The sequence below is a fragment of the Amycolatopsis benzoatilytica AK 16/65 genome (assembly GCF_000383915.1).
Taxonomy (GTDB): domain Bacteria; phylum Actinomycetota; class Actinomycetes; order Mycobacteriales; family Pseudonocardiaceae; genus Amycolatopsis; species Amycolatopsis benzoatilytica.
The window spans coordinates 6,374,729-6,432,097 of the sequence record NZ_KB912942.1; the positions used below are offsets into that span (position 1 = coordinate 6,374,729).

50 protein-coding genes and 3 tRNA genes (2 of these 53 only partly in view) are annotated in these 57,369 nt (G+C 69.5%); 28 read left to right on the forward strand and 25 right to left on the reverse strand.

Translation table 11 applies throughout. From position 1 onward, the window contains the following. Positions 1–104 carry the 3' portion of an MBL fold metallo-hydrolase gene (locus tag AMYBE_RS0129570; protein WP_027928152.1) on the forward strand. 814 nt of this gene lie to the left of the window's left edge, so the window shows 104 of its 918 coding nt (coding positions 815–918); the start codon falls outside the window, past its left edge; its stop codon occupies positions 102–104. Positions 105–206: 102 nt separating this feature from the next. Continuing rightward, positions 207–1,646 (forward strand): NADP-dependent phosphogluconate dehydrogenase, encoded by a 1,440-nt coding sequence (gndA, locus tag AMYBE_RS0129575; RefSeq protein WP_020663014.1) that lies wholly within the window; start codon positions 207–209, stop codon positions 1,644–1,646. 102 nt (positions 1,647–1,748) lie between these two features. Here the strand turns inward: gndA and AMYBE_RS0129580 are convergent, their stop codons facing one another. From AMYBE_RS0129580 to AMYBE_RS42500, 4 genes are all read right to left on the reverse strand, one after another. Then, positions 1,749–2,480, reverse strand: a complete 732-nt coding sequence (locus tag AMYBE_RS0129580; RefSeq protein WP_020663015.1) for a Clp protease N-terminal domain-containing protein — start codon at positions 2,478–2,480, stop codon at positions 1,749–1,751. 70 nt (positions 2,481–2,550) lie between these two features. After that, the gene (locus AMYBE_RS0129585) at positions 2,551–4,266 is read right to left on the reverse strand and encodes an ATP-binding protein (RefSeq protein WP_027928153.1); all 1,716 of its coding nucleotides are present in this window, start codon (positions 4,264–4,266) and stop codon (positions 2,551–2,553) included. Positions 4,267–4,391: 125 nt separating this feature from the next. Then, positions 4,392–5,615, reverse strand: a complete 1,224-nt coding sequence (locus AMYBE_RS0129590) for an NAD(P)/FAD-dependent oxidoreductase (protein WP_020663018.1) — start codon at positions 5,613–5,615, stop codon at positions 4,392–4,394. Between the two features lie 70 nt (positions 5,616–5,685). Continuing rightward, positions 5,686–6,759, reverse strand: a complete 1,074-nt coding sequence (locus tag AMYBE_RS42500) for an erythromycin esterase family protein (RefSeq protein ID WP_020663019.1) — start codon at positions 6,757–6,759, stop codon at positions 5,686–5,688. Positions 6,760–6,847: 88 nt separating this feature from the next. On the opposite strand from AMYBE_RS42500, the gene AMYBE_RS0129600 reads away from it, so the two are divergent. After that, positions 6,848–7,525 carry a MerR family transcriptional regulator gene (locus AMYBE_RS0129600; RefSeq protein WP_020663020.1) on the forward strand — a complete coding sequence of 226 codons (678 nt, stop codon included), beginning with the start codon at positions 6,848–6,850 and terminating at the stop codon, positions 7,523–7,525. Between the two features lie 163 nt (positions 7,526–7,688). On the opposite strand, the gene AMYBE_RS0129605 is transcribed toward AMYBE_RS0129600, so the two are convergent. Further along, a complete protein-coding gene (locus AMYBE_RS0129605; protein WP_027928155.1) occupies positions 7,689–8,807 on the reverse strand; it encodes a 5-methyltetrahydropteroyltriglutamate--homocysteine S-methyltransferase in 1,119 nt (372 codons plus the stop codon). A 71-nt stretch (positions 8,808–8,878) separates the two neighbouring features. On the opposite strand from AMYBE_RS0129605, the gene AMYBE_RS0129610 reads away from it, so the two are divergent. Further along, positions 8,879–10,219: a nucleobase:cation symporter-2 family protein gene (locus AMYBE_RS0129610; RefSeq protein WP_020663022.1), complete on the forward strand. Its 1,341-nt coding sequence runs from the start codon at positions 8,879–8,881 to the stop codon at positions 10,217–10,219. 93 nt (positions 10,220–10,312) lie between these two features. Here the strand turns inward: AMYBE_RS0129610 and AMYBE_RS0129615 are convergent, their stop codons facing one another. Both AMYBE_RS0129615 and AMYBE_RS0129620 read right to left on the reverse strand, forming a co-directional pair. Further along, on the reverse strand, positions 10,313–12,238 hold the full coding sequence (locus AMYBE_RS0129615; RefSeq protein ID WP_245573265.1) for an APC family permease: 1,926 nt from the start codon (positions 12,236–12,238) through the stop codon (positions 10,313–10,315). 83 nt (positions 12,239–12,321) lie between these two features. Further along, positions 12,322–12,846 (reverse strand): hypothetical protein, encoded by a 525-nt coding sequence (locus tag AMYBE_RS0129620; RefSeq protein WP_020663024.1) that lies wholly within the window; start codon positions 12,844–12,846, stop codon positions 12,322–12,324. 148 nt (positions 12,847–12,994) lie between these two features. Between AMYBE_RS0129620 and AMYBE_RS0129625 the strand changes: the two genes are divergently transcribed. Both AMYBE_RS0129625 and AMYBE_RS0129630 read left to right on the forward strand, forming a co-directional pair. Next, the gene (locus tag AMYBE_RS0129625; RefSeq protein ID WP_211226870.1) at positions 12,995–13,798 is read left to right on the forward strand and encodes a rhomboid-like protein; all 804 of its coding nucleotides are present in this window, start codon (positions 12,995–12,997) and stop codon (positions 13,796–13,798) included. Positions 13,799–13,913: 115 nt separating this feature from the next. Further along, positions 13,914–16,622, forward strand: coding sequence for a sensor domain-containing protein (locus tag AMYBE_RS0129630; protein ID WP_020663026.1), 2,709 nt, complete (start codon positions 13,914–13,916; stop codon positions 16,620–16,622). Here the strand turns inward: AMYBE_RS0129630 and AMYBE_RS0129635 are convergent. Further along, positions 16,616–17,416 carry an arylamine N-acetyltransferase family protein gene (locus AMYBE_RS0129635; protein WP_020663027.1) on the reverse strand — a complete coding sequence of 267 codons (801 nt, stop codon included), beginning with the start codon at positions 17,414–17,416 and terminating at the stop codon, positions 16,616–16,618. The genes AMYBE_RS0129630 and AMYBE_RS0129635 overlap by 7 nt on opposite strands. Positions 17,417–17,600: 184 nt before the next feature. On the opposite strand from AMYBE_RS0129635, the gene AMYBE_RS0129640 reads away from it, so the two are divergent. From AMYBE_RS0129640 to AMYBE_RS0129690, 11 genes are all read left to right on the forward strand, one after another. Continuing rightward, positions 17,601–18,017 carry an HIT family protein gene (locus AMYBE_RS0129640; protein ID WP_020663028.1) on the forward strand — a complete coding sequence of 139 codons (417 nt, stop codon included), beginning with the start codon at positions 17,601–17,603 and terminating at the stop codon, positions 18,015–18,017. 244 nt (positions 18,018–18,261) lie between these two features. After that, a complete protein-coding gene (locus AMYBE_RS42505; protein ID WP_020663029.1) occupies positions 18,262–19,470 on the forward strand; it encodes an MFS transporter in 1,209 nt (402 codons plus the stop codon). Positions 19,471–19,550: 80 nt separating this feature from the next. Continuing rightward, on the forward strand, positions 19,551–20,591 hold the full coding sequence (locus tag AMYBE_RS0129650; protein ID WP_020663030.1) for a polysaccharide deacetylase family protein: 1,041 nt from the start codon (positions 19,551–19,553) through the stop codon (positions 20,589–20,591). A 7-nt stretch (positions 20,592–20,598) separates the two neighbouring features. Continuing rightward, positions 20,599–21,564, forward strand: a complete 966-nt coding sequence (locus AMYBE_RS0129655) for a diiron oxygenase (protein WP_020663031.1) — start codon at positions 20,599–20,601, stop codon at positions 21,562–21,564. Then, positions 21,561–22,091 carry a dCTP deaminase gene (gene dcd, locus AMYBE_RS0129660; RefSeq protein ID WP_020663032.1) on the forward strand — a complete coding sequence of 177 codons (531 nt, stop codon included), beginning with the start codon at positions 21,561–21,563 and terminating at the stop codon, positions 22,089–22,091. The genes AMYBE_RS0129655 and dcd overlap by 4 nt, the downstream gene beginning before the upstream one ends. Further along, positions 22,088–22,612, forward strand: coding sequence for a dCTP deaminase (locus tag AMYBE_RS0129665; RefSeq protein ID WP_020663033.1), 525 nt, complete (start codon positions 22,088–22,090; stop codon positions 22,610–22,612). The genes dcd and AMYBE_RS0129665 overlap by 4 nt, the downstream gene beginning before the upstream one ends. Beyond that, on the forward strand, positions 22,609–23,682 hold the full coding sequence (locus AMYBE_RS0129670) for a glycosyltransferase family 4 protein (protein ID WP_020663034.1): 1,074 nt from the start codon (positions 22,609–22,611) through the stop codon (positions 23,680–23,682). Before AMYBE_RS0129665 ends, AMYBE_RS0129670 begins: the two co-directional genes overlap by 4 nt. After that, positions 23,679–25,502 (forward strand): glycosyltransferase, encoded by a 1,824-nt coding sequence (locus AMYBE_RS42510; protein WP_020663035.1) that lies wholly within the window; start codon positions 23,679–23,681, stop codon positions 25,500–25,502. The genes AMYBE_RS0129670 and AMYBE_RS42510 overlap by 4 nt, the downstream gene beginning before the upstream one ends. Positions 25,503–25,505: 3 nt before the next feature. Continuing rightward, positions 25,506–26,330 (forward strand): HAD family hydrolase, encoded by an 825-nt coding sequence (locus AMYBE_RS0129680; protein WP_020663036.1) that lies wholly within the window; start codon positions 25,506–25,508, stop codon positions 26,328–26,330. Continuing rightward, complete coding sequence (locus AMYBE_RS0129685) at positions 26,323–27,765, forward strand: glycoside hydrolase family 3 protein (RefSeq protein ID WP_020663037.1); 1,443 nt, start codon at positions 26,323–26,325, stop codon at positions 27,763–27,765. Before AMYBE_RS0129680 ends, AMYBE_RS0129685 begins: the two co-directional genes overlap by 8 nt. A gap of 155 nt (positions 27,766–27,920) precedes the next feature. Then, positions 27,921–28,754 carry a trypsin-like peptidase domain-containing protein gene (locus tag AMYBE_RS0129690; protein WP_027928157.1) on the forward strand — a complete coding sequence of 278 codons (834 nt, stop codon included), beginning with the start codon at positions 27,921–27,923 and terminating at the stop codon, positions 28,752–28,754. A 163-nt stretch (positions 28,755–28,917) separates the two neighbouring features. On the opposite strand, the gene AMYBE_RS0129695 is transcribed toward AMYBE_RS0129690, so the two are convergent. The 6 genes from AMYBE_RS0129695 to AMYBE_RS0129720 form a co-directional block, all read right to left on the reverse strand. Continuing rightward, positions 28,918–29,841, reverse strand: a complete 924-nt coding sequence (locus tag AMYBE_RS0129695; protein ID WP_020663039.1) for a 2-dehydropantoate 2-reductase — start codon at positions 29,839–29,841, stop codon at positions 28,918–28,920. 66 nt (positions 29,842–29,907) lie between these two features. Further along, positions 29,908–30,312, reverse strand: a complete 405-nt coding sequence (locus AMYBE_RS42515; RefSeq protein ID WP_020663040.1) for an LmrA/YxaF family transcription factor — start codon at positions 30,310–30,312, stop codon at positions 29,908–29,910. Positions 30,313–30,685: 373 nt separating this feature from the next. Next, positions 30,686–30,759 (reverse strand) — tRNA-Phe (locus tag AMYBE_RS0129705). A 30-nt stretch (positions 30,760–30,789) separates the two neighbouring features. Further along, positions 30,790–30,863 (reverse strand) — tRNA-Asp (locus AMYBE_RS0129710). A gap of 14 nt (positions 30,864–30,877) precedes the next feature. After that, positions 30,878–30,950, reverse strand: a tRNA-Glu gene (locus tag AMYBE_RS0129715). Between the two features lie 248 nt (positions 30,951–31,198). Next, on the reverse strand, positions 31,199–31,450 hold the full coding sequence (locus tag AMYBE_RS0129720) for a hypothetical protein (protein ID WP_020663041.1): 252 nt from the start codon (positions 31,448–31,450) through the stop codon (positions 31,199–31,201). A 450-nt stretch (positions 31,451–31,900) separates the two neighbouring features. On the opposite strand from AMYBE_RS0129720, the gene AMYBE_RS0129725 reads away from it, so the two are divergent. After that, a complete protein-coding gene (locus tag AMYBE_RS0129725) occupies positions 31,901–32,320 on the forward strand; it encodes a hypothetical protein (protein WP_020663042.1) in 420 nt (139 codons plus the stop codon). 371 nt (positions 32,321–32,691) lie between these two features. Then, complete coding sequence (locus tag AMYBE_RS42520; protein ID WP_020663043.1) at positions 32,692–33,069, forward strand: GNAT family N-acetyltransferase; 378 nt, start codon at positions 32,692–32,694, stop codon at positions 33,067–33,069. Positions 33,070–33,436: 367 nt separating this feature from the next. On the opposite strand, the gene AMYBE_RS0129735 is transcribed toward AMYBE_RS42520, so the two are convergent. Further along, the gene (locus AMYBE_RS0129735; protein ID WP_003097368.1) at positions 33,437–33,640 is read right to left on the reverse strand and encodes a cold-shock protein; all 204 of its coding nucleotides are present in this window, start codon (positions 33,638–33,640) and stop codon (positions 33,437–33,439) included. 458 nt (positions 33,641–34,098) lie between these two features. Here AMYBE_RS0129735 and AMYBE_RS0129740 point away from each other — a divergent pair, with 458 nt between their 5' ends. The 3 genes from AMYBE_RS0129740 to AMYBE_RS0129750 all read left to right on the forward strand — a co-directional run bounded on the left by AMYBE_RS0129740 (position 34,099) and on the right by AMYBE_RS0129750 (position 36,358). After that, the gene (locus AMYBE_RS0129740; protein ID WP_020663044.1) at positions 34,099–35,307 is read left to right on the forward strand and encodes a L,D-transpeptidase; all 1,209 of its coding nucleotides are present in this window, start codon (positions 34,099–34,101) and stop codon (positions 35,305–35,307) included. A gap of 183 nt (positions 35,308–35,490) precedes the next feature. Then, complete coding sequence (locus tag AMYBE_RS0129745) at positions 35,491–35,805, forward strand: hypothetical protein (RefSeq protein ID WP_020663045.1); 315 nt, start codon at positions 35,491–35,493, stop codon at positions 35,803–35,805. 7 nt (positions 35,806–35,812) lie between these two features. Then, positions 35,813–36,358: a SigE family RNA polymerase sigma factor gene (locus AMYBE_RS0129750; protein ID WP_020663046.1), complete on the forward strand. Its 546-nt coding sequence runs from the start codon at positions 35,813–35,815 to the stop codon at positions 36,356–36,358. A gap of 1,022 nt (positions 36,359–37,380) precedes the next feature. Here the strand turns inward: AMYBE_RS0129750 and AMYBE_RS0129760 are convergent. Continuing rightward, positions 37,381–38,739, reverse strand: coding sequence for an MFS transporter (locus AMYBE_RS0129760; protein ID WP_027928159.1), 1,359 nt, complete (start codon positions 38,737–38,739; stop codon positions 37,381–37,383). A 205-nt stretch (positions 38,740–38,944) separates the two neighbouring features. On the opposite strand from AMYBE_RS0129760, the gene AMYBE_RS0129765 reads away from it, so the two are divergent. After that, entirely contained in the window at positions 38,945–39,520 is a 576-nt protein-coding gene (locus AMYBE_RS0129765; RefSeq protein ID WP_027928160.1) for a PaaI family thioesterase, read from the forward strand. Positions 39,521–39,604: 84 nt separating this feature from the next. Here AMYBE_RS0129765 and AMYBE_RS0129770 read toward each other — a convergent pair whose 3' ends face one another. From AMYBE_RS0129770 to AMYBE_RS0129815, 8 genes are all read right to left on the reverse strand, one after another. After that, the gene (locus tag AMYBE_RS0129770; RefSeq protein ID WP_425386919.1) at positions 39,605–42,121 is read right to left on the reverse strand and encodes a serine/threonine-protein kinase; all 2,517 of its coding nucleotides are present in this window, start codon (positions 42,119–42,121) and stop codon (positions 39,605–39,607) included. A gap of 1,162 nt (positions 42,122–43,283) precedes the next feature. After that, on the reverse strand, positions 43,284–44,210 hold the full coding sequence (locus AMYBE_RS0129785; RefSeq protein WP_034289373.1) for a glutamate ABC transporter substrate-binding protein: 927 nt from the start codon (positions 44,208–44,210) through the stop codon (positions 43,284–43,286). Between the two features lie 38 nt (positions 44,211–44,248). After that, the gene (locus tag AMYBE_RS0129790) at positions 44,249–45,637 is read right to left on the reverse strand and encodes a hypothetical protein (RefSeq protein WP_020663052.1); all 1,389 of its coding nucleotides are present in this window, start codon (positions 45,635–45,637) and stop codon (positions 44,249–44,251) included. A 91-nt stretch (positions 45,638–45,728) separates the two neighbouring features. Then, the gene (locus AMYBE_RS0129795; RefSeq protein ID WP_020663053.1) at positions 45,729–46,784 is read right to left on the reverse strand and encodes an ATP-NAD kinase family protein; all 1,056 of its coding nucleotides are present in this window, start codon (positions 46,782–46,784) and stop codon (positions 45,729–45,731) included. Between the two features lie 133 nt (positions 46,785–46,917). Then, a complete protein-coding gene (locus AMYBE_RS0129800) occupies positions 46,918–47,139 on the reverse strand; it encodes a heavy-metal-associated domain-containing protein (RefSeq protein ID WP_020663054.1) in 222 nt (73 codons plus the stop codon). A 185-nt stretch (positions 47,140–47,324) separates the two neighbouring features. Further along, positions 47,325–47,528: a cold-shock protein gene (locus tag AMYBE_RS0129805; RefSeq protein WP_020663055.1), complete on the reverse strand. Its 204-nt coding sequence runs from the start codon at positions 47,526–47,528 to the stop codon at positions 47,325–47,327. 218 nt (positions 47,529–47,746) lie between these two features. Then, positions 47,747–48,022 carry a hypothetical protein gene (locus AMYBE_RS42530; protein WP_020663056.1) on the reverse strand — a complete coding sequence of 92 codons (276 nt, stop codon included), beginning with the start codon at positions 48,020–48,022 and terminating at the stop codon, positions 47,747–47,749. A 394-nt stretch (positions 48,023–48,416) separates the two neighbouring features. After that, positions 48,417–50,192: a thiamine pyrophosphate-dependent enzyme gene (locus AMYBE_RS0129815; RefSeq protein WP_425386920.1), complete on the reverse strand. Its 1,776-nt coding sequence runs from the start codon at positions 50,190–50,192 to the stop codon at positions 48,417–48,419. On the opposite strand from AMYBE_RS0129815, the gene AMYBE_RS0129820 reads away from it, so the two are divergent. Continuing rightward, positions 50,186–51,466: a hydroxyacid-oxoacid transhydrogenase gene (locus AMYBE_RS0129820; RefSeq protein ID WP_027928161.1), complete on the forward strand. Its 1,281-nt coding sequence runs from the start codon at positions 50,186–50,188 to the stop codon at positions 51,464–51,466. The two genes, AMYBE_RS0129815 and AMYBE_RS0129820, sit on opposite strands and share 7 nt — an antisense overlap. Next, a complete protein-coding gene (locus AMYBE_RS0129825) occupies positions 51,460–51,867 on the forward strand; it encodes an acyl-CoA thioesterase (RefSeq protein WP_020663059.1) in 408 nt (135 codons plus the stop codon). Before AMYBE_RS0129820 ends, AMYBE_RS0129825 begins: the two co-directional genes overlap by 7 nt. On the opposite strand, the gene AMYBE_RS0129830 is transcribed toward AMYBE_RS0129825, so the two are convergent. Further along, entirely contained in the window at positions 51,868–53,046 is a 1,179-nt protein-coding gene (locus AMYBE_RS0129830; RefSeq protein WP_051124787.1) for a PucR family transcriptional regulator, read from the reverse strand. Positions 53,047–53,126: 80 nt separating this feature from the next. Between AMYBE_RS0129830 and AMYBE_RS0129835 the strand changes: the two genes are divergently transcribed. The 3 genes from AMYBE_RS0129835 to AMYBE_RS42535 all read left to right on the forward strand — a co-directional run. After that, positions 53,127–55,157 (forward strand): acetate--CoA ligase family protein, encoded by a 2,031-nt coding sequence (locus AMYBE_RS0129835; protein WP_051124789.1) that lies wholly within the window; start codon positions 53,127–53,129, stop codon positions 55,155–55,157. Further along, the gene (locus AMYBE_RS0129840) at positions 55,150–56,469 is read left to right on the forward strand and encodes an alkyl sulfatase dimerization domain-containing protein (protein ID WP_020663062.1); all 1,320 of its coding nucleotides are present in this window, start codon (positions 55,150–55,152) and stop codon (positions 56,467–56,469) included. The genes AMYBE_RS0129835 and AMYBE_RS0129840 overlap by 8 nt, the downstream gene beginning before the upstream one ends. Positions 56,470–56,566: 97 nt before the next feature. After that, positions 56,567–57,369, forward strand: the 5' portion of a protein-coding gene (locus AMYBE_RS42535) for an MFS transporter (protein ID WP_051124791.1). The gene runs 547 nt beyond the window's last position; 803 of the gene's 1,350 nt are visible here — the first part of the coding sequence; the start codon lies at positions 56,567–56,569; its stop codon lies off the right edge, out of view.

Below are 57,369 nucleotides of genomic sequence, written 5' to 3' on the forward strand. Positions count from 1 at the left end.
ACGCCGAGCTCGACGGCGGTGCGGAGGGCGAGCCGATCGACCTGGTCGCCGCGCTGACCGACATGCTGGCATGGAACGGCGGGCCGATCCGTTGCTTCTCGTAAGTGGCCAGTCCGGTTCTGCCCGGCGTGGCCGCTCACGATGATGACTAGGCTCGGAACCCCGGCAGCGGGTTGTCCCGGAAGAGGGTTTCGGAAAGGGTTCGGATGAGCAAGAAAGCGAGCATCGGGGTTACCGGCCTCGCGGTCATGGGCCGCAATCTGGCGCGGAACCTGGCCCGGCACGGGCACACGGTGGCCCTGCACAACCGCTCCGAGGAGCGGACCCGCTCGCTCGTCGACCAGTTCGGCGACGAAGGCGATTTCATCCCGGCGTATTCGGCGCAGGAGTTCGTCGACGCGCTGGAGCGGCCTCGGCAGATCGTGATCATGGTGAAGGCGGGCGCACCGACGGACGCGGTCATCGAGGAGTTCGCGCCGCTGCTGGAGCAGGGCGACGTGATCGTGGACGCGGGCAACGCGCACTTCGCGGACACCCGCCGGCGGGAGAAGGCGCTGCGCGAACGCGGCCTGCACTTCGTGGGCACCGGCGTCTCCGGCGGCGAGGAGGGCGCGCTGCACGGGCCGAGCATCATGCCCGGCGGTTCGAAGGAGTCCTACGAGTCGCTCGGCCCGCTGTTCGAGGACATCTCGGCGAAGGTCGACGGCGAACCGTGCTGCACGCACGTCGGCGCGGACGGTGCCGGGCATTTCGTGAAAATGGTGCACAACGGCATCGAATACGCCGACATGCAGCTCATCGCCGAGTCGTTCGACCTGCTGCGCGGCGCGGCGGGCTATTCGCCGGCCGAGATCGCCGACGTGTTCGGCACCTGGAACACCGGACGGCTCGACTCGTACCTCATCGAGATCACCGCGCAGGTGCTCAAGCACGTCGACGCCGCGTCCGGCAAGCCGTTCGTCGACGTCGTCGAGGACGCCGCGGAGCAGAAAGGCACCGGCCGCTGGACCGTCCAGATCGGCCTCGACCTGGGCGTGCCGATCAGCGGCATCGCGGAAGCGGTGTTCGCGCGGTCGCTGTCCGGGTCCAAGACGCTGCGCGAGGCGGCGCGCGGGCTGGGCGGGCCGACCCGCACCCCGCTGACCGGGTCGGCCCTGGAGACCTTCGCCGACGACGTGGAGCAGGCGCTGTACGCGTCGAAGGTGGTCGCGTACGCGCAGGGCTTCAACCAGATCCAGGCCGGTGCCTCCGAGTACGGCTGGGACATCGATCTGGGCCGCGTCGCCGCGATCTGGCGCGGCGGCTGCATCATCCGGGCGAAGTTCCTCAACGACATCACCTCCGCCTACGCCGAGGAGCCCGGCCTCCCGACGCTGCTCACCTCGGGCGGCTTCCGCAAGGCTGTGGAGGACGCGCAGGATTCGTGGCGTTCGGTGATCTCGACGGCGGTCCGGCTGGGCATTCCGACGCCGGGCTTCTCGACCGCGCTCGCCTATTACGACGGCCTGCGCGCGGACCGGCTGCCGGCCGCACTGGTGCAGGGGCAGCGCGACTTCTTCGGCGCGCACACCTATCGCCGGGTGGACCGGCCGGGTTCGTTCCACACGCTGTGGGCAGCGGACGGCCGGGCGGAGATCGAAGCCTGAGTTTCCGGTACGCAGAAGGGCTCTTCCCGGTTTCCGGGGAGAGCCCTTCTGGTCAGAGAAGGGTCAGCACGAACAGCACGGCGAGCAGGACGCCCAGCGCCTTCATTGCCCTCGCGCGGCGAGAATTTCGGCGAGGACTTCCTTGATTTTCGCCTCGGCCGCGTCCTTGCCGACGCCCAGTTCGGTGAGCACCTCGTATCCCGCGCCCTCGCCCTGATCCAGCAAGCCCAGCAACAGATGTTCGGTGCCGATGTAGTTGTGGCCGAGCCGCAATCCCTCGCGCAAGGTCAGTTCCAGGGCTTTCTTGCCGGCCGCGGCGAACGGCATCGGGTCGGGTGCCGAGTCGACCGGCTCGGGCAGCTTCGCTTCCGCCGCCGTTTTGACCGCTTCCAGCGACACTCCTTGCGCGATGATCGCGCCAGCCGCTAGCGCCGCGGGTTCGGACAGCAACCCGAGCAGCAGGTGGACGGTGTCGATGCCGGGGCTTCGGTGGTCGATCGCCACCTGCTGGGCCTCGACGATCACGTGCCGGGCGCGGTCGGTGTAACGGCCGAACAGGCGCTGGATTCCGCCGGCCGAATCCCCGCCAGGGTCGATTTTCGGAACGAATCTCTTCTGGGCAGCCTGTTTCGACACGCCCATGCTCGCACCGATGTCGGTCCACGAGGCCCCGCTGCGGCGGGCCTGGTCCACGAAGTGGCCGATCAGGTGATCGGCCACCTCGCCGAGGTGCTGGCCGACGTACACGGCGTCGGTGAGCTGAGCGAGCGCGTCCTTTTCGTTGTTCGCCTTGATGGCGGAGATGAGGTCGTCGAGTTTCACAGAGTCGGTCATGCCGTCAACTGTAGGTTGACGACATCGGCGGCGTCAACCTCTGGTTGACCAGGTAGGCGACGCGGAGTGTTCATTCACCTAACATGACTTTGCTCGTACGCCGATAGCGGGCACGGGGACTGCGGGGAGACTCGCCGATCAGCTCAACCAACCCCTCGTCTCGCAGAACACGCAACCACCGAGACACGGTCTTGTCTGGCATGCCCAGCAGGTCCGCAAGTTCGGCACGGGTCAATTCGGCATCCCCTAGCGCTTCCAGCACCTCGCGACGCCGATCGCGGCGACCGGTCGGCCGCGCCGCGCGAGCCGAATCGGCGAGTTCATACCGCGCCCACCGCCGACCGCCGGTCTGCCACAGCAGACCGCGCGCCACCAGGTCACCAAGCTCGGCAGTTGCGCGCCTCGAGTCCACCCCGGTCGCACCACGGTAGGACTGGTTGTCCAGCACGTCGCCAGCTTTGCTCATGGCCAGGCCAAGACACTGACTGTCGGTGAGCCCGTATTCGCCGAGACCGCGAATCCACGCAACAATTTCATCGCTGATCAGCGCGTGGTTCGGGAACTCGACTCGAAAGAGCGAGATCTTGTCCACGAATCGCGGCGGACTCAGCGAGGCATCCCGCAGTGCCGTCATCATCGTACGTATTCCAGAACCGCGGTTCTCGCAAACAGTGCGCGCCGTGCCCGGCAGCGGGACGTCTTCGAGAAGCTTGAGCAGGGTGGCGTTCCGCGCCGACGAAACACCTTCCTCGCCCAGCGTTTCCTCGGTGACCGGACCGTAGAGACCGCCGGGGTTGCGCACGACGAGCCGATCGGGATACATCTCGAGCTGAACCTGAGCACCACGAGACTCCGGCGAATAGTCACGGTGCACCAGCGCGTTGACCACTGCCTCCCGAAGCGCGGTTTCGGGGTACTCCCAGCTGTCGATGCGCCCCGCGCCGCGCACTGTGGCACGTCGCGCCATGTTCGCTCGGAGTACGGCGAGCACGTCCCGGACCATGACGGGAATCGATCCTTCGAGTACTTTATTGTCCAGGAATCTGGTACCCGTACGGACATCGGCACCCTCCGTCGTCGGATAATGAACGAAGGAGACCATCAACTGCGGGAAAAAATGCTGCGGGTAGCGCCCGAGTGCCAGCAGGCCAGCAACGGTCGCCTGATCACCGGCTAGCACCTTTATCCGGCGCAGAACGTCGAGCCTGGAAAGATCAGCGAATGCATACGGTCGCTGTTGCCGGAGCCTCGCCACGAATGTCGAGACAAGATCAGGGTCCAGTTCGTCGATGCCCGCCCCGGGAACAGGTTCCTCGTCATCTCGCGGCTGCCCACGACCAGCTGTCATGAGGTGAACCTCGTAAGCACTGAGCCGTCGGTCTCCGTCACCGACACGGACAAAGCTGCCTTGCGCCATCCCGAGCCGCTTGGCGAAACAAGGACGGCTCCGGCTGTCAAGCACAGGCACCTCGGCGACGACGAGGTCAACTCCCTCGAAACGGTGCACTCTGATCAGCGGCCGAAGGGGCGGCTCCATCTCCTCCGCACACAGGGACGCCAGGTCCGCAGTCATCTTCGCCGGGTCACGCACTCCGGTTGCCTCGAATCCGGAGGCCTCGTCCAGCCCAAGAACCAGCACGCCGCCATGCGTATTGGCGAACGCGGAGACTGTATCCCGCACAGATTTGGGCAGTCGGTCCTCGGCACGCTTGGCTTCGACGTCGGCATCGTCCCCGCCCAGCCGGCGAAGGTTTCCGACGATCTCCGCCAGCTCGTCGTCCAGCAATCCCGCCCCCATGCCTTGCCCAACTTGCTCACTTACATGCTCACCCTATCTCAAGTGAGCATGTAAGTGAGCAAGTTGGCTCGTTACAGCCGAGGACCGCGACCGGTACGCGACGAAGCCTCCGATCAAGCCGCGGTACGAGACTTCAGGTGTGCCTTGAGGTCGAAGGAGCTGGCTTCCAGGTCCGCGTAACCCGGCTGCGGTTCGGCGGCGAACAGCCGGCGCGCGGCGATGTGGTCCGGCGCGCGGTTCACCGATTCGACCGCGATCAGCACGTCGTCGCGGAAGGACAGCACGGAGAACCGGCCGCCCTCGCGGTCGCCGGTGACCACGGTCCGGTCCGCGGCCCCGAGAATGCCCGCGATCTGCAGCTTCGCGCCGGTCTGGTCGGTCCAGAACCAGGGCAGGCTGTCGTAGCGCGCGGGCTCTCCTGCGATCGCCGCCGCCACCGATCGAGCCTGGTCGACGGCGTTCTGCACGGATTCCAGCCGGGTCGCGGCACCGGCCTGCACGCACGGGAAGCACGCGCAGTCGCCGATCGCGAAGATCTTCGGGTCCTCGGTGCGCAGGTGCTCGTCGACGACGATCCCGTTGCGCACGGTTAGCCCAGCCTGCTCGGCCAGCGCTGTCTCCGGCAGCACGCCGACCGCGACCACCACGAGATCCGCGGGCAGCCGACGTCCGTCCGACAACTCGACCGCCGACACCCGGCCGTCTCCGTGCAGCGCGGTCACCCCGACACCCAGCAACAGCGTGTGCCCGGCCGCCCGGTGATGTCCGGCGAAGAAGTCGGAGATCTCCGGTGACGCGACCCGCGCCAGCAGCCGATCCTGCGCCTCCACGACGGTGACCGGCCGCCCGGCGTGCGCCGCGAACTCCAGTCCGATGAACCCGCCGCCGATCACCACGATCTCCCCGGCCTCGTCGAGCGACGCCCGGAGCCGGTCCGCGTCCGCACGCGTCCGGAGCATCAGGACGCCTTCGAGATCGGCGCCGGGCACCGGCAACGCGCGGTTGCGCGCGCCGGTGGCCAGCACCAAATGGTCGTAGCCGAGCTCCGTGCCGTCCTCGAGCCGGACCTTCGCCGCCGCCCGGTCGATCGCGGCGACCCGGCCGCGGACCAGCTCGATGTCCTTCTCGGCGAAGTAGTCCTCCGGCCGCAGGACCAGCTGCTCGACGCCCGCGCTGCCGTCCAGGTACGCCTTCGACAGCGGCGGCCGCTGGTAGGGCACCCCCGGCTCGTCTCCGACCAAGACGACGCGGCCGGCGAACCCCTTGTCCCGCAAGGAGGCCGCGGCCTGGAAGCCGCTCTGCCCGCCGCCGACGACGAGAACGGTCTCGGTGCTCATCTCGCTCCTCCCGACCTTTGCTCCCATCTGAGCACACCTCGGCCGAGAGCGTCGAGCAGCAGCTTCCCGTTCAGCCGCGGCGCAGGAACGCGATCCCGTCCGCCCCGGCCACCGCGTCGAACGGGACGTAACCCCGCCCGTCCCCGGCGCGCGGCGGCAACCCAGTGTCGATACCGGCGGTTTCGACCACCTCCCGGTCCGGCAAGTGCGCCGCGAGGTACGCCTGGAGGGTGCCCGGCTCGGGCGCCGGTAGCGCATCCGAGGAGCCGAAATCGGTGGCGATGAACACATAGCGCTCGCCGATCCGGGCCGCGACCTGGGTACCCGCGTTCCACCACCGCGCACCCATCAACGCGGCCGCGGCGCGCTGCAGATGCTGGTTGTGCGCCGAGACGAACGTCCGCGGCAACGCGAGCAGGTTGCCGGCCATCATCGCGTCCCGTTGCGCGCCGAGCCTGCTCATCCGGTCAGGGGCAGGATCGGCCATCAACGCGTGGTACCGGCACAACCCGACCGCGGTCCGCGCGAGCAGGTCGCCGCCGTCCGGGAGCCCGGGCCTCGCGCGGTCGAGGCTCCCGGACAGGTCGTCCGCGATCAACCGCAGCTCCCGCGCGTCCGGACTGTCCCCGATCGACTTGGCCCGGCCCCACATCACCGCCTCGTCCTCCCATCGCCGGTCCTCCCCGGCCAGCCGTTCGATGGTCGCGACGTCGGAAGGCACGTCGTCGAGGTGTGCGCTGAGGAAGTTGTGCAACTCGGTGAGCACTCCGCGCGGACTCGGCGCGCTGGCCATTTCCAGCGGCCCGTCGAAGCCGTGGAAGCGCACCTGGTCGGCGCGGCCGGTGTTGTACTCGCGCAGCCACTCGACCAGCGCTCGGTTCGCCGGGAACGCGCCGAACCCGTGGCTGAAGCCGGTGGCCATCACCTGGTCCAGGTCTCCTTCGCCGGTGGTCACGTACCGATCGACGCGGCGCGCGGCGAGGCAATCGATCTCCAGCGCGATCGAGCGGTAGCCGTGCCGCTGGACCAGGTGCCGGAAGACCTTGTTCCGGAACAACGGGAAAGCCTCGGCCCAGTGCGTCGGCTCCCCGAGGCCGAGCAAGTCCGGGCAACGGCGGGAGAGAAAGTCGTCAAGGCTCTGCATTGCTTCGACCGTATCGTTGAACGTTCTGTTGGCACTTGGGCGAAGACTTCCTGGTTAAATGATGAAAAACCTTCAAACCGGAGTCAGCATGCGCCCGAAGGACCTGGCCCGCGAGCACGGCTTGTCCACGCAGGCCGTGCGCAACTACGAAGAGGACGGCATCCTCCCGCGCGCCGAACGCGGTCCGCAGGGCTACCGCACCTACACCGAGCGCCACGCACAAGCGTTGCGCGCCTTTCTCACCCTGCGCCCTGGCTTCGGCCACGGCCGTGCGGCGGCGATCCTTCGCGCCGTCAACGAGAGCGCACCCGACACCGCGTTCCAGCTGATCGACGAGGGCCATGTCGAACTGCTGCGGGACCGCCGCACGCTGAGCGAAGTCGAACGCTCCCTGCAGAACCTGGCCGAGGAACCGGTCCCCCGGACGGTGCCGTCGATCGGCGAACTGGCACACCAGCTGTCCGTGCACCCGGCGACCTTGCGGAAGTGGGAAGCTGCCGGAATCCTGCGTCCGGAACGAGACCGGGCCGGCCACCGCAGATATCCGGCGGCCGCGGTGCGGGATGCCCGGCTGGCGCACCAACTGCGCCGAGGCGGCTATCCGCTGAGCCGGATTTCCGCGGTGGTGGACCAAGTGCGGCAAGCGGGCGGCGTCGCACCGCTGGAATCCGCACTGCGCACCTGGCGCGCCCGAATCACCGCCCGCGCACAAGCGATGCTGAACGGCTCGGCCCAGCTATCCCGCTACCTGGACCAACTGCCGTGAAGGACCCCTTGAGGGACTTGGATTCTCTCAACCGCCCCCTGCCGGACTGAGAAGTCCGTGAGGGGCCCCATGCCGGACTTAGATTCCCTCAAGGGGCCCTTCACGGACCGCAAGCCGAAGCCGAGCCGGGTGCCGTCGGTTTTCGCGGGGCGGCGGGGGCGATTCAGCGGCCCCAAACCCGCTCCGCGACGGAAACCACCAGCTCCAGCTTTCGCATCTCCTCGTCCGCGGTCAGCTCATTCCCCTCCTCGGTCGAGGAAAAACCGCACTGCGGCGACAAACACAACTGGTCCACGTCGACAAACCGGGAAGCTTCCTCGATCCGCCGCACCAACGCGTCCGCGTCCTCCAGTTCGGGGCGCTTCGTCGTCACCAGCCCCAGCACCACCCGCTTCCCCGGCGGCACGAAGCGCAGCGGCTCGAACCCGCCCGAGCGCTCGTCGTCGAACTCCAGAAAGAAGCCGTCCACCGCCAGCTGCCCGAACAACGCCTCGGCGACGAACTCGTATCCGCCGGAAGCGACCCAGGACGACCGGAAGTTCCCCCGGCACAAATGCGTCGTCACCGTCAGGTCCGAAGGCTTCCCGGCCAGCGCGGCATTCATCGTCGCGATATTGCGCAGATGCAGTGTGTCCGGATCCCCGCCCATCCGGGCCACCATCTCCCGCTGCGCCGGGTCGTTCAAATAAGCCAGGCTCGTATCGTCCATCTGCAGGTAGGTGCACCCCCGCGAAGCCATCGCCGCCAGTTGCGCGGCATAAGCGGCGCTGAGATCGGCGAAGAACTCCTCCAGGTCCGGATAAACCTCGGTACTCACCGCGGCCCGCCCGCCCCGGTAATAAACCATGCTGGGCGAAGGAATAGTCAGCTTGGCGGTGATACCCGGGTCGACATGTGCCTTCAGAAAATCGAAATGCTCGGCGAAGATCGGCTCGTCCAGCCGGATCCGGCCGTCCACCTGCAACCCGGGAGGACTGAACTCCAGGTCCCCGGCCAGGTTGTGGAACTTCACATGCAACCGCTCGTCGCTGCGCGAAACCCCGCCCAGCGCGTAGATGAAGTCCATGTGCCACGACGACCGGCGGAACTCCCCGTCGGTAGCCGAGGCCAGCCCCACGGCCTTCTGCATCTTCACCACATCACGGATCGCATCGTCCTCGACAGCGCGCAGTTGTTCCTGGGAAATCGCCCCTGCCGCATAGTCGCGTCGCGCGGCCCGGAGGACGGCCGGCCGCAGCAAGCTCCCGACATGATCGGCACGGAACGGTGGTCGTGCAGTCATGTCTGGCATGGTCACACACAAACCGGCGGTATGCGCAGCCATAATCAGCCGTCGAGCCGAAGGAGCCGCCCATGCCGAACACCGTCCACCCGGTCGACCGGGGCCTGCCCGCCGGCCGCCTGCTCCTGCTCGGCCTGCAGCACATGGCGATCATGTACACCGGCTGCATCGCCGTCCCGCTGGTCGTCGGCAGCGCGCTGCACCTGGACGCCGCGTCGGTCGCGCTGCTGGTGAACGCCGACCTGTTCGTCGCCGGGCTGGCCACGTTGGTCCAGTCGATCGGCATCGGCAAACTCTTCGGTGTGCGGCTGCCGGTCGTCGCCGGCGCGACGTTCACCGTGGTCAACCCGATGGTCCTGATCGCCGGCCAGTACGGTCTCACCGCGGTGTACGGCGCGATGATCGCGTCCGGCGTCTTCGGGCTGCTGATCGCCCGCCCGTTCGCGGCGTTGATCCGGTTCTTCCCGCCGCTGGTGTCCGGAACGTTGCTGCTGGTCATCGGCATTTCACTGCTTGGCCCGGGCACCGCGATGATCGGCGGCCACGACACCGGCGACCCGTCCTACGGCGATCCGGCGAACCTCGGGCTGGCCTTCGGCGTCATCGCGCTGGTCGTGCTGTTCACCCGGGTGCTGCGCGGGTTCCTCGGCCAGATCGGGCCGCTGGTCGCGCTGGCGGTCGGCGTCCTCGCCGCGGTCCCGCTGGGCCGCGCGCATTTCGGCGGCGTCGCGGACGCGAGCTGGTTCGGTCTGGGCTCGCCGTTCCATTTCGGCGCGCCGACCTTCCCGGTCGCCGCGGTGGTGTCGATGTGCGTGGTGATGCTGGTGTCGTTCACCGAAACCACCGCCGATCTGGTGGCGGTCGGCGAGATCACCGGACGTCCGGTCACCCCGGCCGACCTCTCCCGCGGCCTGGCCACCGACGGGCTGTCGGCGATCTTCGGCGGGTTCATGAACTCGTTCCCGGACACCGCGTTCGCACAGAACGTCGGGCTGGTGCAGATGACCGGCGTACGCAGCCGCTGGGTGGTCGCGGCGACCGGCGGGATGCTGGTGGTGATGGGGCTGGTGCCGAAGATCGGCGCGTTCATCGCGGCGATCCCGGAACCGGTGGTCGGCGGCGTCGCGGTGGTGATGTTCGCGATGGTCGCGGTGGTCGGCGTGCAGACGCTGAAGAAGGTCGAGTTCTCCGGCAACCACAACGGGTTCGTCGCGTCCGTCGCGATCGGCGTCGGACTGCTGCCCGCGTTCGGACTGGACCGGTTCGGCAACTCGGTGTTCTTCCAGCACTTCCCGGCCTGGCTGCGGACGATCTGCGGCAGCCCGATCACGGTCGCCGCGGTGCTGGTGTTCGTGCTGAACCTGCTGTTCAACCACCTCGGCCGACGACGGGAGGCAGAGCTGCTGCCGTGAGCGTCCGGTCCACCGGCAGCGGTGCCCGGTCTTCGCCGCGGGTCAGCACCCGCTTGGCGGGAGGCCCGCTCGCGAATCGCGACGAAAGCCCCGCTAGCCGACGTGCACCAGCGGCCGCAGGTGCGGGTCCGGTTCCGCGCGGCGCAGCACCTCCCGGGTCACCGGCGGCACGTCCCCGTCGCCGAAGAACAGGTACCGGACGAGGAACTTGAACGGATTCCCTTCGGTCCAGGCGAAGTAGATGTGCGGCTGCATCCCGGTTTCGTCGCGCAGGTGCAGCAGCACCGCCGCGATCGCGTTGGCGATGGACGGGCTCTTCATCCGCAGGATCCGGTAGCCGGCCCGTTTCTCCCCGTGCACCTTCAGCGTCGTCTCGAAGTCGGAGGCGTCCGAAATGGTCACTTCGAGGAAGAATGGCGCACTGTCGCTCGGGATGTGGTTGTCCTCCCGCGCTTCCTGCTCCTTCTCGCGGTACTCCGCCTCGTCCCGCGCGTCCGGCTCGTTCGCGATGATCCGGATCGCGCCGGACCGCACGGCCTTGTCGACGATCCGCTGTGCCGCCGCGTCGAACTCGACGTGTTCCACGCGCAGTTCCAGCGATCGCGTCGCCCGCGAGACCAGCGAAGTCGCCACGATCGCCGCGATGAAGAACGCCGCGATCTTCACGCCTTCCGGACGTTCGATGACGTTCGCCACCGTGGTGTACAGAAACACCAGTGTGATCACGAAGTACGCCGCGTACGCACGCTTTTGCTTGAGCCGCCTCGCCGACAGAGTCACCGCTACCGCGGCTGACGAGATCAGCACCAGCACGCCGGTCGCGTACGCGCCGCCCTGCGCTTCGACATCGGCGTCGAAGATCAGCGTGATCACGAAGGCGATCACGGTAACCACGATCACCAGCGGACGCGTCGCGCGAGCCCAATCCGGCGCCATGCCGTAGCGCGGCAGATAGCGCGGCACGATGTTGAGCAGGCCGGCCATCGCCGAGGCACCGGCGAACCACAGGATCGCGATCGTGCTCGCGTCGTAGACCGTGCCGAAACCGTCGCCGAGGTAGTCGTGCGCGAGGAACGCCAGCGCACGGCCATTCGCCTTGCCGCCGGCCTGGAATTCCCGCTGCGGAATCAGCACCGCGGTCGCGAAGCTGGACGTGATCAGGAAGGCGCTCATGATCAGCGCCGCGGTGAGCAGCAGCCGCCGGGTGTTGCGGATCCGGCCGGCCGGATCCACGTGGGTGTCCCCGTCCGCACCGCGCACCAGCGGCATCACCGAAACGCCGGTCTCGAAACCGGACAGGCCGAGCGCGAGCTTCGGGAACACGACCAGCGCGACGGCGACCATCAGCCAGACGTTCGGATGCTGCGCGACCAGCAGGTTCTGCCAGTCGACAATCAGCTGCGGGGCGCTGAACACGTGCACCAGCGCGGTGACCACGACCACCACGTTCAGCGCGAGGTAGAGCCCGACCAGGACCACCGCGATGCCGATCGCCTCGGAGAATCCCTTCAGGAAAACCGCGCCGAGCAACGCGATGAGCAGCAGCGTGATCCACACCTGCCCACCGTGCAGTGCCGAGGGCACGAACGGGTTCTCGATGACGTGCGCGGTCGCGTCGGCAGCGGACAGTGTGACGGTGATGACGAAGTCGGTCGCCGCGAAGCCGAGCAGCGCGAGCACCAGCAGCTTGCCGCCCCAGCGGGACAGCAGCTTCTCCAGCATCGCGATCGAACCCTGGCCGTGCGGGCTCTCCTTCGCGACCCGGCGGTAGATCGGCAGTGCACCGGCCAGCGTCAGGATCACCAGCACCACGGTGGCCAGCGGCGACAGCACGCCGGCCGCGAGCGCGGCGATGCCCGGCTGATAGCCCAGCGTGGAGAAGTAGTCGACGCCGGTCAGGCACATGACCTTCCACCACGGCTGTTCGGCGTGCTTGGTCTCGCGCTTGCCGCCGGTCATCTGCTGGGCGCGCTTGTGGTCGCCTTCGAGCAGCCAGGCGCGCAGCTGGGTATTTGACACGCCGCTGATCATGCCGGGTAAGACGGTCGCGCGTCAGCGCTACTCAGCGAGCGCTCAGGGTTTCCGCGCCGGTTCGGCGGGGGTCAGAGGCAAATAATCTGCAGCACACAGGGCGGGCGGCTGGTGCCGGTGGTCGACGGCGCGGTCGAGTCGGTCGGGCCGGACGAGCTGGACGGGGTATCCGGCGTCCCGCTGGTCGGGTGCGTGCTGGCCGGCGGCTGTGCCGACGTCGAGTGCGCGGGCGCGGAACCCGAAGGCCGGTCCGGCGTGCTGGAGTCGTCGAACGGGTTGAGGCGCACCTTGCTGGGTGGCGGCACCGTGGTGATGTCCTCGGTGCCTTCGACCGGCGTGGTCGGCGGGTTGCTTTCGTCCACGCCGCCCCCGCCCTCGGTGCGATCCGGCATCTGGATCACGCGCATCTCGGTGACCCGCGCGGATCCGTCGTACGCCGTGGTCCCGTATGAGACGAGCATCGCGGCGGCCCCGCATCCGACGACCACCGCGAGCATCACGGCGACCAGCCGCCAGCGGGAGCGCGAAGCGGGCGGCATCCTGCGCTCATAGCCTTCGCGGACCAGCAGCTCGGCGACCGAAACCTCGTCGTTCACCAGAGAGACCTTTCACCAGGAGTGGCCACTTCCTACCGACCGGACCACCGAACGGGTGAGAAACGAAGAACTCTTTCTACCCTCTGTGCTCACTCTAGCGGGTGTGAGTCACAGCGCATTCACAGCTGGGGTTGGCCAAAATCCCAGCATGCCCAGCCACTCTGGACGCATGGTGACCAGCGCGCCGGATCCGGCCCCTACCCCAGCGCGCGATGCCGTCGTCCCACCGGCCGGGAACTCGGCGACCGGTCTTCTCGACCCGATCGAGGCCCCGCCGCTCCGCTTCCTCGCCGCGCTCCCGGCGGCCTGGCGGCCGAAGCGCGCCTGGCTGGCACTGCTCCCCTCTCCTCGGACGACTCCGTTCACCTTCGGCTATCTGGTCTTCCTGCTCGGCACGTCGCTGATCGTCCGGTTCGCCAGCCCGGCGATCACCGACCGGCTGCTCGCGATCTCCAGCACGGACGCGCACAACATGCTGCGCCACCCCCTCACCGCGCTCCTGACCAGTGCGTTCTGGATCGCGGACGGCGGCTGGCTGCCGTACGCGGTGATCTTCGCGATCGCCGTCGCCCCGTTCGAACGGCGGTTCGGCGGGTTCCGGACCGCGCTCGTCTTCTTCAGCGGCCACGTGCTCGCCACGATCGTCACCGAACTGCCGGTGATGGCGCTGATCAACTCCGGTGTCCTGCCCAATTCCGCGGGCCGATGGCTCGACATCGGCGTCAGCTATGGCTTCCTGACCACTGCCGGGGCGCTGGTCGGGCTGCTGAGCGGCCGCGCCCGCGCCCTCGGAATCGTCGCGCTGGAGCTGTTCATCGTCGGCGTCTACGTCACCGACGATCCGGCCACTCTCGCGTCCGTGGTGACCGTGCTCGGGCACGCCACCGCGGCGCACTTCGGGCTCCTCCTGTGGGGTCCGCAACTGCGCAGCGTGGCCCGGCTCGCCAGGTAGCCGCGCCGCCTGGTCCGGACGAGTGACGGAAGCGGCGCTCCGTGTGGATATACACAGGCTTCACTCGGTGGTGTAATCGACGGGCCACACGCCGACGAGGGGGATCGGGAACGCCATGAAGGCTGATGCCCTGGCGGGCGAACCGGGTGGAAACACCTGGCTCGCCCAGCTCGCGGGCCTGCGGTCAGCTGACGGCACGGACGTCGTGTTCTCCCTTCGCGACGGCGAGCCGGCCACCCTCACCTGGCTGCCCGGCCTCGACGCGGTCCTCGGCCTGCCCGGCGCGACCGGCAAGGAGCTGTGCGACCGGCTCACCGAGCTGCTCCGGCCGCTCACCGCGAACCTCCGGCGCACCCCGCCCGGCCGCGATTTCGAGCTCGAACAGCCGCACGAGACCGGCGACGGCTCCCGTGGGCGAATCCGGCTGCGGGCCCGGACGGTCGGCGATCGAGACCGCACGACCGGCCTGATCGGCGTCGCGTCGGCGGTGGCCGAGAGCGAACGCTCCGAGCTGGCCGAGCTGGCCGACCGCTACCAGGTGCTGGTGGAGCGGAGCCCGGACGCGATCTGCGTGCATTCCGGCGGTGTCGTCACCTACGCCAACCGCGCGGCGCTGGATCTGTTCGCCGCGCGGAACGCACGCGAGGTGGTCAGCAGGCCGTTCGCCGAGTTCGTCGCCGCCGAGTCCGCCGCGCAGCTGGTCGACAGTCCCGGCACGGATCCGGTCGAAGTCGTGCTGAGAAGGTTGGACGGGAGCGAATTCGTGGCGGAAACCGTATCCGTGCGCACGAGCGACGGGAGCACGCCGTCGTTCCAGGTGGTGATCCGCGACAGCACCGTCAAGCACGCCGCCGCGGCCGCCGTCCGCGCACAGGAAGCGCTGGTCGACCACGTCAGCGACGCGATCGTCTCGGTCACCGGCGAAGGCATCGTGACCGGCTGGAACCCGGCCGCGGAGACGGTGTACGGCTGGCCCGCGCCGGAAGCTCTCGGCAGGCGGGTGCACGAGGTGCTCGGCATCGACCCGTACCCGGCTTCGGTGCGCGACGCCGGCGGCGTCGCCGACCAGACTCACCGCGGCCGGGACGGTTCGCCGCGGTCGGTACGCGTGTCGGCGGCCAAGACCTCCGACGGCTACCTGCTGGTCTGCACCGACGAAACCGCGCGCCGCCGGGTCGAACAGCACTACGCCACCGTGGTCGCCGCACTGGACGAAGGCGTGCTGGTGATGGGTCCGACCGGGCTGATCCAGTCCGCGAACCCGGCCGCCTCCCGGATTCTGGGCGTGCCCGAGGCGCAGCTGCTCGGGGTGCCGTGCACCACGCTGGTGCTGTTCGACGAGGACGGCACCCGGATTCCGGACGACGAGCTGCCGTCGGTGCGGACCCGCCGCACCGGGGTCGCGTTCAACGGTCTCGTGGTGCGGTTGCGCCGCCCGGACGGCCGCGACGTGTGGGTGTCGCTGACCTCGCGGCTGCTCGACCCGGACGATCCGAACGGCGTGTCGGTGGTCACCTCGTTCACCGACATCACCGAGCGGCGCGCGATCAGCGCCCGGCTCGCGCACGAGGCGACGCACGACCCGCTGACCCGGCTCGCCAACCGCACCCTGGTGCTGGACCGGCTCGACCGGCGGAGCGCCACCGAGGCGACCGCGGTGCTGTTCCTCGACCTGGACAAGTTCAAACTGATCAACGATTCCCTCGGCCACCCGGTCGGCGACCAGGTGCTGCGGGTCGCCGGCGAGCGGCTCCGCCGGGCCACCGCGCCGGACGACGTCGTCGGACGGCTCGGCGGCGACGAATTCGTCGTGGTCACGTCCGCGACGACCGGTGCCGCCCGGGTCCGGGCGTTCGCCGCGCATCTGCGCTCGGTGCTTTCGGAACCGGTTTCCGTGCACGGCAGGCAGCTGCACCTGGACGCGAGCATGGGCATCGTGCTGGTCGAACCGGGCGATCGGCGCAGCGCCGAAGACCTCCTGCGCGACGCGGATGTCGCTATGTACCAAGCGAAGTCCCGCGGCCGCGGGAGGTTCGAGTTCTTCGACGTCGCGCTGCGGGAGCGGATGCAGCGGCGGCTGCGAATGGAACAGGACCTCCGCGACGCCGTCCACAGCGGACAGCTGTGGCCGGCTTACCAGCCGGTGGTGGACCTGCGCACCGGCGAGATGGTCGGCGTCGAGGCGCTGCTGCGCTGGACGCACCCGAAGCACGGCGCGATCTCGCCTGCCGAGTTCATCCCGCTCGCCGAGGAAAGCGAGCTGATCAATGTGCTGGGCAAGTTCGTCCTGCGCGACACCACCCGCGAACTCGCCGCGGTGCGCGACGCGCGGGGGGTCGACCTGGGCCTGAAGGTCAACCTTTCGGTGCGGCAGCTGGACGATCCGCACCTGGTGCCCGCGGTGCGCGACGCGCTGGCCACTACCGGGCTGCCGCCGGGTGCGTTAACCCTGGAAGTCACCGAGAGCGCGCTCATGCGCGACACCTCCGCGGCCGCGGAAGTGCTGGCCGCCTTGCGTTCCCTCGGCGTGCTGCTGGCGATCGACGACTTCGGCACCGGTTACTCGTCGCTCGCCCAGCTGCGCCGGCTGACCCTGGACACGTTGAAGATCGACCGCTCGTTCGTCACCGGCATCGCCGAATCCCGTGACGCGGAGGCGATCGTCACGAGCATCATCGCGATGGCGCACGCGGTGGACCTGACCGTGGTCGCGGAGGGTGTGGAGACCGCGGAAGAGCTTGCTCTGCTGCGGAAACTCGGCTGCGACCAGGCACAGGGCTACCACCTCGGGCGGCCGCTGGCCGCCGCCGAGCTGTTTCAGTAGGTCTCGAGCAGCGCCGCGAGTTCGTCGTCGGCGAGGACGACGCCGAGGTCGGCCAGCGTCTTGCCCAGCTCGGACGGCTCGATGGTGCGGTTCTCGACCGTCCCGTCCGGGTAGCTCGCCTGGTACTCGCGCCCGAGCAGCCGCCGGAACCGCCCCGGCTCCAGCCGCATCACCACGATCCGGCCGGTGAACGGCGATTTCGGGTGAGTGGAGGTGTAGTGGTGGAAGACCTGGTAGTCGATCGGCCGGCTGTGCACGTCCGGCAGGAACTCGTGCAGGTCGTCCCAGCCGTCCGCGGTCTGCTTCTGCAGCACCCACCAGCCGCCGCGCAGCGTCATCCGGTGCGGCCAGCCGGCCTGGTCGACCACTTCGCCGGCACGCAACGGCATCGGTACGAGAATGCCGGCCCCGAATCCGACGTCCACCAGGTACTGCTGCCGGTCGACGGTGATCGCCAGCGTCATGTGCGTGTACGGCCCGCTCTTGCGCGGCTGCACCCGGGCGGCGGTCCGCTGGACCTCGTAGCCGAGCTGCTCGGCGACCGCGGCGAAGAGCCCCGCCTGCTCGTAGCAGTAGCCGCCACGCTGGCGCCCGACGAGCTTCTCGGCGACGACGTCCAGGCTGATCCCCCGGTGCCGGCCGAGGACGACGTCGATGTTCTCGAACGGGATCGTCTCGACGTGCGCCTGCGCGAGCCGGGCAAGGGCGGCCGCGGAGGGCGGCTCCCTGCGCTGCCCGATCCGGGCGAGGTAGGCGTCGACGTCTACCGATTCGGAGGTCCATTCCCCAGTCATGCACCCAGTCTGCGACCTCGACCATGCTCGAAGTCAACCCCCAGAACGCTGCTTGGCGCCACGGAGCAGCCTACTGCCCGCGAAGGCCTCGCCGACACGTCGATTCGGGTGACGCCAACGCCCCCAGTCAGTCCACAGTGGACTTTCCTGGAGTCCGGCCGCTCGTCGCCCTACAGTCGGACCCATGACGCAAGCCGGCAGCCCCTGCGTGTTCTGTGCCATCGCCGACGGAGACACCTCGGCGGAACGGGTTCTGTTCCGCGATGAGCACACCGTGGCCTTCCTCGACCACACTGCCGTCACTCCTGGCCACACGCTGGTGATCCCCCGGGCACACGCCACCGACATCTGGGACATCTCCGCCGACGCGGCCGCCGCCGTCATGCGGACCGTGCACCAGATGGCGGCACGGATCCGTACCGCACTGCACCCGGACGGGCTGACGTTGTTCCAGGCGAACCGGCCGGCTGGCTGGCAGGACGTCTTCCACCTGCACGTGCACCTCGTCCCGAGGTCGGACGGCGATCACCTTGCCCGGCCTTGGAGTGCCACCGTGAAAAACGGCGCGACCCTGGCCGCGGTTCGCGAACTGCTGGCGTGAACTCGGCGCCGTCCCGCAGGCCGGTGCGAAGCCTTGACAGCGCCTCGCCCAGACTCCACGATAGAGAAATAGGAAAGTTTCCTAACTAATTTTCGAGCTGGTTGCCGGCCTCGGCCGGCTCGTGCCGCGACGCATCGACGCGTTTTTCGTGGCGCTGGGGGCAATTCACAGCAGGCCGTGCTGCGGGGGCGTTCGGCCGCTGCTCCCTGCTGCCGTTTCAGTCACTGGGGAAGGGGGCCTAGCTGTGCTGCGTTCCAAGTCCGCCGACGTGCGCGCCCGGTTCGCGGTGCTGGGGATCTTCTGGATTTGCGGACTCCTCTGCGCGGTGTGGAGCGCGTCGCTGCCCACGCTCAACGCACGGCTCGGTCTCGGCGAAGGCAGGCTCGGCCTGGTTCTGCTGCTCACCGCACTCGGCTCGATGACCTGCATGCCGTTGGCCGGGCGGCTGTCCGACGCGTGGTCGAGCCGGAATGCCTTGCGGGCGATCGCTCCTCTCGCGGCACTCGCCCTGCTGGGCCCCGCGCTCGCCCCGAGCTTCCCGGTTCTGCTGGCGGCCGCGTTCGTGCTCGGAGCGGCGCTGGGATCGCTGGACGTCGTCATGAACACGCAGGCCGCCGAGATCGAAAATCGTTACGGCCGCCCGATCATGTCGTCGTTCCACGGGGTATGGAGCCTCGGCGGCGTCGCTGGCGGGTTGACGATCAGTGCCGGACTGTCCCTCGGCGCAGACGGCACAGCCTTGACCGCAGGCGTCGCCGTGGTCGCGGCCGGGTTGTTTCTCCTGCCCGGCAAGCGACTGCTCGCCGACCGACCTCGGCCCAGGAAGGCGGATGTCCCGGCTGCCGCGCAGAGCGGCTTGCCGACGATGGCGGTGCTGCTGCTCGGAATGGTGGCGATGGCGGGTTTCGTCAGCGAAGGCGCGGGCTACAGTTGGGCATCGCTGCACGCCGCGGAAGCGCTCGGCGCCGACCCGGCCACGGCCTCGTTCGCCTATCCGGTCTTCGCCGCCGCGGTGACCGTCACCCGGCTCACCGCCGACCGGCTGCGGTCGAAAACGGAGCCGGCCGCCTGGATACGGCTGACCGGCTCGATCGCGGCGGCGGGCTACGCGATCGTGCTCGCCGCGCCGTTGCTGCCAGCCGGCCGGATGGCGGCCGGCCTGGTCGGCTGGTCCGTCGCGGCGGCCGGGCTCGCGACGATCGTGCCTGGCGTTTTCAGCGTGGTCGGCACCGCGGGAGCGAACGTCGGCCGCGCCCTTTCCGGGGTGACCACGATGGCCTACGCCGGGCAACTGGGCGGGCCAGCGGTGATCGGTCCGCTCGCCGGAGCCACGTCGCTGGGCGTCGCGATGGCGGTCCCCGGCCTTCTCGCGCTGGCGATCGCCGTCGCCGGGCCGATCGCGATCCGGCGGGCGACCGGCCCGGCCCGGGCGGCGCCCGTCTCCGCCGCCTGACCTGGCAAGCCGGCCGAGCAACGACAAGTCCGCACCCGTGCACCACCGGACGACGGGTGCTTCACCTAGGGGGTTACTCGATGCTGTACGCCGGAATCAGCTGGACCGCCACGGGTTTCGAGGTGCAAGTGGCCGGGCCGGACGGCCGGATCGACCGGCCGGCGGTGCGCTTCACCGCGAATCGGCCGAAAGAAATCGCTTCCTATCTGAAGGGGATCGGAAGCGCGGTGACGGTGGTCGTCGACAGCACCAACGGAATGCTCGACGGCGGGCTGATGGCGGCCGGGCTGCGGGTGCACCGGGCCGATCCGCAGGTACTGCCCGCTCCCCCGGGCTTCGGTTCGGTGTCCGCGGCGGAACTCGCGCTGACCGCGTGGCGTGCTCCGGCCGCGGTGGTCCCGCTCGCTATCGAGACCGGTTCGCTCACCGGAAGGCTCGACGAGGTGGCCGCCGGGATCGCCGCCAGCGAGGAGGCGACCGCCCGGATGACGGCCGCCGGAAACTGTGTGGTGCACGGCGACCGGGCCCGGCCGGAGATCGCCCTGACCTTCGACGACGGCCCGAATCCGCCGTATACCGGCAAGATTCTCGACCTGCTGGAGCGGTACGGCGTCCGCGCGACGTTCTTCTGCGTCGGCCTGAACGCGAGCGCGTCCGGCGAAGACCTGCAGCGCATGATCGAACAGGGCCACGAGGTGGGCAACCACACCTGGTCGCACCCGTTCCTGCCGGACCTGTCCGAAACCCAGTTGGCCGACCAGATCGATCGCACCGCCGAGGCGATCGGCTCCGCCACCGGTGCCGAGCCCGGATATTTCCGGCCGCCGTACGGCTCCCGGACGCCCGCGATCGTCCAATCCCTCGCCGGACGGGGGACCAAGGTCGCGTTGTGGGACGTGGACACCGAGGACTGGGCCATGCGAGGCCCGGAAGTCGTCACGAAGACCGTTGCGCACCAGACCCGGCCCGGGTCGGTCGTGCTCATGCACGACGGCGGCGGCGACCGTTCGCAGACCGTCGCCGCGCTGCCCGCGGTGATCGAAGGACTGCTGTCACGCGGACTGGAGTTCGTCCGCGTCCAAGACCTGTCTGCTCCGAGTTTCCCGACAGAAGCGAGGTAGTGCGGCCATGATCCATCCGATCGAAACCCAGGAAACCCATGTGGGACCGAGCCTGCTGCGCCGGCTGGCGGCGGCGTGGCCCAAGCGCGCGACCATCCGCACGGACATGGGCGGGGTGCTCAACCCCGGCGACTACGACCCCGGCCTGCTCGACTACCCCCTGCACCTGATGCCGTTCGCCGAGCATCCCCGGTTCGTCGCCGCCTCCGAGGAGCAACGGCTGCGCGTGAACACACTGGCGTGGATCGCCTACAACGAAAGGGTGATCGCCGCCGAAGAGTACGTGGCGAACCCGACCTTCGAAAAGCTCGGCCACGGCGTCTTCCCCGGCGTGGACCGGTTCGAGGTCAAAGAGGCGGTGCAGCAGTCGCACATCGACGAGGTCTGGCACACCTACATGCACATGATGGCGATGCAGCGCACCCGCGAGGCCCGGCAGGTCGAAGCCGAGCACGGGTTCGCGCAGCCGGTCACCAACCGCAGGCTGTACGCACTGGCGGACACCATGAGCGAGCAATGGCAGCAGGATCTGCTCTATCTCATGTGGACGGCCGTCGGCGAGATCAGCATCAATGCCTTCCTCGATCTGCTGGCCGGCGACAAGTCGATCCAGCCGATGCACGCACTCGTCGCCCGCCTGCACGCGCGCGACGAGGCCGCCCACGGCCCGGTGCTGGCCGAGCTGATGAAGGAGATCTACCCGAAGCTGGACCGCAAGCAGCAGGACTTCTTCGTCCGGCACCTGCCCGAGGCGATCACCGCGTTCGGGGCCGAGGACTACCAGTTGTGGCCTCAGGTGCTCCGGGTCGCGGGCATCGCGAAGGTCGACGAGATCATCGCGGATTCCCGCAGCCAGGAGGACGGCGAAGTGATGATGAACGATTTCGGCACCGTGCGCCGGCTGCTGCGCGAACTGGACATCGAGGACAAGGTCGAGTACGACTTCGGGCCGGCCAAGGACGGCGCGCGATGATCCTGACCGGGCCCGAGATCGCCGAGTCGGTGCGCGCCGGCCAGATCGAGATCTCCCCGTTCCACGCCGACCAGGTCAACCCGAACAGCTACAACGTCCGCCTCGGCGACACGCTGCTGTCCTACCGCGACGAGGTCGTGGACGCCTACCAGGAGAATCCGACCGAGGAGATCCGGCTGCCCGAGGACGGCTTCGTGCTGCGGCCGGACCGGCTCTACCTCGGGCACACCGAGGAACGGGTCGGCTCGGACGTCTACGTCCCGTTGCTGTTCGGCCGCTCCTCGGTAGGCAGGCTGGGCCTGTTCGTGGAAATCACCGCACCGATCGGCGACATCGGCTTCCACGGGCAGTGGACGCTGATGCTCTCCCCGGTGCAGCCGTTGCGGATCTACCCGGGGATGAAGATCGGCCAGATCATGTTTTTCGTCTCGTGCGGCGAGATCGACTTGTACCGGGGGAAGTACCAGTCCGCGATCGGGCCACAGGAATCCCGGTACTGGCGCGACAGATTGGCGGCGGTGTCGTGATCCTGACCGGTGCCGCGATCGCGACAGCGGTGGCGGCCGGGGACATCGTCATCGATCCGTTCGAGCCGGAACGGCTTTCGCCGAACGCCTACGACTGGCGCCTCGGCGACCGGATCCGCACCTGCGGCACGGAACTCGACGCCGCCCGCGCCACCCCGTTCGCCGAGGAGGTCATCCCGGAGAGCGGCATGGTTCTCCGACCGGGACAGCTGTACCTCGGCATCACCCACGAGCGGACGCATTCGGAGCGGTACGCCCAGCTCATCAACGGCGATCACACGATCGGCGGACTCGGTGTCTGGGTGCACGTGTCCGCGCCGCTCGGCCACGTCGGCCACGCGATCAGGTGGACGCTGGAGATCCGGGCCGCGCGCGCGGTCCGGATCTACCCCGGGATGACCTTCGGCAAGATCGTCTTCCTGGCGACGCACGGATCTCTGGCCAGCTATCAGCGCCTCGGCGACAAGTACACGAACACCGCGGGGATCGGTGCCTCGCGGCTGCACGAGGAGCTGAGATGAGCACGCTCACCGGGATCGACCTTCCGCTGGGCAGCCCGGGCGGCAGCGTCGAACTGCTCTACGACCTCTATCTGGGACCGGAGGCACCGATCGATGCCGCGGTATTCATGCTGGCGCCGGATCGTCCGCGCGGCGGTGCAGCTGGCGGGCCGAAACTGCTGGACGTCCCGGGCAAACAGCTCGACGGTCCCAGCTTTTGGTCCTATGTAGACAATCTGGCGACCGCGCTCGGCAGCACCTTCGACGAGGACAGCTTCGACGCGATCCATCTGCAGCACCTCGGATTCGGTGCCACTCCGGCGCTGCTCAAGGCGTTCCCGGAGCATCCGCGGATCGCGCTGGTGCACGGGACGGATCTGCTGTTCGCGGCGGATCACCCCACACAGCGGGAAGTCCTGCTCCGGTCCGCCCGGCTCGCCGACTCGATCGTCGTGCCGACCTCGGCGATGGCCGACCTGGTGCGCGAGATGGCGCCGGTCGGCCCGGACCGGATCGTCCGGGTGCCCTGGGGAATTCCGGACCGGCTGCTCAGCGACCCGCCGGTTCGCGGGCCCAGTGCCCGAGACTCCTTCCGCGTGCTCTACGCCGGACGACTGACGGCCGAGAAGGGGGCCGCCGAACTGATCGCGGCCGTTTCCGGCCTGCCGGACCTGACCCTGTGCATCGCCGCTCCGGAGCACGAGTTCGCCGCGTTGTCGGCCACTGTGGACACCGCCGGTGTCGAGTACCTCGGCTGGTTCGACCGGGAGGAGCTGTGGCAGGCGTTCGCCCGGCACGACCTCTTGGTCGTTCCGTCCACAACGCTGGAAGCGTTCGGGCTCGTCGCGGTCGAGGCGCAGGCATGCGGCTTGCCGGTGGTGTATCAGCCGGTTCCGGGCCTGACCGAGGTGCTCGGCGACTCGGCCGCCCGCTCGGACGCGCGATCGCTCGCGGACACGGTTCGGTCGCTGCAGAAGGACGACGCGGCGTTGGCGGACCTGCGCGCCGCCGGATCGCGCAACGCAGCCCGGTTCCCGTTGTCCGCGACGGCGGCTGAACTCGAGTCGCTCGCCTCGCAGGTGCGCCGGTGATCGCGCAGCGCGGCCTGTTCGCCGGTCCGGACCCGGCGGTCAGCCGGGAACTTTACGCCCAGATCAGTTCCGGCGAGGCCCGCCGCGACCGAACAGCGCTGGCCGTGGAACCCGCTTCGAAGGTCACCGGGAACACCTACTTCGGCCGGTTCCCGGCGAGCTACTGGCAGCGTTGGACCGCGGCGACCGCGGTGCGGGTCGAGATGACCGTCAGCGGCGACGGACTGATTTCGCTGCTGGCATCGGACTTCGAGGGCGAGCCGCGAGTAGCGGCGGCACAACCGGTCAGCGGTCTCCGCGCGGCCGTCGTCTCGCTCGCCGCGCCCCTCGACCGTTTCTTCGACGGCGGCGCGCTGTGGCTGGACTGCGAAACCGGGCCAGGACAACAGCTCGTCGTGGAAGACGTGCGGTGGACGGTCGCGGCGCCGCAGCGGCGGCGGCCGGTCGACCTGACCATCTGCACGATGAACCGGCCGGCCGACTGCGTCGCCACCCTCGCCTCGCTCGCCGGAGACGAAGCGGCACTCACCCTGGTGCGGGCAGTGCACGTCGTCGATCAGGGAACCGAAACCGTACGCGCGCACGAAGGATTTCCGGCGGTCGCCAAGGCGTTGCGAGGCCGGCTGCGGTACCTCACGCAGCCGAACCTCGGCGGCGCGGGCGGCTTCACCCGGGGGATGTACGAGAGCACCGGCGACCGGAGCGGCGAACCGGCCGACCTGATGTTCATGGACGACGACATTCTCCTCGAACCCGACCTGCTGGTACGGATGACCGCCTTTTCCGCCTCCGCCGCGGAGCCGCTGATCCTCGGCGGCCAGATGCTGAACCTGTTGCACCCCACCTCGTTGCATGCCGCCGCCGAGCACACCGATCTCGACCGCATCCGGCCGGGAAGGCCGGCCCGGCACAGCCTGCACGCGGTCGACCTGCTCGCGACCGACCCCGCGACAGGCAGGCCGTACCGACAGGAACTCCGGGTCGACGCGGGCTACACCGGCTGGTGGGCTTGCCTGATTCCGCACGAGGTGGTCACCGAGACCGGCTACCCGCTGGCCGTGTTCTTCCAAGGCGACGACGCGGAATACTCCTACCGGGCGCGGGCGCACGGCTTCCCCACCGTCACTCTGCCCGGCGCGGGCGTGTGGCACACCGATTTCCGGTGGAAGGACCACGATGAGGTCAACCGGTATTTCATCGTCCGCAACTACACGATCATCGCCGCGTTGCACGGTCGTTTCCCGGTGCTGCGGATCACCGGGATCCTGCTCGCCGAACTCGTCGCCGACCTGCTCGGAATGCAGTACGGCGCCGCGGCGACGCTGATCCAGGCGGTGGAGGACTTCCTTGCCGGGCCCGAGATCCTGCAGGACGGCGGCGTCTCGGCGCTGCGCCGGATCACCGAGTTGCGAGCAGGCTATCCGGAGACGGTGACTCTTCCCGCGACCGCCGTCCCGGGGATCCGCTCGAACGACATCGTGATCAGCGAGCCGAGCTTCGCCGACCGGCTGGCTCTCGGCCCGTTGCTCGGGATGCACCGGCTCGCAGCCGGCGCGGTGCCGGTCGGCGAGGCGTCCTGGTGGCGGGTCGGTGCGCTGCGTACGGCCGTCGTGACCGACGCGTCGCAGCGCGGGGTCCGGGTGCGCACTTACCACCGCGCGCACCTGCTGCGGCTGGCCCGGCGCGGGGCCCGCGTGCTCGCCCGGTTCGCGGGTTCGGCCTCCGAGGTCCGGGACCGCTACCGCGCCGCGCTGCCGCAGCTTTCCAGCCGGGCCGAGTGGACCAGGCTGTTCGACGAAAACCCTAGTGTGGAGGACTGATCCATGGCCCGGCCAGCGTTGGTGGCAACAGATCTCGACGGGACGGTCGTGCGCCCGGACGGGACCATCTCCGAACGCACGGTAGCCGCGTTCGCCAGAGTCGAGGAGGCCGGTGCCGAGTTCGTCGTCGCGACTGGACGTCCGCCGCGCCTGGTGGACGAGATCGCCGCGAGGTTCGGCGACCGGGGCGTCGCGATCTGCTCGAACGGCGCGTTCCTCTACGACATGCACGAGCGGAAGGTCATCGAGGAGCACGGCATCTCCCCGGAGGACCTGACCGAGGCGGTTCGCAGGCTGCGCAAGGAGATCCCGGGGATCGGCATCGCCGTGGAGCACGCCGTGGACCTGGTAGCGGACGATCTTTACGAACCGTGGGAATGGGACCGGGGCGCGACCGTGGTGCGAGCCGACGACGAGGTCCTGCTGAGCCGCCCGGCGCCGAAACTGCTCGGTCGGCACCCGGAATTGTCGGCGGACGAACTGCTCGCGCTCGCCGCGCCAGCCCTGGCCGGGCTGGTGACCGCCTCGCATTCCAACGGCTCCCGGCTGGTCGAAGCGGTCGCCCTCGGGGTGAACAAGGCGGCCGCGCTCGCCCGGCTGGCACAGCGGTGCGGCATCGGATCCGACCAGGTGATCGCGTTCGGCGACATGCCCAACGATCTCCCCATGCTGTCCTGGTCCGGCACGGCCTACGGAGTGGCCAACGCACATCCGGACGTCCTCGCGATGGTGGATCACGTGATCGGGAGCAACCGCGAGGACGGCGTCGCGGCCGTGCTCGAAAACCTCTACCCGGGCGCGAACGAAGGGGCTTCGGCCGATGAGTGAGCTCGACCAGATCGTCAACGCGTGCCTGCTGCCGGGCTACGAAGGCAGCGCACCGCCTGCCTGGGTGCGCGAGGGCCTTGCCGACGGCATCGCCGGGGTCGCCCTGTTCCCGGCCAACCTGGAGGGCGGCCGGCAGTCGCTCGTCCGGCACGCCCGCGCCGTACGAGCGATCGCGCCGGACGCGTTGATCGCGGTGGACGAGGAGGGCGGCGACGTCACCCGGCTCGACTACGAGACAGGCAGCGCCAGTCCCGGAAACCTCGCGTTGGGCGAAATCGACGATCCAGCGCTGACCGGACGGGTGGCGGCGGAGATCGCGGCCGACTTGAAGGCGTGCGGCGTCAACTTCAACCTGGCGCCGTCGATCGACGTCAACAGCAGCCCGGACAACCCGATCATCGGCGTGCGCTCCTTCGGCGCCGATCCCGAACGGGTCGGGGTGCACGGCGCGTCCTTCATCCGGGCCATGCAGGACGAGGGGGTGGCGGCGGTCGCCAAGCATTTCCCCGGGCACGGCGACACGGTGACCGATTCGCATCGCTCCCTGCCCGTCGTCGACTGTTCGGAGGAAACCTTCCGGCAGCGAGAGCTGCCGCCATTCGTAGCGGCGATCCGGGCGAAGGTGCGCGCGATGATGACGGCACACGTGCTCTACCCGGCACTGGACCCGGACAATCCGGCGACGCTGAGCCGCCGTCTGCTGCACGACCTGGTCCGCAAGGAACTGGGCTACGAAGGCGTGCTGCTCTCCAGCGCGATCGCGATCGAAGCGGGCCAGGGGAACCCGGACATCGGCGCGGTGGCGGTACGGGCGCTGCGAGCCGGTTCGGACCTGCTCCTGCTCGGTCCGGGCGACGGCGAGAAGCTGTGCGCGGCGATCCGCTCCGCCGTGACCGAGGCCGTTCGCTCCGGCGAGCTCACCGCGGCGGTGCTGGAAACCGCGGCTGCCAGAGTGCGAGCGCTGCGGGAATCCTCGGCCCCGCAGCGGAGCGGCCTGGAGGCGGCCCGGCGGGCGATCCGGCTCGAGGGGGACGTCGCCCTGCTCGCTCCCGCGGTGGTGGTCGAGCTGCGAGCCGCCGGGAACGCGGCGGTCGGGGAGGCGCAGTGGAGCCTGGCCGACCGGCTGGCCGCACTGGATGCCGCGGAGTCCACGGTCCGGGTGCACGCCGACGAGCCGACCCCGGACCAGGTGTTGCCGGCAAGCGGGCCGGTCGTCCTCGTGGCACGGGACGCCTACCGGACCCCCTGGCAGCGAGACTGGCTGCGCAAGGCGCTGGCACTCCGGCCGGACGCTGTCCTCGTGGCGGTGGGAATGCCCGACGACGTGACTCCGGAGGTCAGCGCGAGCATTCGCACGTTCGGTGCCGCCGCGGTCAACATCGAGGCGGCAGCGGAGGCACTCACCAGCCGGCTGGCCGCGACGCGATCGAGGTGAACCTCGAGCCGGCCGCCCAGCAGCCGACGCGGAGTGATCCGCCAGTCCCCGTTGACTACTCAACGTCACAACGGTTGTGACTGGCACCACTCTCTGGTGTGATGAACCCCCGATGCCTACTTGCCAGTAGCAACCGGCCTCTCGAAGGGAGCCCAATGAAGACCCCTCGAATCCTGGCCCGAGCCAGTGCGGCGACGGCACTGGCCACCGCCGCGGCACTGATACCCGCAACCGCCTGGGCGGCGTCCCCAGCGTGGGCGCCCGCCGCCAGCGCCGCCGTGCATCCCGGAGTGCAGACGCACACCAACGGGGCGCAATGCACCTCGAATTTCGTGTACAGCAACGGAACCGACGTATTTCTCGGCCAGGCCGCACACTGCTCCGGCACCGGCGGCTCGACCGAGACGAACGGCTGTTCGGCCGGCTCGCTCCCGCTCGGCACCCCGGTCACCATCGACGGCGCGAGCAAGCCTGGAACGCTCGTCTACAACTCGTGGCTGACTATGCAGTCCCGGCACGAAACCGACGCGAACACCTGTCAGTACAACGATCTCGCCCTGGTGAAGGTCGACCCGGCGGACGTCGGGAAGGTCAACCCGAGCCTGCCCTTCTGGGGCGGGCCGACCGGCCTGAACACCACCGGCACGGCCCAGCTGGCCACCGTGCTCAGCTACGGCAACTCCGAACTCCGCGGCGGGATCACCCAGCTCTCGCCGAAACAGGGTGTCAGCCTCGGCGACACCGGCGGCGGCTGGAGCCACACCGTGGCCACCATGACGCCCGGCATCCCCGGCGACTCGGGCAGCGGCTTCCTCGACCGCGACGGCAACGCACTCGGCGTGCTGAGCACGCTGAACCTGGCGCCTCAGCCCGGAACGAACGGCGTCGGCGACCTGTCGCGAGAACTGGCGTACGCGAGCGCGCACGGCGGCCTCGGCACCGTGCAACTCGTCCCAGGGACGGAGTCGTTCCGAGGCCCGCTCATCTGACCTCCCGCCCCGCCTCCGTCCGATTGTCCTTTGTGGACGGAGGCGGGGTTGTGTCGGCCAGGCAAGGCATTCCAGCCGGGGATCGGCGACCGGCCGCCCGGCCCTGCGCCTCGACCGCGAAGGTGTTCGATCCCTGCGGGGTTCTGTCGCGGCTGACAGCGCGTCAGGCGACGGCCCCTTCATGGACGCGCAGGCGGACGGCCGCCGCGCGCAGCAGTGGGGTGGGCACGCTGTGCTGGGAGGCGATCCGGCAGAGGCCGCCGATGATGGGCTCGACCTCGGTGGTCCGGTTGTCGCGGAAGTCCCGGTAGAGGGAGGTGGCGAACGTCGAGCCAGGAGCGGTCAGGGTCGATGTGACACTGGCGAGCGCCTCTTCCCTGGCGGAGTGTCCGGCCGCTTCGAGCACCGAAGCCGCCTCCATGATGACCGCACGGATGGCGTCGGTGCCGTCCTTGACGGGATTGATCTGGCCGACATGGCCCCCGAGCAGCACGGTCGCTGCTCCGCCGGCTGCCATGAACAGCCACTTCTCCCACATGTCCTGCTCGATCGAGGCCGACGCGACCGTTTCGAATCCGGCCGGAGCGAAGGTCTCGGTGATCGCCTCGACCCGCTCGCTGACATGGCCGGACAGTTCGCCGACAGCGATAGTCCCTGCGGGTGTGAGCTGCCGGATGGCACCGTCGCTGTCCATCTGCGTGGCCACCAGGCACACGCCACCCAACAGGTGCCGAGCGCCGAAACGCTCGCCGATGGCGACGAGGTGGTCGATGCCGTTGAGCAGCGGCACGACGCTGGTGCCGGGGCCGATCGCGGGGGCGACGTCGTCCAGTGCAGCCGCCACCGCAGTCGACTTCACCGCCAGCAGCACAACGTCGAATTGCTCCCGCAGGGACCGCGCGGTGACCGTGGCGACAGGGGTCGTCGTCCGCGTCCCGTCCGGAGCGACGAGCGTGACGCCGTCCGACCGCAGACGCTCAGCGCGCGCTTCGCGCACCAGGAACGTGACATCAACACCCGCACGGACAAGCAGCGTTCCGAAGTGGCCGCCGACTGCGCCCGCGCCGACAACGAGTACCCGCATCATGGCAACTCCCAATGACAGTTCCGGCTGAGAGGCGAAGCCGCAAGGTCTCTTCGCCTTAGGCCCGCTTCAGGCAAGCACGGGGGTCAGTTCCGCTATCACGTCGTCGAGCGGCTGGAGACTGCCCCGAAGCCGGCACATGAGTACGGCACCTTCCACCGCGGAAATTCCGAGCGTGGCCAGCGCGTCCGCCCGTGCTGGCGGATGACCCGCTCGCGTGAACGCGCCCGCCAGAAGGTCGTGCCAGCGGGCGAAGACTCGCCGGACGGCCTCTTTCGCTTCGGGAACGAGATGCTCGTCGTCGACCGCGGCGGCGACGATCGGGCAACCCGCGCGAAAGTCCGAGGCCGCGAGCTTGCTCTTCCAGAAGTCGGCGAACGCGGCAAGCGCCTCCTGCGGACCCGCGCCGTCGCTCGCGCGCTCCATGGTCTCCCGCATTCGCTCCCCGGCCAGCTCGACGGCCGCGCTGATCAACTCGTTGCGACCGCCAGGGAAGTGGTACTACACGGACCCGCGCGGAGCCCCGCTGTCGGCCAGGACCGCGTCGAGGGTCACTGCCCCGGCACGCCCGAGGGCAGCCAGACCGGGCGGCACCGACCAAGGGCGCTACGCGACCTCCGGCAAACCCTTGACCGGCACCACCCGGCCCGGCAGGGGTGAACCCGCGCCGCGAGGAGATCACCTCAGCAGGAGAGATATGGCGAACGAGCAAACGCCGGCCGTGCAACCCACCTGCGATTAGCGACGGCCAAAGCCGGTCAACGAGGGTCAACCGCAGCCAAGGCCATGATCAGCCCCGGAGACAAGAAAGCCGTCCTGACCTGAGTCAAGACGGCTTCTTCGTGGGTGGCCAGGGCCGGGGTCGAACCGGCGACCTTCCGCTTTTCAGGCGGACGCTCGTACCAACTGAGCTACCTGGCCGGGAACGCCGGCAAGGAGCCAACGATCTTGCGACCCTGACGGGACTCGAACCCGCGACCTTCGCCGTGACAGGGCGACGCGCTAACCAACTGCGCCACAGGGCCTTACTGGTACTGCGTACTCCCAACGGGATTCGAACCCGCGTTGCCGCCTTGAAAGGGCGGAGTCCTAGGCCACTGAACGATGGGAGCCCGATCGAGTTTCGGTAAACCGATCGACCGCGCTCTCAGGTGTTCCCCTGGGAGCGATTACAAGCATAGGGCACGTCGCGACCGCCTTGCAGGGGGGTCCCCTTAGTCGATCTGCGCCTCGCCTACCTGCGCAAACGGTCGGCTCCGGGCAGTCAGCGCGGCAGACCTCGCCGCTCGGCACAGCGGAAGCTGTTGCCGAACGATCTGCGGACGCCCCGCCACGCTACGCCGAATCCAGCGGAGCGGGCTCAGCGCTGCACCGGCGCCTCGCCGTCTTCGCCCGGGTTCAGCCCGAGCATTTCCAGCAGCTGGGCGCAGTCCTCCGCGCCGAGCGCGCCCGCCGCGACGGCGAGCCTGGCCCGGCGGACCTGATCGTCCGATACCCGCTGCCCCTCGGACGGCCCGCGCTGCGCCGGCACGCCGCCGGCGAGTGACGTGCTTCCCCCATCGGCACCTTCGTACCGAAGGAGGAACTGCCGAACTTCGACCGATCCGCTCATGGCCCCTCCACCCGGTTCTCATCAACTGGCCGCGAGGCTAACCAGCGGCAAGCAGCACCGGCAGCCCCCCGGAGAGTGAACCTCAGAACACTCTCCGCGAGATCCCCAGGAACGCGCGGAAAGATCGCCCAGAACGGATTTCTCCTGGCTTCCCCTCGCCGATCCCCGAAACTCGTGCAACAATCGGTGTTGCTGACACACCCCCGGTCAGCGCCTGTGGAGATCCCCTCCGACCCCCGCGTTCCTCCCCCTGGCGCGGGGGTCTCTCCATTTCTGCACTCCTGCGCTGACCTGCGTCTACTCTCCGTACCACCGTTTGACGGACAGTGGCGGAATGCGTTTGCCCGATGGGCTGTTCAGGTGATCGAATTAGGCTTCCCGAGCACGGAAATACGTGTGTCGTGGCTCACAGTGGTTTGTTTGCCGAGACCCAACCGTTATCGTGTCCGGGTGCCTCTTCCCTCCCTCGGCCGCCTCAGCAGCCGCACGAATCTCAAAGCCGTCTCGAGCGGGCGGCATCGCAATGCCGCCAAGTCGGCCGGCGACGATGTCGTCGAGGACAAGGAGCTCACCAGCTACCTCGCCGCGCTCGCCCCGGACTCCGACCCGGAAAGCACCGGGACCGGCAGCCGCTTCGGCGACGCGCAGGTCTACCAGCTGCGGATGAACCTGATCGCCAGCCAGCAGCTCAAGGACATCGCCGTCGCCCGCAACCTGACCCCGCAGGCGCTGGCGCAGGAATGGATCCTGGAGCGGCTCTCGTGGGAGGGTCAGGCCGCCTCCGCACAGGAGCGCCGCCACTCCGACGCAATGACCGACGAGTTCCAGTTCCCGGCGGACGCGTTCGAAGAGCCGCTGGCCCGGCGCTGACCGGCGCCCCCTGATCGAAAACCCCCGGCTCCCCCCGACGGCCGGGGGTTTTCCCTTTCCGGAAACCGTCCCAGGCACCGGGCGACGAGGCGAACCGAGGCAGGACCTCCCCCGTACCGGGGATTCACGCAAAGTCGGGCACCCAGCCGATCCGGCGACCGCCGAACGGGCAGACGCGGTTCGCTCCCCTGACCGCCCAGAACGGACCTCGTGCCGATCACCCTGACCATCCCGCCGACCGAGTCCGCAGCTGCCTTGCACCTGCGTCCGTGGCGACCGGACGATGTGCCTGCCCTGCTCGCCGCCCACCGCGACCCGCAGCTGCGCCGCTGGCTGGCGACCTCTCTGGCCGACGAAGCCGACGCCGGGCAGTGGCTGCCGCGCAGGCCATCGGCTGGAGCACCGGGACCAGATTCAGCTTCGCGGTCGTCGCCGAGGACGACACGCCCCTTGGCCACGTAGTGGCGAAAGTTCACCGTGGCGGAGTCGCCGAGGTCGGTTACTGGACAGCCGCCGAAGTCCGGGGCCAGGGCGTCGCGCCGCGCGCACTGGAAGCCGTGTCGCAGTGGGCGCTGGGCGCGCAGCACATCACCCCGCTGACCCGGCTGGACCTGTTGCATGCCGAGGACAACACCGCCTCCTGTCACGTCGCGCAGAAGTGCGGTTACCCGCTCCGCGACCTGCTGCCGCCCGCACCGCCAGCCTTCCCCGGCCGCGCGCATCGCCACGTGCGCATTTCCACGAGCTGACCGGATCGGCGTCCCATTCGCCGCAGCGGCCCCAGGAACTCCCGCACCGCGCCGGCGAATCCCGGGTCCGCGACCCGTTCGCGGCCAGCAGCGCTTCCCGGTCCACCAGCTCGTACGGCATCGCGTCGGCGAACGACAGCGCGCTCGATCCGTCGTCCGGATCGCACACGCGACGGGTGCCGGGCGGCCATCTGGAATGCGGTGACCCGCCGCCGGAGTGGCCGAGCACCACTCGCCAAGGGGGTCCACACCGCGATAACCGCAGTCGCCGGTAATCCCGGCAACGGAAACGGCAAATAGAAAGGGCCCCGGCGGGAATATCCCGCCGGGGCCCTCACTCAGGACTGAGAAACGCGCTGGGCCTGACTCAGATCGCGCGGACCTTCTGGGCCTGCGGGCCCTTCTGTCCCTGGCCGACCTCGAACTCCACCCGCTGGTTCTCTTCAAGGGTGCGGAAGCCGCGACCCTCGATCTCCGAGTAGTGCACGAACACGTCGCCTTCGCCGCCGTCCTGCGCGATGAAGCCGAAGCCCTTCTCCGCGTTGAACCACTTCACAGTGCCTTGCGCCACCGCTGTACTCCTCGTAACAGATCCGCTTCGAATGCCGCCGAAGCGGCACCCAGGCCGTCCCGGGCGGTTCCAACGAGACGAGCGAAGAGCTTTACGGCCCCACGGCTCGCGTCAGAAGTTCCGCGAGTGTGAAGCCACGAACACGCAAAACGACGGCCTGGTCAGCAGCCTACCGGGATCTCACCAAATCTGAACCCCGTTGATCGCAGGGATCGGTTCCGACGTGCGCGTATCACCGGAACGTCGTATCGCCGCCTACGCAGCGCTGTCACTTCGGCCAGCTACGCTGAACCAGTACGCCCAGCGCATTTCGGCAATGCACAGTGCGCGGTCGATCGAGCCGGTTCCGTGATGGTCACTCGGTGCAGTGTGATGCTGGTCACCCCGTTCTCGGTGAACGCGAAAGCGTGATGAGACGTCTGGGTGGTCGGGGAACAAGGGGAGATTGGGGAATCGGTGTGACAATCCGACACTTCGCACGCCGCCGGGCCGGCGTCGCGGTGCTGGGCTTGGTCGCCGTACTGACGCTCGGGGCGTGCAGCAACGGCGGATCGAGCGTGAGCGCGGGCGGTACTTCGGGCGGCGGGCCCACCGAAGCACCGGCCGCTCCGGCGAAACCGGCCGCGGTGGCGATCACGCCGGCCGCCGGCGCGGGCGACGTGGCGCCGGGCGAGCCGGCGAAGGTGACCGTCACGAACGGCACCATCGGGTCGGTCACGCTCACCAACGCCGACGGCAAGCAGGTGCAGGGGCAACCCGCCGGGGACAAGAAGAGCTGGAGCACCACCGAGGATCTCGGCTACGGCAAGACCTACACCTGGTCCGGCCAGGCCACCGGAGACGACGGCAAGCAGGTCCCGATCAACGGCTCCTTCACCACCGTGAAACCGCGCCGGCAGATGCAGGGCAGCCTCAACGTCGGCGACGACCAGACCTACGGCATCGCGATGCCGATCGCGCTGACCTTCCCGAGCGCGGTGAAGGACAAGGCGTCAGTCGAGCGCGCGCTGTCGGTGCAAACCACACCGAAAACCGAGGGCTCGTGGGCCTGGCTCAACGGCGACACCTCGGTGCACTGGCGGCCGAAGGAGTACTTCAAACCGAACACGAAGGTCGTCGTCTCGGCCAACATCTACGGCATCTCGATGGGCGACGGCGTCTACGGGAAGCAGGACGTGTCCGCGAGCTTCACCATCGGCCGCTCGCAGATCGTCAAGGGCAACACCCAGGAACACACCATGCAGGTCATCCGCGACGGCCAGCAGGTGATGGATTTCCCGGTCAGCTACGGCCTGGACTCCGACCCGGGCCGCGTCACGCACAGCGGCGTGCACGTGGTGATGTCGCGGCACGCGACGTACTCGATGAGCAACCCGCGCTACGGCTACACCGACGTGAACGTGCCGTGGGCGGTCCGGATCTCCAACAACGGCGAGTTCATCCACGGCCTCGCCGGGTCGATCTGGGCGCAGGGCAAGAAGAACATCTCGCACGGCTGCCTGAACCTGTCGCCGGCGAACGCGAAGATCTACTACGACAGCGTCCTGCCGGGCGATCCGGTGGAGATCAGCGGCAGCACCCAGCAGCTGGGCCCGAAGGACGGCGACTACAGCGACTGGACCTACGACTGGGCGTCGTGGACCAAGCTGTCGGCGCTGAACGGCTGAGCAGCGGCACGCACCACCGGACGGCCGGGGACCTTCAGGTCCCCGGCCGTTCCCGTTTCCGCCGAGCCGGGAAGATCGAGCCGGGAAAAAATCTCGGGAATCCGATGCAACCCGGTCAACCACCGACGGCATGACTAGAGCAGGGAAGCGCCGCTCGGCGCTCGCAGAACCAGGAGGAAACTCGTGCGTGTTCGTTTCGCTCTCGCCGTCGGTGCCGCGCTGCTCGCCGGAGGTGCCGTGACCGGCGGCGCGGTCGCCTTCGCCGCGGACGCCCCGCCTGCCGTCACCCAGCCGGCCCCGCCGAGGTCCGCGGCTCCCACCGACGCACCGACCGTCGCCCCCGGCGAGCCGCGCCAGCTCCCGACCGCGGCTCCGGGCGCGCCGAAGGTCACCGCGACGCCGAGCCAGCGCGCGCCGAAGGCCGCGCACCCGCGCGTGCCGACCGCCGTCCCCGCGGGCCCGACCGGAGACCTGCACCTCCCCGCGGTCTGGGGCTGATCACCAGGTGCCATCCCGCTCCCGGCCGTCGTCCGGGCAGAACTCGCCGTGGGACGGCGAGTTCGCCCGGTACTTCGGCGAGCGCGCGCACAGTCTGCGGTCCACCGCCTACCTGCTCTGCGGGGACTGGCACCGGGCCGAAGACCTGGCTCAAGCCGCGCTGCTCAAGCTGTATCTCGCCTGGCCGCGGCTGGCCCGGCACGACGCGCTCGACGCTTACGCGCGCAAGGTCGTGCTGCGCACATTCCTCGCGGAAAACCGCCGCAGCCGCTGGAAACGGGAGCGACTCACCGACGCACCTCCGGAGGTTCCGGCGCCTGCCGCCGAGACCGAGCACGACCAGTTGATCCAGCACGCGCTCGCCGCGCTCGCCCCGCGGCAGCGCGCGGTGCTGGTGCTGCGGTACTTCGAGGACTTGTCCGTCGAGGAGACCGCCGCGGCGCTCGGGTGCCGTACTGGCACCGTGAAGAGCCAGGCCGCCCGTGGCCTGGCCACCCTGCGGGCCCGGCTGGGTCCGCATTTCGAGACACTGCCGGTCTCCGGAGGGAGGTGACGAGATGGTTTCCGACGACCAGGCGCGCGCCCTGTTCGCGCAAGCGCCCGAGGGACCGCCGCTCCGGATGAACGCCGCCGACCTCATCGGGCGCGGCACGGCCGTCCGCCGACGCCGCAAGAAATGGGCGGTGGCAGGCAGCTCCGCGGCGACCGTTGCGGTGCTGGTGGCGGCCGGTCTCGCGGCGGGAAGCCGCGGTACCGGGCCGGCCCCCGTCATGCCGGCTGGTCCGGGCCTGGCCACCGTGTCGCCCGCCCCGGACACCCCAGCTCCGAAACTGCCGTCGGGACCGGCCCAGTCCTCGGACGCGCCGCCAGGGTCCCGGGTGACCGGCCCGGGCAGCCGCGTCGCCCCCACCGGGCAACCGGGCGATCCTCGGCCCGGGGCGACCCGCGGATCGCCGGCGTCGCCGCCCCGGGCGCACCCGACCACGGCAGACAGCGCGCCACAATCTCCGGGATTGATGCCGGGGAGTACGGCGCTGCCGTCCCAGACGAGCCGCTGAGCCGAGCCGAGCCGCCGCTCAGCGGTCCGTGAGGGGCCCCTTCCCGGACTTGGATTCTCTGAAGGGGCCCTTCACGGACCCGGATTCCGGTCGAGCGCGCCCTTCGCGAAGGGGCCGAGAACGGGGCTGAACACCCGGCGTTACCCATCGCCCCCGGCGGCGAAACCCGCGCCGGGCAAGAGTGGCCGACGTCACCACATTAAGTGGCTTTCCCACGAAATATCCCCGCCTTCTCGGGCGATATCCCCAGTGACGGCCACGTCGGCCGTCGAACCGTCGCTCAGCCGGCGCCACCACAGAGGGGCCGGCCCGAGAACCCGAGGAGGAAGCACCATGGTGCTCGTTGCATTGACGATCGAAACCGTTGCCGCCGTTGTGGTCGCCGGTGGCCTGGCAGCTTGGGCCCGCAAGCGCTTCGCTCCGCGGCCGATCCAGGCGACGCAAGCCAGCTGACCCGCCGAACCACAAAACCGCCCTCTGTCCATTATGGACAGAGGGCGGTTTCGCGAGCACCGAATCACTTGACGACGCCGGCCAGCTTCCCGCTGTTGTCCGCGGTATCGATCTGCTCGATCGGCACCTTCGCCGTCTCCGGAATCTTGATGATCGGCACCAGCGCGATCAGCGCGGCGATGATCAAGTAGTACGCCGGCCAGTCCGCGTTCCCGGTACTGCCGATCAGCGCGGTGACGATCACACCGCAGGTCCCGCCGAACAGCGACGTCGAAACGTTGTACCCGATGGCGAACGAGCCGTAGCGGACCCGCGTCGGGAACATCGCCGGGAAGGTCGAGCCGATCACCGCCAGCATCAGGGCCAGCAGGATGGCCACCACGAGGAAGCCGACGATCAGCCACAGCAGACTGCCGCTCTGCATCAGCTTGATGCTCGGCCAGCTCAGCACGATGAACCCGATCGCGGCGGTGAGCAGCAACGGTTTCCGGCCGATCCGGTCGGACAGCGCGCCGAGCGGGATCAGCAGCGCGAACTGCACGATTTCCACGCCGATGATGATCAGGCTGGATTCGGTGTCGCCGATGTGCAGCGTGTTCGTGAAGTACGTCGGCATCGTCGTGAGCAGCATGTAGTCGGCGATGTTCAGCAGCAGCACGATCCCGACCAGGTTGAGGATCATCCGCCAGTTGTTCTGCAGGGTCTCCCTGAGCGGAGCCTTCTCCGACTTCCCGCCGGATGCCTCCAGCCGGCGGAATTCCGGGGTGTCCTCCAGCTTGGACCGCAGATAGATCCCGACCGCGCCGATCGGCAGCGCGATGAAGAACGGGATCCGCCAGCCCCACGCGTCGAACTGCTCGGTCGACAACGACAGCGAGGTGATCAGCACGACCGCGTTGCCGAGCACGTAGCCGGCCAGCGTGCCCATTTCCAGGAAGGAACCGAAGAAACCACGTCGTTTCGTCGGGGCGTACTCGGCGATGAAGGTCGCCGCTCCGCCGTACTCACCGCCGGTTGAGAAGCCCTGAATGAGGCGCAGCAACAGGATCGCGATCGGCGCCGCGATGCCCATGCTGTACCCGCCCGCGTAGGTCGGCAGCACGCCGACCAGGAAGGTGCATCCGGACATCAGCAGAATCGTGATCGCGAGGACCTTCTGCCTGCCGAGTTTGTCGCCCAGCGGACCGAAAAACGCTCCGCCGAACGGCCGCACGATGAAGCCGACCGCGAGCAGTGCGAGCGATTTCAGCACCGCGTTGCCCTCGCCCGGGAAGAACAGTGTCCCGATGCTGGTCGCGATCGCACCCGAGGTGAAAACCCCGTAGTCATACCACTCTGTCGCGTTACCCATCGCGGACGCGATCACCGCGCGTTTGACGGTTCTCTGATCGACCTCGGGTTTCCGCGTCGTTGGCTCACTCATCCCGGCGGTGACCTCCTCCTGCACACGTCCCGGCAGATCCGTTCGAGCACATTTCCCCAGTCTTGCTCCGTTGGCCGCGCCCGGCAGGATGAGGCAGGAAATTTCTACCGTGCGGAATTTTCCGACTACCCTGCGCTGAAGACGGCGCTGCCGGGCCGGTCAGGGTGGCTGTGACCGCCCTGGTCCGCCGGGTTAACGTCGTCGCATGAGCCCTGTTTCCGGACCGTGGCCGCCAGTGCCGGTCGAACCGCCGGAGATCCACCCGAAAGCCCCCGCACCCGGCACCAATCTCGGCGCGCACTTCGCCGAGTGCTTCGGCTGCGGCGAGGTCGAGGGCGGTCTGCACCTGCGCTCGGCGATCGGCGACGACTACACGGTGCGCTCGAAATTCATCGTCACCGCCGCGCACCAGGGTGCCCCCGGCCTCGCCCACGGCGGACTGCTCGCCTGCGCCTTCGACGAGGCGCTCGGCACGACCGTCGGCAACCTGCTGCACAAGCCCGCGGTGACCGGCAAGCTGGAGACCGACTTCCGGCAGCCAGTGCCGGTCGGTTCCACGCTCTACATCGAGGCGCGGCTCGACGGGATCGCCGGCCGCAAGATCTACGTCAGCGCGGACGGGCACCTGGACGCTGTGGACGGTCCGGTGGCGGTCAACGCCCGCGCGCTGTTCATCGCGGTCGGCTTCGAGCACTTCAGCACGCATGGCGACCCGCAGGCGCTGGAAAAGCTCGCCGAACAGCACAAACGCAACAAGCGCGAGTGGGACATCAACCCCTGACGCGCCGCACTCCTGGCCGGAATGCCGTGAAGGGAACTTTGAGGGACTCTGAGTCCCTCAAAGTTCCCTTCACGGACAAACGGGTCAGGTGAGCGTGCGCGGGCGGATCGCGTTGGCGCGGTCGACCAGGGCGATCCGGTCGTTCGAGCTGTCCGCCAGCCGTGCCAGGGTGCGGTAGCAGCGCTCCAGGCCGAAGCGCACGTCGCGCTCCTCCAGCGCGCAGCCGGCCACCTTGGCCGCGGACGCCGGCTTCGATTGCCCGGGCGCCTTCAGCCAGTCGTAGGCCGCCTCCAGCACCTCGGCGGTCAGCCGGGTGTGCCGTTCGGCGTCCAGGTTCAGCCGCTCCAGCCGGCCCGACGCGTCGATCAGATCAGTTTCGGTGACCGTCGGGTTCTCGCCGGTCCCGTTGCCGTGCGCACGGGTCTTGATCTTGATCGCCGCGACCTGCGCGTCCACGTAGTGCGTCGACGTCGCCGGCACGCCCTCGAGCACCTCGACCGCGCTCGCGCGCGCACCCTGCGCCAGATAGACCCGGGCCAGGCCGAACGCAGCGCTCACGTACGTCCGGTCCGTGCGCCACACCAGTTCGTAGAACCGCGCGGCGCCGAAGTAGTCGCCGACGCCCTCCGCGCTCACCGCCAGCGCGAGCTTCGGCGCGATCTCGCCAGGCAAGTCGTCGTACACCGCGTCGAAGGCGACATGCGCGACGCGCGGCCGGTTGTTGGCCAGCTCGATCAAGCCGCGGTACCAGTCGATGCGCCAGTCGTGCGGGAAACCGTGCCGGATCGCCAGGTACTGGGCAGCCTGCAGCTGCCGCTGCGCCTCGACGAACTCGCCGAGCTCGATCCGGGCGCGCACGATCCGCAGCCGCACCTCGATCGACTCGCGCGGAGCGGTCGCGAGCGCCTCGATGGCCTCCCGCGGGTCCAGCGCGGTCGTCGTGGCGAGCACGCCTGCCGCCGGGTCGTCCGTGTCGACCTGCGGAATCGGCAGGCCGGCGACCACCTCGGCGGCGTCCGGCAGCGGCACGCTCTCGCCCTGCTCGGGCACCACCAGGTGCACGCCGAACGTGCGGCTTTCCGGCCCGAACACCGGCGAAGCGGCCGGACGCGGCGTGCCGGTGCCGAGCGCCATGATCTCGCGCAGCACACCGGTCAGCTGGTCGGCCATGTCGTCGGCGGCGATGAACCGGCGATCCGGGTCGGCGTGTGTCGCCCGCTTGAGGAACCGGTAGTACGACCCGAACAGCGCGAACAGCGGCACCGCGTCCGGGCCGGGCAGGGTGTTCTTGTACTCGCGGGTGTAGCCCGCGAATTCGAAGCTCAGCACCGCCAGCGTGCGGCCGACGGTGTAGAGGTCCGAGGACACCGAAGCACCCTGCGAGGCCAGCTCGGGCGCGCTGTAGCCGGTGGTGAAGAACAGCGGGCTCTCGTAGTCGTCGACCCGGCGCACCGCTCCGAGGTCGATCAGCTTGAGCTGCTCGCGGGTCTGGATGACGTTGTCCGGTTTGAGGTCGCAGTACAGCAGGCCCTGGCCGTGCAGGTAGCCGAGCGCGGGCAGGATTTCCAGCCCGTACGCGATGACCTGGCCGATCGGCAGCGGCTCCGGCCGCTTGCTTTCCCGATGGTGCTGCAGGGCGAGCTGGCGCAGCGACTGGCCGCCGACGTACTCCATGACGATGTAGCCGACCATGTTGCCGGTCTGCGCGTCCGGATGCTCGACGAAGTTGTGGATCTTGACGATGTTCGGGTGCTCGACTTCGGCGAGGAACCGCTGCTCGTTCGCCGCGGCGGCCATCGCGGTGGCGTCGCCGGTGTCGATCAGGCCCTTAAGCACCACCCAGCGGTCGGACACGTTGTGGTCCTGGGCCAGGTAGATCCAGCCCAGCCCGCCGTAGGCGAGCGCGCCGAGCACCTCGTACTGTCCGCCGACGAGCTCGTTCGGCTGCAGTTTCGCGACGAACGAGAACCGGGTGCCGCACTTCTCGCAGGTGCCCTCGGGCTCGCCCGGCTTGCCGTCCTTGCCGCGGCCGACCTTCGCGCTGCAATTGCTGCAGAACCGCTTGTCCTCGGCGACGACCGGATTCGCGAGCACCGCCGTGGACGGGTCGCGGTAAGGAACCGGCGGTACGTCGATGAGACCCGCGCCGAGCCGCCCGCGCCGCGACCGGCGGGTGCCGCGGGTGCCGGTGCGCCGGGAAGTGCCAGGGAACGAACCGGTCCCGGTGCCCGTGCCGGTGCCGGTTCCCTGGGAACCGTGTGTGCCGGTGCCCCGGCCCTCGCTGCCGCCGGAGGGCAGGACGCTGTCCGTGCCCGGGTCGGGCAACGGACCGCCGTCCGCCGGCGCGACGCGCGGAGACGGCGGCATGATGCTCTGCGTGTGCGGCGTCGGCATGGCGAGCACGCTGGTCGGCATCGGCGCGGCCGGATCGACCGGGGCGACCGGCTGGTTCGACTGCGGCAGGATCACCGGAGCCAGGTCGCCGGGCGGACGAGTGGGGTCCTCGGCGCCGTCCCGGTTCGCACCGGCGGGCGGATCGGCCGGACGCTGCGCTGCGGCCGGGCCCGGCGAGGAGGCACCGGGGTTCTGTGCAGCACCCATCGGGATCGGGCCGGAGTTCGGGCCGGTTTCAGCGCGACCGTCCGGTGGCCGGACCACACGGTTCCCCTGGGGCGGGCTGGCCGGACCCTGGCTGGCGGAAGCCCCCAATGTGGCATTGGGTGCATCTGACGCACCGAATGCCACATTGGGGTGCGTTCCCTGGCTGGGTGAGGCCTGGCCCGGGCCGCGCCGGGTGGGGCCCTGGGGACGGTTCTGCTGGACCGGCCGCTGCCCGGTCCGCGACTGCGGCGGGTATGGCTGGTTCTGCGACTGCGGCGAGCCCGGGTGAGCTTGGCTCTGCGACGCCGGCGAACCGGGGTACGGCTGATTCTGCGACGCCGGCGAACCCGGATACGGCTGGTTCTGCGACTGAGGCGATCCCGGATACGGCTGGCTCTGCGATGCGGGCGAGCCAGGGTACGGCTGTCCCTGCGGGTACTGGCGGCCTTGCGGCGGCATCTGCTGCCCGCCGCGCGGCGCCGGGCGACCCTGGGTGCGCGGCTGGCCCTGCTGGCCGGACTGCGGCCTCTGTGACTGCTGACCAGCCTGGCCCGGCTGGCCAGCGGGACCACCGGCTGGGCCCTGCTGACCGGCCGGAACCTGGCCAGCAACACCGGGCTGCCCCTGCTGCGCTGCCTGCCCAGCCGAGCCCGGCTGCCCCGGCTGCCCGGTTTGCCCTGGCTGAGGCTGCCCCGCCGGAGCCTGTCCTTGCCCGGCCCCGCCCGTTTGGCCAGCAGGGCCTGCCTGCCCGGCCTCGCCCACCTGGCCTGCCTGCCCGGCCCCGCCCACCTGGCCGGCCTGTTCCGTCCCGCCAGGCTGTCCGGCCTGCGTCCCCTGTGGTCGCTGCACCGGAGCGCTGATCAACGTCTCCGCGTCCGGGTCGGGCTGGCCGTCCAACCTGCCCGCGTTCGATTCCGGGGCGTCCCAGCGCACCGGTGGCGGCGGGGTCCACGAAGCGTCGGCTTCCCCCCGTCCGGGCGGCTGGTCCCCGGCATTCGCCGAGCCGCCGCCTTCGTCCGGTGCTGCGTGCCGAGGACGGCGCGCCTCCTCCGACACAACTACCTCCCGAGCTCCCCGCGGCAAGTCTGCCGCTCAAAAAGTACAACTTGCGCCGGCTTGGCGCTGCCGGACCGCATCGCGGACCCCATCCGGACCAGCCTGTTCACTTGTACTGCGGCGAGGGCGGCTCGGCCGGGCCGAGCCGGGCCCCGACCCAGGTCTGGTAGCTCTTCGCCCAGGTGCCGTCGCCGCGGATCTTGTCCAGCACCGCGTTGACGAAGCGGACCAGGTCCTCCTCGTCCTTCGGGATGCCGACGCCGTAGTTCTCCTGAGTCATCGGTTCGCCGACGACCTTCACCGTCGGGTCCTGCGCGGCCATGCCGGCCAGGATCGTGTCGTCCGTGGACACCGCGTCGACCTGGGCCTGCTGCAGCATCACCAGGCAGTCCGACCAGTTCGGCACCGACACCGCGATCGGCTTGGCCGGGTCGGTGGCGATCTTCGCCAGCGAGGTCGACCGCGCGGCGGCGCACACGCGTTTGCCCGCCAGGTCGGTCAGCGACTGCGCCTTCGACGACTTCGGCACCAGGATCTTCTGCCCGGCGACGTAGTAGACCGAGGAGAACTGCACCTTCTCCCGCCGCGCGCAGGTGACGCTGTAGGTCCGGACCACCACGTCGACCTGGTGCTGCATCAGCACCTGCTCGCGCTGGGACGACGTGATCGCGCGGTACTGCACGTGTCCGTCCGCGGTGCCGAAGATCGCGGTGGCGATCTCGTTGACCAGGTCGATGTCGAAGCCCTCGAGCTTGCCGGTCTTCGGGTTGCGGAATCCGAAGAGGTAGGTCGTCTGGTCGACGCCGGCGATCAGCTTGCCGCGCTCTTTGATCTTGGCCAGCGTCGGACCGCTGGGGTCCAGACCAGCGGGCGCGAGGCTGGCCAGCGGGTTGCACCTGGTGTCGGAGTCGCCGCCGGCGGTGGCGTCCGGGCCGCCGACCCCGGCGGGCGTCGGCCAGGCCGCGTCGGTGACCGGTGCGGCGTTCATCGACTGGACCGCGGACCCGCAGGCGGCGGCAAGCACCGCGACCATGGCGAGTACCGCCGTCCGGACGAAGTGCCGCGACCGGATCACTGGTACTCCCTCAGTCTCTCTCGAACGCCGACTGTCGCACCGCCCGCGGCGAACACCGCGAGAATCCCGATACCGGGCGCGAGCGCGGTGATCGCGTTGTCGCCGGAGCGGGTGCTGTCGAGAAATTCCTGGCGGCACACGTCGATCGCGGCCTGCAGGTTCGTGTCCAACCGGGTGAACGCGGCGGCGGCGCTGTTCGGGCTCACGCTCGTCGCGAAGTCCACCGCCTCCTGGTATTGCCCGCCGTCGTCCAGTCGACGCACTTCGAGGTGGGCCAGCGACCATTCGCGGGCGGCCTGTTCCGCCGCTTCGATCTTCTTCTCGCCCGAGGTGCCGGACGCGAGGGTGCGCGCCTGGCCGAGCAGCCCGCCTTTGCCGTCCGCGCCGACGAGCTTCTGGGCCAGTTCGATGAACTGCTTCTCGTACTGGGCGCCGTCGCCGCGCGCGACCAGCGTGAGGGTCTCGTCCGCGCGGGCCTGCAGCGCGTAGATCCGGGCCCGCACCAGGATGTCGACCTGCGAGGTGCCGTCGGTGCGGCCGGTCGCGACGAAGCTGCCCTGCACGACCAGCGCGACCGCGCCCCACAGCAGCGACAGCACGATGCAGCCGGTCGCGACGAGCAAGCCGATGTTCAGCACCCGGTTCGTCCGGCGGGTCAGGTAGATCTGCGCGACGACGAGCGCCGCGATCAGCACGAGGATCAACGCGACCGCCGCCCACGGCACGTCGCTGCTGCTGTCCTCTTCGGCGAAGAGCTTGTCGGTGTGGGCTTGGTAGAGCGCGTCCGCGGCGGGCAGCAGCGTGCTGCGCATCAGCTGCGAGGCTTCGCGCAGGTACGAGGCGCCGGACGGGAAGCCCTGCCGGTTGTTCGCCCGCGCGGTCTCGACGATCCCGGTGTAGACCGGGATTTTCTGGTTCAGGATGTCCACCTGATGGGCGGCGTCGCCGACGCCGGTGGTGTCGGAGGCGGCCCGGGCGAGCGCGGAACCCGCTTCGGCGATGTCCTGCTCGTACTTCTTCCGCAGTTCCGGCGGCTCGGTGCCGACTGAAAGGAAGGCGCTCGCCGCGGTCGCGTCCGCGTCCGACAGCGAGCGGAACACCTGCTGCGCGGCCGCCGCGAGCGGTTCGCGGTGGTCGATGAGGCCGTTGATCGTGTTGTCTTTGTCCTTTACGGACAAGACGCCGACCAGGCCGGCGACGAGCGACAGCAGCACCAGCGCGATCGCGATCAGCGACAGCCGGCCGGGCGTGGTGGTGGCCGCTCTCACGACCGCGCGAATCGCCTGGCCCGGCAGGTCCAGCAGGCCGGCGATCCCGCTGCGGCCCTCCGGTTCCCCAGGCGGCGGCTCAGCAGTCGTTTCCGGCCGCGTCGCAGTGCTGGTCATCCCCGATCCTCCCCATACGCCACCCGCAGAAGGTAGCCGGTCGGGCAAGTCGCAGCGAACGACACCCGGAAGGTGTCACCTGCACGTGATCTCAGCCGACGCAACGGCCGCTGCTGTCGCCCTTCCAGCCAGATTCGCTTGTGGCGACACTGCGCAGCAACCCCTGGGTTGCCGCTTCGGCCATCGCAGCGCGTACGTCCACGCACCATGGTCCGTCCGGTCGCAGTTCCACGTACGCGCCTTCGCCGTTCTTCAGTTCCAGCTCGCGTTCTCCGTCTACCGCGATGACACCGCCACCCGCCGCCAGGTCAACGCGTACACCCGGGCGAAGCACGCCCCAGCCGCGTACGCCGACTGGACGCACCAGCCCAGGCGCGATCGCCGCGTGCACGACGTACGCGGAGCTATCCACCGGGCCGAGCTGCAGTGCCACGCCTTCCGCACTGGTACGAGAACTCGGACACAACTGCCCAGCGATGCTCGACAAGCCAATGCTGTCCGGTTCGGCGAACGTGCAGTACAGCTCGGTGAGCGCGGTCGGATCCCAGAGCGCCTTCGCTCCGGCGTGCCTGCTCATCGACACCGCGACGTCCACCAGCGCGATCTCGCGACGGTTCTTCGTGACCACTTCGAGCACGCTGACCCGCTGCATGACCAGGTCCGCATCGACCTGACCACTGGCCACCATGCCGGCCGCGAGACCGGCGACAGTGGCCTCGCCAGCTTGCGGGAAGGCGTTGTTGGTGCCGGTCGGCAGTGCGAGCAGCGGCACGTCGCCGCACGCCTTCGCGGCAACGCGCGCGGTGCCGTCCCCGCCGAGGCACACGATCACGCCAGCACCCGCGTCGACCATCCGGCGCACGGCGTTGACTGTGTCGATCGCGGTGCCGGTGAGCGTGTCTTCGTCGCAGAACTCGATGCGCGGGACCGGGTCGCGACCCAGGTCGCGCAGCACGGAGGCAGTGATCCCGCCGAAATCCGTGGACAACATGACCCGGTCGACACCGGCCACGGCGAACGCCGACAGCAGCCGGCGCACGATGTTGGCCTTCTCCTCGGCCGGGAACACCGTGGCCTGGGTGACCAGTCTTCGGATGTCCCGTCCGGACGCCGGGTTCACGACGATCCCCGCGACGACTTCGCCCATCGGGCATCCCCCTCGTCCGCTCTCCGGGCCATCGAACGCCTCCTCCAGTGTGGAGGAAAGGGTTGCATCAACGTTGCAGAGGCCGCTGCCGCGACGAGAGCCTACCCTGGGTTCCTGGGTAATTACCCATAGTTCAGACGAGAGTTCCGAGCCCGCCGTAGCTGTACCCGGCCTCTTCGACCGCAGCCCGCACGGCCGCCTCGTCGAGCGGGCTGGCGCTGCGGACCTGGACGCGGCCGGTCTCGATGTCGACTGTGACGTTCTCGACGCCGGGCAGTGCGGTCAGTTCCTCGGTGACCGACTGGGCGCAGTGACCGCACGACATTCCGGTGACGAGGTAGCTGTTTTCGATCATGCCGGCGAGCCTACGAGTCGGTGACCGGCCACGATCGGGCGATCCACAGTGGCCGGTGTCGGAAGGGAATGCGTTGTCCGGCAACCAGAACCACCCGCCCAGATCCACCCGGCGGGAGCGGCTGGAACGAGAGAAGCCGCCGCTCCCGAAGACGGGAGCGGCGGCTTCTCAGCGAAGAACGTAGGTCAGAGAACGGTGACCGACGTAGCCTGCGGGCCCTTCTGGCCCTGGCCGATCTCGAACTGCACGCGAGCGTTCTCCTCAAGGGTACGGAAGCCGTTGCCCTGGATCTCGCTGTAGTGCACGAAGACGTCGCCGCCACCGTTGTCGGGAGTGATGAAGCCGAACCCCTTCTCGGAGTTGAACCACTTCACGGTGCCCTCAGTCATCTAACAATCTCCATACATAACACCAAAACAGGAAGCCACATCGACGTCCTGGGCCCAGACACGGGCGAGATCCGCCTTCGTCGAGACGACGAAGAAGCTCACGCCCGCTGAGTTCTGCGAGCGTGACTTACCACGAACACAAAATTCGAGACCACTTAAAGTAAAGCACAGCGGAGCGGCCCCCGACAAGCCGACTCACCCCAGTTCACGAGACCGGGTCACTCCCCGCTGGCCGGTCGCAGCGACGCGCCGAACGGCGAGCGCCAGCCTGCCCCGCTGTCCGCGGCGACGACGGCCACGTCGTGCGCTTCCGCACTGGCGCTGAACTGCACCGGAACCACTCCGGACCGGGCCTGCTCCGGCACCTGCGCGGCCTGCTCGGGCTCGTTCCGCACCACGGACACCACGGCAGCGGACTGCGTGGACCGGGCCCGGCCGCGCGTCGTGCCGGCGGCCTTCCCGGTGCGGGATTTCCCGTCCTTTTCGTCGGCCATGACGAACTCCCCTCGTTCCTTCCCGCGGCAAGCGGGGGCGATGACCGCGATGGTGCCATCCGGCACCGACAAAAACCGGCGATCCCCGATCCGGAAACGGGCCGGACGGCCGCGAACCAAGCCGGGACGCCACCCGGGAATTCCCCATCCGGACGCCAGCCGATCGAGCCGAGCGTACCGGGTCCGATTGCCGAAAACCCCGGGAACACCGTCAGGTTACCTGAGCCGGGGGCGGGCAGCTACCGAACTTCTCCGGCGTTTCCCTGTGTTCTCAGGAAGATTTCAGGTACCGGGCGGCGGCAGGCGACCGGGGACGCGGTCCGTGAAGGGCCCCTTGCCGGACTCTGATTCCCCCAAGGAGCCCTTCACGGACAGGCAGCAACCAGGCCGGGGCTCAGGGAGCGGCCGGACGCGAAGCACCCAGCAGAGCGCTCAGCCGGACGTCCGGGGTCACCACATCCGGATCCGTCCGGACGTCGATCACGCACGGCCGCTGCCGTACCAGGGCGCTCGCGATGATCGGCTCGAGCCGCTCGCGATCGTCCACCGTGTACCCCGCCGCGCCGAGGCCGCGCGCCCAGGAAGCGAAGTCCGTCAGCGGGATGGTCACCCCGGACAGCCGCCCGTGGGTGCGCGCCTGGTGCATCGCGAGCGGACCGTGCAGCCCGTTCTGGAACACGACCACCATCACCGGCGCCCGGTAGCGCACCGCTGTCTCGATCTCTTGCCCAGTCATGAGCGTGCCCGCGTCGCCGACCATCGCGACCACTGCACGACGCGGCTCGGCGAGCTTGGCCGCGACCGCGGCAGGCACCGCGTACCCCATCGCGGCGTTGCTCGGGCCGAGCTGGCTGCGCGGAGCGGTGAAGCACCAGTAGCGGTGCATGAACTGCGCGAAGTTGCCTGCGTCACTCGTGACGATGGTGTCCTCGGGTGCCAGCTTTCGCAGCGCGCGCACCACGTCTGCCGGATGCACGCGGGTGTTGTCGCTGGTGTTCGGCGGTGTCATGAAGGTGTGCACGGCGGCGTTCGCGGCCGATGCCCTGCGCGTACGCGGCGAAGCGATCGCGCGCAGCTCCTTGAGAAACGGCTCCACCTCAGAGTCGACGCGGAACGTCAGGCCGCGACGGCGCTGCTCGTCAATCCCTGTGCCGACAAGGACGAGCGTCTGCTGCGGCGTCGGGTAGCGGAAACCCTGGGTGGTGACTTCGTCGAGCTGGGTGCCGAGCGCGAGCACCAGGTCCGCGCGCTCAAGGGCGTCGAGCTGGCGCGCCGGAATGCCCAGCCCGAGGTGCCCGGCGTAGCGCGCGTGGTTCTCCGGAAAGGCATCCTGCCTGCGGAAAGCGTTGTACACGGGCAGCGCGAGCTCGTCCGCGACCGCGATCAGTTCGTCGCGCGCCGACCGCGCGCGACCGCCGACGATGACCACCGGGTAGCGGGCTTCGTCGACAAGCCCGGCGACTGCTTCCGCCGAACGGCCCAACGTGCCGGCGGCGGGCGGGCGAACCTCGGCGGCCGGCTTCGCCGAGTCGTACGGGACGCCCCACGCGTCGGCAGGCACGCCGATCACCACCGGTCCCGGCCGGCCTTCGCGGCAGCGGGCGAGACCTTCGGCGAGCAAGTGCGGCACATCGTCCGGTGCGTCCGCGCGGACGCACCATTTGGCGATCTTCTCGAACATCGGCGTGGCATCGGACGCCGGCACCTCGCCGGTCAGCGTCCGGTCCAGCGCCGGGGTTTCCAGCAGCACCACCATCGGCGTCTCGTCCTGGTAGGCCGTCTGCACTCCCAAGACCAGCGCCGCGGCACTCGGACCGCGGCTGGCGAGCAGGATCGCGGGCCGTTCGGTGAGCTTGCCTTCGGCCTCGGCCATGAAGGCGGCGCCCGAATCGTGCCGGGCCGAGACGAGCGTGAGGTCGCGCTCGCGGCCCAGCGCGTCGAGCAATTCCAGGAACGACTCGCCGACGACCGCGTACACCCGGCGGACCCGGGCTTCGTTCAAAACGCGTACGGCCGTTTGCGCGACGGTAGTTCCCTGTTGGTATCTAATGAGGGAGAGCTTAGGGCGGCACCGTTCACCGGCGTCAAGTGATCTTGAAAAAGTCGCTGCCGGATTATGCCGATTGCCGGATCGGGCTGCCCGCCAGTTGGGAGGACGGCCGCGTGACATCCGCCGAACATGAGACTGTTTTCACTTATGGTGCCCCTGCGCTCAAGTACGGCACCGGGGCGAGCGACGAGATCGGGTACGACCTTGCCCAGTACGGAGCGCGCCGGGTGCTGGTGGTCACCGACCCGGTCGTCGCGGCGACCGGCTGGCCGGAACGGATCGCCGAGGGCATCCGCGGCTACCGGATCACGGTGGAGACCTTCGACGGCGTCCAGGTCGAGCCCACCGAGGTGAGCATGCAGAAGGCGGTCGACTTCGCCCGCGGCTCCGGCCCGTACGACGCGTTCGTGGCCGTCGGCGGCGGCTCCAGCATCGACACCGCCAAGGCGGCGAACCTGCTGACCAGCAACGACGGCGAGCTGATGGACTACGTCAACGCGCCGGTCGGCGGCGGCCGGGCCCCGGCGAATCCGCTGAAACCGCTGGTCGCGGTGCCGACGACGACCGGGACCGGCTCGGAGAGCACCACCGTGTGCGTGCTGGACGTGCTGTCGCTGCGGGTGAAGAGCGGGATCAGCCACCTGCGGCTGCGCCCGACGCTGGCGGTCGTCGACCCGCGGCTGACGGTCAGCCAGCCGGCCGGCGTCACCGCGGCGAGCGGCATGGACATCCTGTGCCACGCCGCGGAGAGCTACACCGCCAAGCCCTACACCGAGTTCGACCGGAAGCGGCCGGAACAGCGCGTGCCGTACTGCGGGGCGAACCCGCTCGCCGACATGTTCGCGGAGAAATCGCTGCAACTGCTGTCGTGGGCGCTGCCGGCCGCGGTCAAGGACGGCGAGAACCTGGCCGCGCGCGAGGCGATGGCGCTGGCCGCGACGTTCGCCGGGCTCGGCTTCGGCAACGCGGGCGTGCACATCCCGCACGCCAACGCGTACCCGATCGCCGGGCAGGTACGGGATTTCCACCCCGCGGACTATCCCGGCGACGAGGCGATGGTGCCGCACGGGATGGCGGTGTCGCTGACCGCGCCGGCCGCGTTCCGGTTCACCTTCGCGGCCGACCCGGAACGGCACCTGCGGGTAGCCCGGCTGCTCGCGCCGGACTTCGAGTGGTCCGGCGACCTGGCGGATCATCTGCCCGCGGTGCTGACCGAACTGATGCAGTCGATCGGCTTGCCGTCCGGGATCGGCGCGGTCGGCTATTCGGAGTCCGATGTGGACTCTCTCGTCTCCGGCACGGTGCAGCAGCAACGGTTGCTGGCGACCGCACCGCGCACCCCGTCCGAAGAGGACTTGGCGGGGATTCTGCGCGCATCGGTGCAGCTGTGGTGAGCTACCCGCATTGGCACCAGGTTCCGCTGCGGTGGAAGGACAATGACGTCTACGGCCACGTGAACAACGTGGTGCACTACTCGCTGATGGACACGGCGATCAATACCTGGCTGATCGAGCGCGGCGGACTGGACATCGAATCCGGGCCGGTGATCGGACTGTGCGTCGAGTCGAAATGCGCCTACCACGCTTCGGTTTCGTTCCCGGACACGCTCCGGATCGGTCTGCGGGTGGCGCATCTCGGCCGGTCGAGCGTGCGCTACGAGATCGGGATGTACTCGGCTGCCGAGACGTTGGTGGCGGAAGGGCATTTCGTGCACGTGTTCGTGGACCGGGAAAGCCGGCGGCCGGTCGCGGTGGAAGGAAAACTGCGCGAGGCGCTCGCGGAACTCATCGCCTGACTACCCCGGCAAACCCAACGCGGCGCCGAACAGCAGGACGCCCTTCGCGGTCCGCGGGTCCGCACCGGTCAGCGCCGCGATCCGGGCGAGCCGGTTGTCGACCGTGTTGGGGTGGACGTGCAGCCGCCGCGCGGTTTCCCGGCGGTTGAAGTCCGTTTCCAGGTAGGCGGTCAACGTGGTCAGCAAGTCCGGCTCGCCGCGCAGCCGGGAGGCGATCGAGCGCAGCTTCGGCACCGCTGCGCTCTCATGGCTGAGGTGGAACTCGAAGAGGTGGTCGTCGAGGACCGCTACTCCGCCGGGCGCGGACGCCAGCGGCAGGAGTTTCTCCGCCTGTCGCACCGCGGCCGGAATCGCCGCCAAGTCGGCCGCATGCGCGAATCCGGCGGTGATCTCCACGCCGGATTCCCGCTGAGCCTGCGGAATGGCGTGCTGCGCCGCGGCGGTCGCCGCGGCCGAACCGTCCGGAGTGGACGGAAGCAGGACCAGACCGCCGTCCGGGTCGAGGGCGGCCAGCGCGTCATCGGGCAGGGCGCGGCGCAGGTGTCGCAGCAGCTGGCTGACCCGACGGTGCTCAGCGAGCCGGCGGCCGACCGAGTCGCCAGCGGATTCCGCCGGGTCCGGGGAAAACCGCAGCGCGAGCGCGCCGTACGCGGGAGCCAGCCGGAGGTCGAACCGGGCGGCGAGTTCCACAGCCGGCTCCCCCGCGGCCAGCGCCCGCGCCAGCGCCCGGATCGCCTCGCGCTCGTCGCCGTGTGCGGCCTGGAACTCCTCCTGATGCGCGCTGATCGCGGTCACCAAGACTTGGTGCAGGCAGTCCAGCAGCACCGCCGTCGCGTACGTCGGCAGGTCGCCTTCGGACTGCCGGGCCGCCTCCGCCCACAGCTCTTCGATGCCCAGCAGGTACGCGTGCAGGAAATCGCTGACCGGCAGCCCTTCGAGCCCGCGTTCCCGGCCTCGTTCGCGGAAAAGCTCGAGCTCGTCGGCTCGCGGGGCGCGCCGCTCCCGCACCGCACGGAGGAAGAGCCGGAAAAGCTCGCGGCAGGTGTGCGCCATGTGCCGGTAGAGGTGTTCGGGCACCGGACCGCGGTAGTGCGGCGACAGCTCGACGTAGCGGCGCAGAGTCCGGTCCACCACCTGCGGCACCTGTCGTTCCAAGCTCGCCCACAGCTGTTGTGACATGTCATAACACGCTAGCCGAAACCATGGGCGATGTGCGCTTACGAGCTGGGCCGGCGCAGGCGACAGTTGGAGTTGTGTCCATGACCTCGATCACAGGGAGTCCGCCGGTGCACTCCGCTCGCTGCGAACCGCTGTTCCGCCCGAAGTCGGTCGCCGTCGTCGGAGTCTCCGCGACCACCGCGCTTTCCTGGGGCCGCATCGCGCTGGACCGGCTGGTCCGCGGCGGCTACGACGGCGAAGTCGTGGCGGTGGCCCGCGGCGCGCTCGACCTGCCCGGGGTCCGCACGGTCGGCTCGCTCGCCGAGATCGGCTACGGCCCGGACCTGGTCGTGCTCGCGACCCCGGCGGAGACCGTGCCCGCCCTGGTGGCGCAAGCCCGTGACCAGGGCGCGGGCGCGGTAATCGTGTTCGCCGCCGGCTTCGCCGAGGACGGCAACCCGCAGCTGCAGGACCGGCTCCGCGCGGCGGCCGGCGATCTCCCGGTGCTCGGGCCCAACTGCCTCGGCGTGGTCAGCCGCCCGGCCGGCGTGCAGCTGTCGACCACGGTGTTCCTCGACCGCGAACGGCTCGCGCCCGGCCCGGTCGGGATCGTGACGCAAAGCGGCGCGATGGGCTTCGTGCTGGCCGATCTTCTTGAACAGGCGGGGGTCGGCTACTCCTACTACGCCAGCGTCGGCAACGAAGCCTGCCTTTCCAGCACCGAGCTGGGCGGCTACTTGCTGGACCAGCCCGACCTCGACGTGCTGGTGCTCTACCTGGAAGGCGTGCGCGACGCGGCCGGCCTGCGCGAACTGGGCAGGCAAGCCGCCGCGGCGGGCAAGACCGTGGTGGCGCTCGCGGTCGGACGCAGTGCCGCCGGACGGCAAGCCGCGCTCTCGCACACCGCCGCGGTGGCGGGCGACCATATGCTGCTCGCCGGACTGTGCCGGCAGGAAGGCATCCGGCTCGTCACCGATGACGACCAGCTCGTGGACGCGGTTCTCAGCGCCCGCAAGGGAGTACGGCTGCCGCCGGTGCCGCGCCTCGCGGTGCTGACCATGTCCGGCGGCGCGGGCGGAGTCCTCGCCGACAGCCTGACGGCGATGGGCGTCCGGGTCCCGCCGCTGTCGGACGCGACCCGCGAACAGCTCGCCAAGGCCGGCGGGATCGAAGCGGCGGACACCAATCCGGTCGATCTCGGCGGCAACATCGACCGTTGGCTCGACCGGGTCGAGGACCTGCTCGGCGCGCTCGACACGGACCCCGAACTCGACGGCGTGGTGCTCTATCTGACCTTCGGGGACCGGTTTCGCGAACCGTACCGGCGATTGGCCGAAGCCGCCGCGGCGATGCGCACCCCGGCGTGGTTCGTGTGGGCGTGCGCCCCGCCCGGCGAACTGGCTCAGCTCGGCCGGCCGGACACCGTGCTGCCCAGCATCGGCGCACTGGTCCGGCGATTGCGGGTGCTGGTGCCGGACGTGGTTCCGGAGCCCCGGCGACCGTCCGGCGGAGATCGTCCGATTTGGACTGAGTTGCGGTCGGCGCCGGTGCTGGCCGAAGCAGGCATCGCGCACGTCCCGACGGTGACCGCGAACGACGCGCCGCCGCCCTGGCCGGGTCCGTACGTGCTCAAGGGCGATGCTTCCGACGTGCCGCACCGGGCGCGCGCGGGCTTGGTTCGCGTCGGCGTGACCGCGGACGAGCTTCCCGCCGCCACCACGGCACTCGCCGCGCGCCTGCGCGAGGTGTCCGCCGATCCGGACCGCGTCGTGGTCATCCAGCCGCTGGTCCCGCACACCGTCGAACTGTCGCTGGGCGCTGTCCGGGACCCGATCTACGGCACCGCCGTCCTGCTCGGCGCGGGCGGCGACCAGGCGGAAGACCCGTCCGCGCCCCGGCGGGCGCTGGTGCTGCCCGCCTCGCCCGGCCAGATCGCCGAGTTCGCCCGCTGGGCGGAAGCAGTCCTCGGCGCTCCGGCCGCCGCGGTCCGCAGCGCCGTCGACGGCTTGCTCCGCGTACTCGACAACCACCCGGAATTCGCCGAAATCGAAGCCAATCCGCTCTGCGTCACCGACGACGGCCTGATCGCCGTCGACGCGCTCATCACCACCAAGGAGGACTCCCGTGACTGACCTGCTCGACTACGCGGACAAGGTCTGGCGAGGCGAAGCGGAAACCCGCGTCTACCACTCCGGTGTGTTCCGTCGCGAAGGTCTGCACGAACTCGCCGACGGCGTGTGGATGTGGCCCGCGTTCGGCAACGTCTACCTGTTCCCCACTCGCGACGGCCTGTTCTGCTTCGACACTGGCGAACGGCGCACCGCGGCCGACCTGTTCGACGCGACCCGCGCTCGCACCGACGCTCGGCTGCACACCGCGGTGTACTCCCACGGCCACATCGACCACGTCTTCGGCGTCGGGCCGTTCGACGCCGAAGCGGAGGAACGCGGGCTGCGCCGACCGGCCGTGCTGGCGCACGAGAACACCCCGCCCCGGTTCCAGCGCTACGACCGCACGCGCGGCTACAACACGGTGATCAACCAGCGGCAGTTCCAGTCCCCCGGCTTTCGGTGGCCCAGCGAGTACCGCTACCCCGACCTGACCTACCGGGACGCCACGACGCTGCGGGTCGGCGACCTCGACGTACGGTTGCGCCATGCGCGCGGGGAGACCGACGACGCGACGATCGCGTGGTTGCCCGAACGCAAGATTCTCTGCTGCGGCGACTTTTTCATCTGGTCCTCGCCCAATCCGGGCAATCCGCAGAAGGTCCAGCGCTACGCGGCGGAATGGGCGCAAGCCTTGCGCTGGATGGCCGGGCTCGGCGCGGAATTGCTGCTGCCCGGGCACGGCGTGCCGATCGCCGGTGCCGACCGGGTCCGCACCGCGCTGTCGGACACCGCGGAATTCCTGGAAATTCTGCACAACCAGACCGTGGACGCGATGAACGCCGGCGCGACTCTGGACGAGGTCGTGCACAGCGTCACCGCACCGGCCGAACTGCTGGCCAAGCCGTACCTCAAGCCGTCCTACGACGAGCCGGAGTTCGTGGTGCGCAACGTGTGGCGGCTCTACGGCGGCTGGTACGACGGCAACCCGGCGAACCTCAAGCCCGCCCCGCGAGCCGACCTCTCCCGGGAAATCGCCAGCCTCGCCGGCGGAGCCGACCGGCTCGCCGAGCGCGCCCGGGAACTGCTGGCCGCGGGCGAACACCGGCTGGCCGGCCATTTCGCGCAACTCGCGGCCGACGCGGAGCCAACCGGCGAAATCGCGCACACCGCTCGCGCGGAAGTGTTCACGGCGCTGGAAAAGGCGGCGACCTCGACGATGGCCAAGGGCGTGTACGCCTGGGCCGCCGCCGAATCTCAAGCCGCGCTCGACGGAGCCGACCGCGACGAGCACTTGCGCCTGCGCGCCGCCGGCCGCACCCGCTGGGCCTTCTGACCAGTTCCATCCCTGCCCGCACCACCACCGTTCGACCCCTCCCGCTCCACCCCGCCCGGCACACCCCGCCCGACAACGCCGTTGAAAGGGGATCCCGATGACCGCTCCCGCCGTTCCCAGCAGATCCACCCGTCCCGCCGCGACACCGGCCACCAGTGCGCGAGGCTGGGTGGTCACCGTGCTGCTGCTGGTTTTCATGCTGATCAATTTCGCGGACAAGGCCGTGCTAGGGCTGGCCGCGAAACCGCTGATGCACGACCTCGGGCTGACGCCGGAGTCCTACGGACTGATCAGCAGCGGGTTCTACTTCCTGTTCAGCATTTCGGCGATCGTGGTCGGGTTCGTCGCGAACCGGGTGCCGTCGAAGTGGATCCTGCTGGTGCTCGGGGTGGTCTGGGCGCTCACCCAGGCCCCGATGCTCGGCTCCGCCGGGTTCGGCGTGCTGCTGGTGAGCCGGATCGTCCTCGGCGCCGCCGAAGGCCCGGCGAATCCGCTCGCGATGCACGCCGCGTACAAGTGGTTCCCCAACGAGAAACGCGCTCTGCCCAGTTCGCTGCTCAACGCCGGTTCCGGCCTCGGCGTCGCGCTCGCCGCTCCTTTGCTCACCGCGGTGATCGTCGCGCACGGCTGGCGCTGGGCGTTCTTCGCGCTGCTGGTGATCGGCCTGGTGTGGGCGGTGCTGTGGGCTGTCTTCGGCCGCGAAGGCACGGTCGCCGGGACCGCGTCGGTGCACACCGCGCAGAAATCCGAAGTGGACGAGCCGCGGGTACCGTACCGGCGGATCCTGTTGAGCGGCACCTGGCTCGGCGGGTTCCTCTCCGGATTCGCCGCCTACTGGGCGCTCGCCGTCCTGGTCGCCTGGGTCCCGCACTACTTGGAAACCGCGCTGCACTACCGCCC

Bases quoted from the DNA above. Each gene is read 5' to 3' on its own strand.
- AMYBE_RS0129670 (WP_020663034.1), top strand. From the start codon at position 22,609: ATGAGCACGCTCACCGGGATCGACCTTCCGCTGGGCAGCCCGGGCGGC.
- AMYBE_RS0129800 (WP_020663054.1), bottom strand. From the start codon at position 47,139: ATGATCGAAAACAGCTACCTCGTCACCGGAATGTCGTGCGGTCACTGC.
- AMYBE_RS0129630 (WP_020663026.1), top strand. From the start codon at position 13,914: ATGAAGGCTGATGCCCTGGCGGGCGAACCGGGTGGAAACACCTGGCTC.
- AMYBE_RS0129795 (WP_020663053.1), bottom strand. From the start codon at position 46,784: ATGGGCGAAGTCGTCGCGGGGATCGTCGTGAACCCGGCGTCCGGACGG.
- AMYBE_RS42500 (WP_020663019.1), bottom strand. From the start codon at position 6,759: ATGCAGAGCCTTGACGACTTTCTCTCCCGCCGTTGCCCGGACTTGCTC.
- AMYBE_RS0129680 (WP_020663036.1), top strand. From the start codon at position 25,506: ATGGCCCGGCCAGCGTTGGTGGCAACAGATCTCGACGGGACGGTCGTG.
- AMYBE_RS0129650 (WP_020663030.1), top strand. From the start codon at position 19,551: ATGCTGTACGCCGGAATCAGCTGGACCGCCACGGGTTTCGAGGTGCAA.
- AMYBE_RS0129690 (WP_027928157.1), top strand. From the start codon at position 27,921: ATGAAGACCCCTCGAATCCTGGCCCGAGCCAGTGCGGCGACGGCACTG.
- dcd (WP_020663032.1), top strand. From the start codon at position 21,561: ATGATCCTGACCGGGCCCGAGATCGCCGAGTCGGTGCGCGCCGGCCAG.
- AMYBE_RS0129590 (WP_020663018.1), bottom strand. From the start codon at position 5,615: ATGAGCACCGAGACCGTTCTCGTCGTCGGCGGCGGGCAGAGCGGCTTC.
- AMYBE_RS42530 (WP_020663056.1), bottom strand. From the start codon at position 48,022: ATGGCCGACGAAAAGGACGGGAAATCCCGCACCGGGAAGGCCGCCGGC.
- AMYBE_RS0129605 (WP_027928155.1), bottom strand. From the start codon at position 8,807: ATGACTGCACGACCACCGTTCCGTGCCGATCATGTCGGGAGCTTGCTG.
- AMYBE_RS0129805 (WP_020663055.1), bottom strand. From the start codon at position 47,528: ATGACTGAGGGCACCGTGAAGTGGTTCAACTCCGAGAAGGGGTTCGGC.
- AMYBE_RS0129625 (WP_211226870.1), top strand. From the start codon at position 12,995: ATGCCCAGCCACTCTGGACGCATGGTGACCAGCGCGCCGGATCCGGCC.
- AMYBE_RS0129640 (WP_020663028.1), top strand. From the start codon at position 17,601: ATGACGCAAGCCGGCAGCCCCTGCGTGTTCTGTGCCATCGCCGACGGA.
- AMYBE_RS0129785 (WP_034289373.1), bottom strand. From the start codon at position 44,210: ATGGTCGCGGTGCTTGCCGCCGCCTGCGGGTCCGCGGTCCAGTCGATG.
- AMYBE_RS0129790 (WP_020663052.1), bottom strand. From the start codon at position 45,637: ATGACCAGCACTGCGACGCGGCCGGAAACGACTGCTGAGCCGCCGCCT.
- AMYBE_RS0129765 (WP_027928160.1), top strand. From the start codon at position 38,945: ATGAGCCCTGTTTCCGGACCGTGGCCGCCAGTGCCGGTCGAACCGCCG.
- AMYBE_RS0129610 (WP_020663022.1), top strand. From the start codon at position 8,879: ATGCCGAACACCGTCCACCCGGTCGACCGGGGCCTGCCCGCCGGCCGC.
- AMYBE_RS0129685 (WP_020663037.1), top strand. From the start codon at position 26,323: ATGAGTGAGCTCGACCAGATCGTCAACGCGTGCCTGCTGCCGGGCTAC.
- AMYBE_RS0129830 (WP_051124787.1), bottom strand. From the start codon at position 53,046: ATGTCACAACAGCTGTGGGCGAGCTTGGAACGACAGGTGCCGCAGGTG.
- AMYBE_RS0129770 (WP_425386919.1), bottom strand. From the start codon at position 42,121: ATGGGTGCTGCACAGAACCCCGGTGCCTCCTCGCCGGGCCCGGCCGCA.
- gndA (WP_020663014.1), top strand. From the start codon at position 207: ATGAGCAAGAAAGCGAGCATCGGGGTTACCGGCCTCGCGGTCATGGGC.
- AMYBE_RS0129835 (WP_051124789.1), top strand. From the start codon at position 53,127: ATGACCTCGATCACAGGGAGTCCGCCGGTGCACTCCGCTCGCTGCGAA.
- AMYBE_RS0129600 (WP_020663020.1), top strand. From the start codon at position 6,848: ATGCGCCCGAAGGACCTGGCCCGCGAGCACGGCTTGTCCACGCAGGCC.
- AMYBE_RS0129815 (WP_425386920.1), bottom strand. From the start codon at position 50,192: ATGTCACGCGGCCGTCCTCCCAACTGGCGGGCAGCCCGATCCGGCAAT.
- AMYBE_RS0129760 (WP_027928159.1), bottom strand. From the start codon at position 38,739: ATGAGTGAGCCAACGACGCGGAAACCCGAGGTCGATCAGAGAACCGTC.
- AMYBE_RS0129720 (WP_020663041.1), bottom strand. From the start codon at position 31,450: ATGAGCGGATCGGTCGAAGTTCGGCAGTTCCTCCTTCGGTACGAAGGT.
- AMYBE_RS0129580 (WP_020663015.1), bottom strand. From the start codon at position 2,480: ATGACCGACTCTGTGAAACTCGACGACCTCATCTCCGCCATCAAGGCG.
- AMYBE_RS0129695 (WP_020663039.1), bottom strand. From the start codon at position 29,841: ATGATGCGGGTACTCGTTGTCGGCGCGGGCGCAGTCGGCGGCCACTTC.
- AMYBE_RS0129635 (WP_020663027.1), bottom strand. From the start codon at position 17,416: ATGACTGGGGAATGGACCTCCGAATCGGTAGACGTCGACGCCTACCTC.
- AMYBE_RS0129655 (WP_020663031.1), top strand. From the start codon at position 20,599: ATGATCCATCCGATCGAAACCCAGGAAACCCATGTGGGACCGAGCCTG.